Consider the following 57,671-nt stretch of genomic DNA (forward strand, 5'->3'; position numbering starts at 1 on the left):
TATAGAGAGAACACATTCCTATGCAACACTTTATTTCATTTAATTTACTGCTTGCTCAAAAACCACGCAAACTGGTTATAAAGCTGTCTATTTCACAGGAATGTTGTTAGATTAACCTTTCAATAAGAGCGAGTAATTGGAAATTCGTCTTTTCTTAAATATTGGTGTGTTATATGAAAATTGTAGTAATAAGTATAATTATTTTAATTAGCTGTATTATTTATCTAAACAAGGTCTCGGCGAGCCCAAGCGTAATAGAAAGTAAATCCACACAAATTACTGAAAACTTCATTCAGAACCAAGTTCAAAAGAACAACTCTATAGGCTTGACAGTAAAATCTATAGTTAATCATTATCCACAACAGTCAGCCTCAATAGTTTCAACTACGCTAGACTTATATCCTGATAAATATAAAGAGATAATTCACTCTGCAATTTCTGCACAGCCTGCTTTAGCACAAGAAGTTGTTACTATAGCTATAAGCAAGGGGATTACGAGTTGCAGTAGTATTGTAGAAACAGCAATTAATGCTGACCCAAGCTATGTAGACTTTGTTGTAACCGCAGCTGCAAGCACAACACCTGAAGAGTTAAATGAAATAGTGCGTATTGCAGTAATTACAGAACCAGACTCTGCTGACTACATAGTTCAATCATTAGCTAAAGAGCACCCTAGTAAAATTGTTGAGATATTAAGTACTGCGATAGGTGCAGTTCCGTTGGTCGGGGAATATGTAGTAGAAGCTTTATTAGCGGCATTTCCAAACAACGCAGAGCAAGTAGTAACAACAGCTGTTCGTGAGTCGGCTGCAAAAAGGGAAAATGTAATAAAGATTATAGAAGCAGCCTACAACTCTGGAATAACTAGCGAAGACTTAGGTAGTTATGCAATCAACGGCGGTGCAACACAAGAAGAAGTGGCTGAAGTACTAAGTATAAAGGATTAAAATAGCCGCAACTTGTAAACCAGCATTCGTCCACATCATCATTAGGCTATTTAGTTGCTTATATACCCTTGCAAATGAAACTTAGGTGTCCAAGGTAAAATTTGACTACACATCACAAACTATTGCTAGCTTTTCTCTACAAATATTTAAGCTGAGCTTAGGTGAGTTAAACACAGTCTTCACAGATTAAAAATACGTTAAATAACAAAATTTGAGAACTTTTATAGACATTATAAGTCATCACTTTTAGCAACATTTCTAGCTGCACACGGCCTAGCAGAAGAATAACTTCCGGTTATCTATAGACATAAAAAAAGCCCGGTATATACCGGGCTCCTATTTCTAGTATGTCGACCAATTTCGGGTTATAAACCTTACTCTTCAGTTGCTTCTTCAATCTCTTCGATTGCTTCTACTTCTGGGCGGTCAACCAATTCAACGTAGGCCATAGGTGCTTTATCACCAGTACGGAATCCACACTTTAAAATGCGAATATACCCACCTGGACGCTCTTCATAACGAGGACCAAGTTCATTGAACAATTTACCAACAACTTCTTTATCACCAGTACGAGCCATTGCCAAACGGCGATTAGCTACACTGTCTTGCTTAGCAAGAGTGATAAGAGGCTCAAGTACGCGACGTAGTTCTTTCGCCTTTGGTAAAGTTGTTTTAATCAACTCTTCTTTTACCAAAGAACCAGCCATATTTTTGAACATCGCTTGACGATGACTGCTGTTACGATTTAACTGACGACCACTTTTACGATGGCGCATAGTTTTATCCTTCTTTACAAATCAGTTTAATAAAAAACTAGATTAATCTTTTTCTGCGATTGACTCTGGTGGCCAGTTTTCTAGGCGCATACCCAGAGAAAGTCCACGAGAAGCAAGTACATCTTTAATCTCTGTAAGAGATTTTTTACCTAAGTTAGGAGTTTTTAACAACTCAACTTCGGTACGCTGTACCAGGTCACCAATATATTGTATGGCTTCTGCTTTAAGACAATTAGCTGAACGTACAGTTAGCTCAAGGTCATCAACAGGACGAAGAAGAATAGGATCAAACTCCGGCTTCTCTTCTTTCTCAACTGGCTCTGAAATATCACGCAGTTCAACAAATGCGTCTAATTGCTCAGCTAGAATTGTAGCTGAACGACGAATTGCTTCTTCTGGATCAATAGTACCGTTGGTTTCCATATCGATGATTAACTTATCAAGGTCAGTTCTTTGCTCTACTCGAGCAGACTCAACATTGTAAGCTATACGTTCAACAGGACTGTATGAAGCATCTACCAATAAACGACCAATAGGACGATCATCTTCTTCTGAAGAGCGGCGTGTTGATGCTGGAACATAACCACGACCCATTTCTACTTTAATACGCATGCTGAGCTCAGCTTCGCCAGTTAAAGTACAAACTACATGATCAGGGTTAACAATTTCCACATCGCCATCATGCTGGATATCACCAGCTAATACTGGGCCAGCTCCCGACTTCACTAGAGTTAGTGTTGCTTCAGTTTTGCCTTCAAGACGCACGGCTAAACCTTTAAGGTTAAGCAATATTTCAATAACGTCTTCTTGTACGCCTTCTTTGGTGCTGTATTCATGTAATACACCATCAATTTCAACTTCTGTTACAGCACATCCTGGCATTGAAGACAATAAGATGCGACGTAACGCGTTACCTAGCGTATGGCCAAATCCTCGTTCTAAAGGTTCAAGTGTGACCTTAGCTCGAGTTGGCGAGACGTTATCAATTTCAACTAATCTTGGTTTTAAGAATTCAGTTACAGAACCCGACATTGTTTCCTCTCTTCTTTAAGCTTTACTTAGAGTAAAGTTCGACGATCAACTGTTCGTTAATTTCGGCAGACAAATCAGTTCTTTCAGGAACACGTTTAAATGTACCTTCCATTTTCTTGTTGTCTACTTCAATCCAAGTTGGTTTTTCACGCTGATCTGCTAATTCAAGAGCAGCAACGATACGTGCTTGTTTCTTCGCTTTTTCGCGAACAGACACAACATCATCAGCAGAAACGTTAAAAGAAGGAACGTTAACAACTTTACCGTTTACCAAAATGGCTTTATGGCTAACAAGCTGACGTGCTTCAGCACGAGTACTTGCAAAACCAATACGATATACAACATTGTCTAAACGCTGCTCTAAAAGTTGTAACAAGTTTTCACCTGTATTACCTTTCAAGCGTGCTGCTTCTTTATAGTAGTTACGGAATTGCTTTTCTAATACACCGTACATACGACGTACTTTTTGCTTTTCACGTAATTGAACACCATAGTCTGATAAACGTCCACGACGGGCGCCATGCTGACCAGGTGCATTATCTATTTTACATTTCGAGTCAATTGCTCGAACGCCACTTTTAAGGAATAAATCTGTTCCTTCGCGGCGGCTAAGTTTGAGTTTGGGACCCAAATATCTTGCCATGATCTTTCTCCAACTGTCCGTCGATTAAACGCGACGTTTTTTCGGTGGACGACAACCGTTGTGAGGTATAGGTGTCACATCGGTAATATTAGTGATTTTGTAACCAGCAGCGTTTAAAGCGCGGATCGCAGATTCTCGACCTGGACCTGGACCTTTAACAAACACTTCTATGTTTTTCAAACCGTAATCCTGAGCGGCAGTACCTGCACGTTCAGCAGCTACCTGAGCAGCAAATGGTGTAGATTTACGTGAACCACGGAAACCTGAACCACCTGACGTAGCCCAAGACAAGGCATTACCTTGACGGTCTGTAATAGTCACTATGGTGTTGTTGAAAGAGGCGTGGATATGAGCCATACCATCTGCAACTTGACGTTTTGCGCGTTTACGCGCTTTGGTTGGTGCTTTAGCCATAATATCCTCGCTTATCGTTTAATTGCTTTGCGAGGACCCTTACGGGTGCGCGCATTAGTTTTAGTGCGCTGACCACGTAGAGGAAGACTACGACGGTGGCGTATACCACGGAAGCAACCTAAGTCCATCAAACGTTTAATACTCATTGATACTTCACGGCGAAGATCACCTTCAACTGTGAACTTAGCTACTTCGTCACGTAACTTATCAATCTGTTCTTCATCAAGATCTTTGATCTTTGTTGTCTCTGCAACACCAGCTGCTGCACAAATGCTTTTAGCACGTGTGGAGCCGACACCGTAGATTGCAGATAATGCAATCACAGCATGCTTGTGCTCAGGGATGTTAATGCCAGCGATACGGGCCATTAACAGTACTCCTCTAAATTTATAGTTATTAGCCTAAAAAGCCCGATAGGATACTTACCCAATAACTAAATTGCAATTAAGGATTGAGGCGCTAGTGTATCTAGACGACCCCCAATCCCAGTTGATTAACCTTGCCTTTGCTTATGCTTAGGGTCAGAACTGCAAATCACACGCACAACACCGTTGCGCTTAATGACTTTACAGTTACGGCAAATCCGCTTGACGGATGCACGAACTTTCATTTCATCACTCCGTAAATCGCTATCTTAACGGCCGTAGCCCTTAAGATTAGCTTTTTTAAGAACAGACTCATATTGATGTGACATCAAATGTGTCTGTACCTGCGCCATGAAATCCATGACAACCACTACCATAATTAGTAATGATGTACCGCCAAAGTAGAACGGAACGTTCCAGGCGATCAACATGAACTCAGGCACTAAACATATAAAGGTTATGTAAAGCGCACCAGCCAATGTAAGACGGGTCATCACTTTATCAACATATTTAGATGTTTGTTCACCAGGACGAATACCAGGGATAAATGCCCCTGACTTTTTCAAGTTATCCGCTGTTTCACGAGGGTTAAACACCAACGCAGTATAGAAGAAACAGAAAAAGATAATCGCCGCGGCGTAAAACATCACATACAAAGGTTGCCCAGGAGACAACATTAATGCCACATCTTGTAACCAAGATAATGACTCATTCTGACCAAACCAGTTAGCAACTGTGCCTGGAAACAAAATTATACTTGACGCAAAAATTGGCGGTATAACACCAGCCATATTCACTTTTAAAGGTAAATGCGTACTCTGTGCGGCAAAAACCTTACGTCCTTGCTGACGTTTTGCATAATTAACAACTATCCGTCGTTGACCACGCTCTACAAATACAACAAAGTAAGTGACAGCGATAATAATCACACCCACTAATAACAAGAATAATAAGTTTATTTCACCTTGCCTAGCTTGTTCAGCAACATTACCTAATGCTGATGGCAAACCAGAAACAATACCGGCGAAAATCAGAATAGAGATACCGTTACCAATACCTCTCTCTGTAATTTGTTCACCTAGCCACATAAGGAACATAGTCCCAGTGACCAGACTCACTACTGCTGTAAAGTAAAAACCGAAACCGGGATTAATTACCAAACCTTGCATAAGGTTAGGTAAATTAGTCGCAATACCAATCGCTTGGAAAGTCGCTAGCACTAAAGTGAAATATCTAGTGTATTGACTAATTTTGCGTTTTCCAGCTTCGCCTTCTTTCTTCAGCTCCATCATTGGTGGATGCATATGTGATAACAACTGCACAATAATAGATGCTGTAATGTATGGCATGATGCCTAGGGCTAGAACTGATGCACGTTCAAGAGCGCCACCGGAGAACATGTTAAACATTTCAACGATAGTACCTTTCTGTTGGTCGAATAATTCAGCCAACACCGCCGCATCAATACCAGGAATAGGTACAAAAGAACCCAACCTAAATACTATGATCGCACCAAGTACGAACAACAATCTTGATTTAAGCTCGCTCAAGCCGCCTTTAGCGCTTGAGTCCTGTCCTGGTTTAGCCATCTAGTTTATTCCTCTACTTTACCGCCAGCCGCTTGAATCGCTTCAAGTGCGCCTTTAGATACCTTTAAACCACTAACCGTTACGGCACGTGAGATGTCGCCACTTTTCATTACTTTAACAAACAACATTTCTTTTTTGATAAGACCTGCTGCTTTCAAAGTTTCAAGTGATACAACTTCGCCCTCAACTTTGGCTATTTCACTTAACGTAACTTGGTCAGAAACCATAGATTTACGAGAAGTAAAACCAAATTTAGGAAGACGACGTTGGATAGGCATTTGACCACCTTCAAAACCAGGTTTTACAGAACCGCCAGAGCGAGACTTTTGACCTTTGTGACCACGGCCACCAGTTTTTCCAAGACCAGAGCCCATACCACGACCCACACGTTTACCAGCTTTTTTCGCTCCAGGTGCAGGAGCAAGAGTATTCAAATGCATCTTTTACTCCTCCACTACTTCAACCATGTAAAATACACGGTTGATCATGCCACGGACAGAAGGGGTATCTTCTAATTCACGAACATGACCGATGCGACGAAGACCTAAACCTGTAAGCGTAGCTTTATGTTTAGGTAGACGACCGATAGAGCTTTTTGTTTGCTTTACTTTTATCATCTTAGCCATGTTCAATTACCCCAAAATTTCTGATACAGACAATCCACGCTTAGCGGCAACTGACTCAGGCGAATTCATTTCTGTCAACGCATTGATAGTTGCACGCACAACGTTAATTGGATTGGTAGATCCGTAACATTTTGAAAGTACGTTTTGTACACCAGACACTTCTAATACTGCACGCATCGCACCACCGGCAATAATACCAGTACCTTCAGATGCAGGCTGCATGTAAACTTTAGAGCCTGAGTGACGACCTTTAATCGGATGCTGTAGCGTATTGCCATTTAGATCAACAGTCACAATATTGCGACGTGCTTTTTCCATTGCTTTTTGGATTGCAGCAGGCACTTCACGTGCTTTACCGTAACCAAAACCAACACGACCATTACCGTCTCCAACTACTGTCAAAGCAGTAAAGCTAAAGATACGACCACCTTTAACTACTTTAGAAACACGGTTAACAGCGATTAATTTTTCCAACAAGTCACCTTGTTGTTGAGCTTCTACTTTAGCCATAATTAACTCCTAGAACTGAAGACCAGCTTCGCGAGCTGCATCAGCTAATGCCTTAACTCGACCGTGATATTTGAATCCACTACGGTCAAAAGCAACAGATTTGATGCCTTTTTCTATAGCGCGTTCAGCGATGGTCTTGCCAATAGCCGCAGCTGCAGCTGAATTACCAGTGCCTTTAAGGCTACTAGCGATCTCAGTTTCAACTGTTGATGCCGACGCCAATACTTCAGAACCACTTGGAGCGATTAACTGAGCGTATATGTGACGAGGGGTACGGTTAACAACCAAGCGATGCGCTGCCAATTCACTAATTTTTTTGCGTGCACGAGTAGCGCGACGCAAACGAGCTGATTTTTTATCCATCGTACTGACTCCTACTTCTTCTTAGCTTCTTTACGACGCACAACTTCATCAGCGTAACGAACACCTTTACCTTTATAAGGCTCTGGCGGACGGTATGCGCGGATGTTAGCTGCAACCTGACCTATCAACTGCTTATCAACGCCTTTAACGATGATTTCAGTTTGACTAGGAGTTTCAACAGAAATACCTTCAGGCATTTCATATGCTACAGGGTGAGAGAAACCCAAAGTTAAATTTAATTTTTTACCTTGTGCTTGAGCTCGGTAACCAACACCATTTAACAATAATTTTTTCTCAAAACCTTCGGCTACACCTACAATCATGTTGTTCAACAATGAGCGAGCGGTACCAGCTTGAGCCCAACCATTAACTGCACCTTCACGAGGAGCAACTTTAAGTTGTGCATCTTCTTGTACTACTTCAACCGCATCGTTAAATACACGAGTTAGCGAGCCGTTTTTACCTTTAACTGTAATCTCTTGACCAGCAATAGAAATTTCTACGCCAGATAAGACATCTACAGGAGCTTTTGCTATACGTGACATTTTATTCCCCTTACGCTACGTAGCCGATGATCTCACCACCCATGCCCGCTTTACGCGCTGCACGGTCAGTCATCACACCTTTAGAGGTAGACACGATAGCCACACCTAAACCACCCATTACTTTTGGCAACTCATCTTTTTTCTTATAGATGCGAAGACCAGGGCGACTTACGCGCTCAATGCTCTCGATTACTTTTTTGCCTTCGAAGTACTTTAACGTTACTTCTAATACCGGCTTAACGTCACCAGAAACAGCGAAGTCTGTTACGTAACCTTCTTCTTTTAGAACGCCTGCTATAGCAACACGAACTTTAGAAGAGGGCATAGATACAGAAACCTTGCTAGCCATCTGGCCGTTACGTACGCGGGTAAACATGTCCGCGATAGGATCTTGCATACTCATATCAGCTACTCCTTACCAACTGGCTTTTTTCAAGCCAGGCACTTCACCGCGCATCGCTGCTTCACGCAACTTGATACGACTCATGCCAAACTTGCGTAGGAAACCATGTGGACGACCTGTAATGTTGCAGCGGTTACGCTTACGACTTACAGATGAATCACGTGGCAGTTGTTGCAGCTTAAGAACAGCGTCCCAACGGTCTTCGTCAGAAGAGTTGACATCGCTGATAGTTGCTTTAAGAGCAGCGCGTTTTACCGCGTACTTAGCAGCTAGTTTGGCACGTTTTACTTCGCGCGCTTTCATTGATTCTTTTGCCATAACCCTACACCTTACTTTTTGAACGGGAAGTTAAACGCGCTTAATAAAGCGTGTGCTTCCGCATCGTTTTGAGCGCTAGTAGTGATAGTAATATCCATACCGCGGATTTTATCAACCTTATCGAAATCAATTTCAGGGAAGATAATTTGCTCACGAACGCCCATGCTATAGTTACCACGACCATCGAATGACTTAGGATTTAAGCCACGGAAATCGCGGATACGTGGAATTGCAATTGAAACTAAACGTTCAAAGAATTCCCACATACGTTCACCACGTAGGGTTACTTTACAGCCAATCGGATAACCTTCACGGATTTTAAAACCCGCAACAGATTTACGAGCAACAGTTACAACAGGCTTTTGACCAGCAATTGCTTGCATGTCAGCCGTGGCATTTTCCAATACCTTCTTGTCTGCTACCGCTTCACCTAAACCCATGTTTAGAGTGATTTTTTCAATCCGAGGGACTTGCATGACGCTTTGATAGTTGAACTGCTTAGCAAGTTCCGCTACCACTGAGTCTTTATAGAAATCATGCAGTTTCGCCATCGTACTCTCCAATTAATTAAATTAGTTCACCGTCTGATTTGAAGAAACGAACTTTCTTCTCATCTTCAAGACGGAAACCCACACGATCTGCTTTACCCGTTTTCGAGTTGTAGATCGCTACATTTGATACGTGAATTGATGCTTCTTTCTCAACAATACCACCTGCTTCACCCAATTGAGGGTTAGGCTTCTGATGCTTCTTGATTAGATTTACACCTTCAACGATTAGACGGTTAGCCGCAGGAATAACTTTAAGCACTTTGCCTTGTTTTCCTTTGTCTTTACCAGCTAAAACGATGATTTCATCATCACGACGAATTTTATTAGCCATATCGTGACTCCTTATAGTACCTCAGGGGCTAATGAGACAATTTTCATGTTATTAACACGAAGTTCTCTAGTAACCGGGCCAAAGATACGCGTACCAATAGGTTGCTTGTTTGCATTTAGCAAAACAGCCGCGTTGTTATCAAAACGGATAGATGAACCGTCTGGACGACGAACGCCTTTCCTAGTACGCACCACCACTGCATTTAGTACATCACCTTTTTTTACTTTACCGCGAGGAATTGCTTCTTTCACAGTAACTTTAATGATGTCACCAATATGTGCATAACGGCGATGCGAGCCACCAAGAACCTTAATACACTGAACCCTGCGAGCGCCGCTATTATCAGCAACATCCAGGTTAGTTTGCATTTGGATCATGTTAGTGCTCCGCTGTTAAAATTAAGACTCTTCAGAGTCGTTTATCTGTAAAAAAGCAGCTATTCGTTGCTTTTTTATACATACCCCAGTTAAAAGGGCGCGAAATACTAACAGAAAAGTATAGGTAGGGATAGTGTAATTTCAAAATAATCCAATAAAACCACTATTATCAATCTTAAGACTTTGTTTTAAGACGTTTATGCTCTGAAGGCTACTTTATATTAGGGCAGTGACAATTGTGCATTCATAAAAAAGGCCTCTTAAGAGGCCTTTTTATACTATTCAAATACTAATAAAGAACAGATATTTCAAACCCTGTCGCTGAATCATCTGTTTTCTCAACAGTTATGATGTAATTAACCTCTTCATTAATTCCCAACAGTTCAGTTCTATCGAGTAAAACTTGAGTGTCGTTACTATCATCAAATACTGCTATCAACTCATAAAAGTCACTCGGAAGAGTAATACTTCTGCTTTCTTCATAATCTAAACCAGCGACTAAATACTCCGCGCTTTCAATAGTTTCATCTTTACGAACAAAGTAAAAATCAATATCAAAATAATCTGGTGCTAAATTAACAATCTGAATTTGATGATCAAACACTTGAGGCAAGCTACTTTCTTGAAATGAAACAGCAGTTAAAGCCGCATCAGCATCTCTATACAAAACAACGGCCTTACTTTCTCCTTGGTTCAATGTAATCAAACGATTATTGAACACTGTAGACTCGTCACCTTCCAGGCTTGCAGATAAACGATAATCACCAAACTCAATTTCAGTAAAGTCACTTAACTCATTAGCACTTAGACTTAATTCTTGTTCAGTATTATCGTCGTTTCCAGCTAGAGTTAAGTTAATTGAGCTACTATCATCTAGACTATTATAGATTCTATATTGAGCTGTCGCATCATCATCAGCGTAATTCCCTACTGAAGAAGAATTAATAATAAGATCTACAACAACATTATCTTGAATCGCCCCAGTGGTTGTTCTTAAGGCCAGTACGTATTCAGTGTCGAAAGAAAAGCTAATAGTTGCACTCTCATAGAAAGGTTCTGTTGAACCAGATTCTGTCAGATAAATAATGTATTCACCTTCGTCGAAGTCATCACTATCGCTGTCGCCATCCCAATACTCAAATTCATCAAGCTGTTGATAGTTAACAGAACCTAAGAAATTAGCCGCACTAAAGGGTTCACCAGCTTCGCTCATGTAGAGGTCATAACTTGTTCCATCAGCAATAACAGATGTTGCCAATATTCTGAAGTGATCTTCTAAGTCTTCACGAGTATATGTGTACTCCATGAACGAAGGTGTTTCATAATCACCACTTAGAATAATTAATGACTTATCACCATTTTTAAGGTTGACCGTCATTTCTTCTAATGTGACTTCTTGATCATCTGCATCAATACGGTAAAACTCTAACTCCAGTTCACCTTTTTCAAATGTGATCAAACTACTTGCGTCACCATAAGTAGCAGAACCCAAAAGGTTGCCATCGACCTCGGCCATCAATGTTGTAGCGCTATTTGCTGAACCGTTATAAAACTGAATATAAGAGTCACTAAAAGTGTTATCTCCATTGCCACCTGATCCGCCACATGCTGAAAGTAGCAAAAGTGACAAAATAGCAGAAGATAAAAAAGCATTTTTCATAAAAAGTTATCCATAGTTAATACATGTGTACAGCAATAGGATGTAGAACAAGTAAATAAAGTTCCACATTATTTGCACATTCTTCATAAGGCACCGTCAATTGGCGCCTCTGGGGCATTAAAATAATACTGGGTCGGGAGTTTACATAGATTTTGTAAACTTTGCTATTGCTTCGCTATTTTACCTTTAAAATCACCACTTATTAGATCTTCGTATTTACTTTCTAAAGCATGACGTTTTATTTTGAGGGTAGGAGTTAACAGGTCATTTTCTACTGTCCATTCATCTTTCAGTATAATTAACCTATCAAGTATTGCATGGCTTTCCAGTGAAGAGTTAACCTCATCAAGGGTCACTAACAAGCTTTGCTCTACTTCTTCAAATGGCTTTTTCAAAGCATCTTCCGACAAAACGACAAGTCCAATTGGTTGTTTTAAGTGTGAGCCAGTAACACAAACCTGCTCAATAATAGAGTTAGCCATTAATTTAGACTCAATAGGGACAGGCGCAATGTATTTACCTTTAGATGTTTTAAATATTTCTTTTAAACGACCAGTTATCTTGATGAAGCCCTCATTATCAATTGAACCTTTATCACCGGTTTTTAAATATCCATCTTTAGTTAACACTTCTGCGGTTTTCTCAGGCTCTAGATAATACTCCTTCATATTGCAAGGTCCTTTAACCTGAATTTCTCCATCTTCGGCTATCCTGATATCAACTCCTTCATAAGCCTTCCCAATACAACCAATTTTGTCGGCCCTGAATGGCACACAACAGGTGCCATAAGCACTATTTTCTGTCATACCCCAGCCTTCTGAAATATTTACACCTATAGTCCGAAACCATTCTAATGTAGAAGCAGGTATAGGCGCTGAGCCACTCGCACATAAGCGAGTCTCACTTAGCCCTAGTTTTTGCTGTATTTTTTTCTTAACAACATTTCTTACGATGGGAATGCTCAACAGAAAATTAAGTTTCTTTTGAGGCATGTTTGCAAGCACGCCCATTTGAAAGCGCGTCCATAAACGAGGCACTGAAATAAACAAAGTGGGTTGTGTGGCACAGATGTCTCGGGAAAATGTATCAAGAGATTCTATAAAACTCACTCTTTTCCCAGAGTAGAAACTTGCAATTTCGATTAAAACTCTTTCAGTGATATGTGCTAAAGGTAGATAACTCATTACCCTATCTTTAGAGTTAACTCCTAACTCGTTTAATGATGCATGAGCAGCCCAACATATGGAGCGGTAATTATGGACCACGCCTTTTGGATTACCTGTGCTGCCTGACGTATAAATAATTGTCATAATAGAATCTAAATCAGGAATAGGGTTTTCAGTACATGGCGCAATCTCTAATAATTCATGCCACTGTTTATCTGCTGGAATATCAGGATATGGAAAAGCTAGCTTTACAATATCGTTTCCTATAGCAGCTACTTGATTCTCCGTATCATCAAGTTTACCGACAAATATAACAGGGCATTTTGCGTGTTCAAGCACATAGCGGATCGTCTTCTCACCCGCTGTAGAATAGATAGGCACTGAAACATGACCTGCCATCATTATAGCTAAATCGGTAATAAACCATTCGGCACAGTTTTTTGATAGAAGTCCAATATGGCTACTCTTTGGTAGCTCCATTGCAATTAAATTACTGGCGATTTTACGAACTTGCTTGCCCACTTCCTTCCAAGTGAACTCTTTAACTTCTCCTAGAACTGGTTGCTTCAAATACACCGTACTTGGCTCTGTTGATTCCCAGTGGTAAAGCATCTCTAATGGCGTTTTCAGTGTCATAATTTTTCCAATATATAAAGGTGGGATTTTACAAATCAGATACCCCATCACAAACAATTACAATATTTTAACATTAATATTGATTTAATGAATAGATATTTACATTTTTTTAAAGTTTCATTGATAATAATGATAGATCTTAATTACGCCAAGGCTTTAGTCATTATGTACAGAGGGAGAAAAAGAAGGCGAAACTATAATGCACTTTGCAGACTTGGAACTTTTCGAGTAACGAGAGAAATAAAACGCATTTTAAAATCTCGAAGTGGAATAACTCACTCCGAGAGGAAGTTATTGGTGGTAAACCAACACAGTTACTTGTCAATGCCCCCAAATAAACACAAACAGGATAATATTTAGTTAATTAAGGTATAGAGGCTAACCTCTTTGCCTAACTATTTCATATAAACATACGCCCGTTGCTACTGATACATTCAAGCTAGAGACAGACCCCGCCATCGGCAACTTAATCAGCTCATCACAATGTTCACGGGTTAAACGGCGCATACCCTTTCCCTCAGCCCCCATTACTAATGCCATTGGTCCAACAAGCTTACATTCATAGATATTATTTTCTGCTTCACCCGCAGTGCCAATAATCCACACACCGGCATCTTGAAGGTCTCTTAGGGTACGAGCTAAATTAGTCACTTGTATCAAAGGAATAACATCGGCTGCGCCACAAGCTACTTTACGGACAACTGGGGTTAGGGCTGCGGATTTATCTTTGGGCACAACAACAGCATCTACGCCTGCGGCATCAGCGGTACGCAAACAAGCTCCTAAATTATGAGGGTCGGTAACTCCATCCAAAATCAATAAAAAAGGCGTGGTAGAAGACTCAACAATAGCAGCTAAGTCATTCTCGTTATATTGCTTTGCGGGTTTAACTTTTGCTAAAACCCCCTGATGTTGCCCCCCTTCAGCTTTGTCATCTAAGGTTTTTCTTTGGCAAAACTGCACTGAAGCACCAAACTTTCTTGCTTGACTCACAATGGCATGGATACTCTTATCATCACGCCCTTTCAACACAAATAGTTCAATTAAGCGTTCAGGCTCTCGTTGAATAACGGATTCAAGGGCATGAATGCCGTATAACCACTCTTGTTGAGCCATTATTTATTCCTCTTTCTGGATGAGGTAGCGGGTTTGTTACGAGAACCCTTTGTTTTACTAGAACTCGTTCTTGGTTTGCGACCACTGGGTTTTTTCGCTGGCTTTTTCTGATTAGATGCCTTTGCTTGCTCTTTTTGCTTGGGTGATATTTTACCTACATCTGCCGCAGCTTTATCTCCAGCATTTTTCTTGCGACGAGAAGCTTTACGGGTTGCAGATCGTTTAATAGCTTTGCCGTGAGCGCCATCAAGCAAAAAGTCTATTTTTCGTTCATCTAGGTTTACCGAAGCCACTTTTACTTCAACTGGGTCACCTAATCGATAGGTCACGCCAGAGGCTTCCCCAACCAAATATTGCTTAACTTCATCAAACCGGAAGTAATCATTATCCAAAGAAGTGATATGCACTAAACCATCAATATGAAACTCTGTTAATCGCACAAAAAAACCAAAGTTGGTGACAGATGCAATAACCCCTTCAAACACATCCCCTACATGGTCAAGCATAAACTCACATTTTAACCAATCGGCTACATCTCGAGTTGCATCGTCAGCGCGGCGCTCTGTCATTGAGCATTGCTCCCCCAAAGCTTCTACTTCATCAGCAGAATAGGTTTTTCCACCAGTCTTACTTTTGCGCTGATTTTGCTTATCTACGATCCCCTTTAATGCCCTATGAACGACTAAATCAGGATAACGGCGAATTGGCGAGGTAAAATGCGCGTAGGCTTCTAAAGCCAACCCAAAATGACCAATATTTTCATGGTCATATACGGCTTGCTTCATTGAACGTAACAACATGGTTTGAATCAACTCTTGATCAGGACGATCTTGAATTTTTTCTATTACATCAGTGAAATCTTGGGGTGATATTTCAGAACCAATTTTATGGGGGATACCCACTTCCGCTAAATAAGATAAAAATGCACCAAGACGATCTGAGTCTGGTTCATCGTGGATCCTATATAAGGCCTCAGCGTTATTTGTGTCTAGAGTTTCTGCAGCAGAGACATTGGCCAAAATCATACATTCTTCAATTAACTTATGAGCATCATTGCGAGTAACAGGAACGATATTGTCTATTTTCCGTTGCGCATTAAAAACAAACTTACTTTCTTGAGTTTCAAACTCAATAGCTCCACGCTTATTACGGCTCCGCTTAAGAACACGATACATATCGTGCAAATTTTTAAGATGCGTCACTTGCTCAGCGTAACGTTTATGTAACTCAGGATCACCCTGTAAAATATCCCAAACCTTGGTATAAGTAAGCCTTGCGTGGGAATTCATCACCGCTTCATAAAACTTATGTTTTACTAGCTCACCAGCAGCGCTGATAGTCATCTCGCAAACCATACACAAACGGTCTACTTGAGGGTTTAGTGAACACAAACCATTCGATAAAACTTCTGGTAGCATGGGGATAACTTGTTCTGGAAAATAGACTGAGTTACCACGGTTTTGGGCTTCACTATCTAATGCTGTACCTGGACGCACATAGTAACTGACATCAGCAATGGCAACCCATAACTTCCAGCCCCCCTCATCAAGGGGCTCACAATAAACAGCATCATCAAAATCTCGTGCGTCTTCACCATCTATAGTAACAAGGGGAAGTTGTCTTAAATCAATTCGCCCTTCTTTCGCTTCTTCGGGAACTTGATCCGTTAACCCTTTAATTTGCCGTTCAACACCTTTTGGCCAATCATGCGGTATATCAAAGGTACGCAGCGCCATGTCTATTTCCATGCCAGGCGCCATATGTTCACCCAAGACTTCTACGATTTTACCAATAGCATTATCTCTACGACGTGGTCTTTGGACAATTTCAACCACTACAATATGGCCTTGACGGGCACCATTACTTTGTTCTTTGGGGATCATGATTTCATGATTAATACGACTATCATCAGGAATGACCACGCCAACATTATTTTCAAAAAAATAACGCCCTACTATTGGCTCCGCCCGTGGCTCAATAATTTTAGCAATACGAGCCTCTCGTCTCCCCCTATTGTCGGTACCACTTTCTTTAGCTAGTACAATATCGCCATGTAGTACCGCAGTCATCTGAGCATTATGAATAAAGAGATCTTTTTCGCCATCTTCACGTTTTAAAAAACCAAAACCATCTCTATGCCCAATGACACGACCTTTAATAAGTTCTTCAATCTTTAACTTGGCGTACTTTTTATCTCGGGTAAATTCAACCTGCCCTTCTCGTTCCATTGCCCGTAAACGACGCTGAATACCTATTCGAGAATCTTCGTCTTTTGCATTAAGCAATTGACAAAATTCAAGAAAAGACAGCGGGCCCTTGGCTTTATCTAAAAGTTCGAGTAAGTACTCTCGGCTGGCCACAGGGTTTTCATATTTTTCTTTTTCCCGTTGATAATGGGGATCGTCTGATTGAGACAAATGGAAGGTCCGTTGATTTATAGTATAAGTAGCTATTATAGCGAGTTAGGCAATTTAAAAACCAGTGCTTTCAAATTTAAAATATAGAAGTGTGATTTCCCATAGCTTCAAACATAGTTAATTGCAGTGAATTAACTATGTATATTTAAGAATTTAATGGTCTTTTAGCTTTACGTACCGCTTTCGGGTGCATTAATTTTTCTAACCCAGAAATACAGTGAGCTATTTTGGAGTGGGTAGGCTTATCTGAAGTAATGGCATTATATAACCAATGATAGGCATCTTCGTAATCATAAGGACTACCATACCCATCAATGAACAGTTCAGCTAACTGTATCTGCGCCTTTAAGTTGCCTAAAGCAGACGCTTCTCTCAAATAAACAACTGCTCGCTCTTTATCTTGCTGTACTAACTTACCCTGAGTATAATATCTGCCGAGTTGTTCTAAACCTGATGCAAGACCCTGTTCAGCTGCCTGATGCATAAACATTATGCCGCGCTCGGCATCTTCTTCCACACATACTCCCCACGCCAGCATGTCTCCCCATAAAAATTGATAGGCTGGTATTTTTAAGACTTCTGCACGGGCTTGAATATCTTGAACTAATTGGCAATCATCGAGCACAACACGACTGAGGTGCTCATTTTTATTAATCAGTTGCAAAAGCTCTTCTTGGGAATAAAGCTGCACTGCTTTAATATTTTCAGCAGCGGCTGCGTTACCGATAAATAAAAACATCGTTAAAGTGGAGCATAAGGACTTGATTAGGTTCATAAATAATATTCTATGTTTGAGCTAATGCTTGTTTATCGGCAACCCTGACTAATTTCTAAACTATATACTTAGGTAATTCTTTAAATAACGAAAACCTTAGATCACTCCGTGGTCATGGCAAGCCCTAAAACTTGCGCATGTTCAAATAAGTCATGTCCTAAGTCAGTAAGGTAACCTCCATCAGGTTGTGTCACTATGCCTTTTTCAAATAGTCTTTGAGCCGCAGAAACAACCTCTGGTTTAGCATCGTGATGAATCTTGATACCTTGCATTAGACTTTTATTAGGAAACTTGAGTAATAAAGTTAACTCGGAAGCCATATCAGGTGTAAATGTCATAGTTTTTCCTCTAATAATAAAAAGATGGATAGCTCAGTTGAATTACAAACTATCCAGGTACTAGATGATCAGGTGACATTCATGCGATGAGGTATCTGTTTTTAATTACCTTAGAGCACCATATCATCTGCTACCAAGTTAACATCAATTTAAAGGAACGGTCCACTTTTAAAGATAACTATACCGCTCCATTAAAATGTAACTGACGCCAACTTTCATATACAAATACTGATACAGCGTTAGATAAATTCATACTGCGACTTTCTGGTAACATGGGGATGCGCACTCTTTGCTCAGGTGGTAAAGACTGGATAACATCGTCAGGCAAGCCTCTAGTTTCAGGGCCGAATAGTAAAGCATCACCCGCTTGATATTTAACCTCAGCAAAAAAAGCGGTACCTTTTGTCGTACAAGCAAAAACTCTTTCCGGTGCACGTGTTTCAATATATGCCTCTAGGCTTGGATATTTCTTTACTTGAGCAAACTCATGGTAGTCCAACCCAGCCCGGCGCACTCTTTTATCATCCCATTCAAAACCTAGTGGCTCAATTAGATGTAATGCGAACCCAGTATTGGCACATAATCTAATAATATTTCCTGTATTGGGCGGGATTTCAGGTTGGTATAAAACAATATCAAGCATAAATAATCATTTTTTGGAGTAAGATAAATGATGTTATCAAAAACGACAGTATTTATCTGAATACAATTATTTATAAAAATCTAAAATAGCATTCATGGCCCGATCTCTGAAGATATCCTGCTCTTCCATTAGCTCATGTTTTGCTTTCTCAATAATCATAAATTTGCAATTTGCTAATTTATTTGCAACACGGGCCTGACGTTTATTATCAACCACTGTATCTCCACCAGCTTGAATAACTAGTGATGGTATCGGAAAGTCCGAAGCTTCATTTTCAATATCATCCATTGCTGCTATTGCAGCTTTTAGCCAACTACCAGTCACGCCACCAAGTTGAATTTCTGGTTGGTCGCGGTATTCATTTCTAAAAATCTGATAACGAATTTGACTATGGGTCAGCTCATTCCTATCAAAAGGCTTACTCTCATAATTTTTTTGGCCCCAAAAAAATGCCGGCTCTGAACAAAAAGCTTTATGTAGGTTTAATAACTTTCGCGACAACCATCTAGGTAGTACAGGCAAGATTCCAAACATAGGAGCAGAAAAAGCCACTTTTTCAAATAAATTGGGGTAACGCATTATTGTCATGGCACCTATAGCCCCCCCCATTGAGTGGCATAGTAAATTAGGTTGATATTCACTATGCTGAGTCACGACTTTATTAATGAATGTTTTAAAGTCAGCAACATAATCAGAGAAGTCAGTCACATACCCCAAATGCGTATTGCCTAACATACGTCCAGACAATCCTTGCCCTCTATGGTCATGAATAAAAACAGAATACCCAGCTTGATATAAGTCAAAAACAACTTCCTTGTATTTAAGCATTGATTCAATACGCCCAGTCGAAATGACAATTGAACCTATTGGTTTTGAATGTTTCACAAATGAATAGGCAATTTTTACACCTGCAACTCCTTGAAAACTCCCGAAACTCATTTGACTATCCCAAAAAGGGACGATTACTTTTTTATAAGAATTTTCTAATTCGTGTTCTTTACTGAATACATTCATATTTAAACTTTTTGTTTGAGCCCCTAACATCCCCCCACTTTTGGAAGTAGCGTTAGGCTATTGGGATAGACATAGTGACCGCTAACCCCCCTTCTGGGCGATTAGCCGCTTTTATAGACCCTTTATGCTTAGCTATGGCTTGACATGCGATAGCCAACCCCAAGCCTACACCACCACTATCTCTGTCACGAGCTGTAGATTCACGATAGAAAGCATCAAATATCTTAGTGAGCTGAGCGTCAGGGATACCATTACCATCATCTAAAATAGTCCATTCTACTACATTATCATTTACTGATACCTTTACTTCTACAAGGCGATTTGCATAGTGAATAGCATTTCGTAACACATTCTCTACAGCACTGCTTAACAATTGGGGCTCGCCTTCAAAGGTAAGTGAACAGTCGCACTGATAGTTAACTGTTTTACCTTTCTGCTCAGCTTCAAATTGAGCATCAGTAATGATTGGGGACATAAGTCCTTGCATATTGATTGTTTGTAAGTTTTGTATAGGTTGCTGATTGTCTAATTTGGACAAGCTCAAAACTTGACTGATCATGCTTTCAATCTGTGCAGCTTCTTTCTCTATTCTTTCCAATGCCAATTCCATATCTGCAGATAGCTCTGACTCACTCTGCTGTTGAGCAATCCCTATGGATAATTGTAAACGTGTGAGTGGAGATCTTAATTCATGGGAAATATCCGCCAACAATCGCTTTTGGCCAATAAGTAAACGCTCGACTTGCTCCGACATATAATTAAAATCTCGGCCAAGCTGTCCTATTTCATCAAGTCGCTCACCTACACTTTCAACCCGAGCAGTAAGATCTCCTCGAGCCATTTTTTTAGAGGCGTTTTGCAACTGAATAATGGGCTTTAAAATTGAATTTACGAATAAGTAACATAATCCGCCACTAAGAAGAATTAATAGGCAAACAAACAGACCTGGATACTGATGGCGAATAACCCTTAGATTGCCACCTGGTCTAGGAGTTACCAAAAACAATTGATATTCTTTTCCTGCAACCTCAATAGTACTTGCTCCCCTATAGGCTAAACCGTCAACCCAAATTGCCAAAGACCTATGTCGTGGCTCAAAAAGCTCAATGGCATCTATAGAGGACTGTTTATGCTTTGGGCTATCGTAAATTACAGTTTTATCGGCTCTATTGAATAACACCAAGCCAACTCTGGAGCGTTTACTAGCCTGATGTAACATAGACTCTAATGAATCTACCTCATTTAACCTATCAGCTTGTTTTTGTAGTCTGCGGGTGACAATTGCTAATTCTTTTTGCTGCTCTGGATTTAAGGGGTGGTATTTAACTTCAGAATCAAGTTGCTTAACTAACCATATAGAACTTACAAAGACCAAAAATATAGCCAACCAAAACCATAAGAACATCTTAAAAAACAAACTGTTTGCTGGGTTTACCCGCTTCAAAAAACTCATGCTTCTACCAAATATAAATAACCTGCACCACGATGGGTCTTAATTTTTTCTGAGGAGTTAAACTCTGCTAATTTTTTCCGTAAATTACTGACATGCATATCTATACTGCGGTCAAATGGCGCCAACTTACGCCCTAGGACCTTCTCGCTGATTTCTTCTTTGCTTACTAAATTTCCATGATTAAGCATCAATAAATGCAAAATAGAATATTCAGTACCGGTAAGCTCCAACAAGTTACCATTGCAAAACACTTGTTGTGATGCTGGGGATAGCTCTACATCATCCAATTTAAGATTTTGTTGCACACTGGTCGCTGGGAGCAAGGACATACGGCGAACTAAAGCCTTAATACGCGCAGACAGCTCTCTATGATTAAATGGCTTGGCTAGATAATCATCAGCCCCCATTTCTAACCCTAATATTTTGTCTAAATCATCACCTTTAGCAGTCAGCATAAGAATAGGGGTTAAATGAGTCACCCTAAGTTTTTTTAACACCTCAAAGCCATCAAGCTTAGGCAACATAACATCCAATAAAATCAGGTCATAATGTTTACCAGATGTTGCTTGCGCTATACCAGCCTCACCGTCATGGGCAATATCTAGCTCATACCCCTGAGGTGCAAGGTACTGAGATAAAAGCTCGGTAAGCTCAGTGTCATCATCAATTAGTAAAAGTTGTTTATTACTCATATACTGCCTTCAAATTTATAAACCTAGGTAATGCCTTCCATTACAGAGGTACCTATGATAGCGCAGCCTTATAGGAACCATACCCTCTATTTACAAAAGCTTTACACTCTCTTTGCGTTTCTTTGCATTGCAATAGCTACAATAACCTCACTGAAATTAATCAGCCGCAAAAAAGGATATACCTATGTTAAAGCTTAAAACTTTATTAACCCCAATAGCTCTTTCTCTTGCATTGGTAGTAGCCGTTCCAGCCATAGCAAAAAAAGATCGTGATCATAACCGTGATGGTATGCGCCAAATATTGTCGCAACTTTCTCTAACAGATGTTCAAAAGCAAGATATTAAAGAAATCATGAAGCAAAGCCGTCAAGATGGTCGCGTATTTAAAGAAGATAGCTCAACCTTCAGGTCTGATATCCAAACATTAGTACAATCCAATGAATGGGATCAGACTGCCATTGAAACAGCCTTAGCGCAAAGTCAATCAGTACTAACTGATAAAATGTTGCAACGAGCCACTCAAAAAAATCTAGTGTGGAATACTCTGACAGCAGAGCAACAAACTAAATTTACAAGTCTGGTTGCTGAGAAAAAAGCAAACCTTGAATCCAAAGACTCAAACAAAAAAGGTAAACATAGACGTAAAGGCGGAATGTTTAAAAAGCTTGGGTTAAGCGATGAGCAAAAAGCTGAAATTAAAACAATTCGTGAACAAGCAAAAGAAGCAGATACTGATGTCAAAGCCAAACTCAGAGAGTTTAAAGAAGCTGAGCGCGCTTTAATTGCTAGCAGCGATTTTAGCTCTGAAGCTTGGCTAGCCCTAAGCGCTAAATATCAATCTGAATTTGTTGCCATGTCGGTTTCAAAAGCTCAAGTTCGTCATGATATGTGGAATATACTAACTGCAGAGCAGCAACAAAAAGTCACAGAGAAAATGGAAAAAATGCAAGACCGTGAAAAGCGTGGCAAAAGACATAAAAAGCAACAAACTGTTTAAATATTTCTCGTAACTTAAACGTTATAAATACAGAGTGTAAATAGACTGTAAATAAAGCGCCAATTGGCGCTTTTTCCATGCAATTCTTAATGTCAGTACATTTCATTCAACCGGCTTTTGTTTTATGCTCCAAGGATATTAATTTCAGATATATCTCTTACTGGGCACCCAACCAAATGATTAAAAAAACACTGAGCATTATCATTTTGCTTCTGATAACTTCATGTGAACAACCAGCACCAGAAAATGCTGAAGTAGCACAAGTAAAAATGACAGAAAGTGAAAGACTTAATCAATGGTTTGACGAAAAATACCAAGAAAGCATTCTTAGGTCACCTATCACTTTGACTAGGCTAGGAAGAAAGGAAAGATATGATGAGTTTGATGATTTTAGCGAAGCAGCAGAAGACATACAGCTAGAGTGGCAAGCTCAAACCGTTACTGATCTTAAAAACAACTTTAATTATAATGCCCTAACCGAAGACGCTAAAATTTCATATGACATTTGGATTTATCAATATGAAGCAGCTAAAGCGTTAATACCATTTCGCCGCAACAAATATGTGTTTACACAAATGATGGGCAACCATACCAGCCTTCCTAACTTTCTAATTAATTTCCACAGAGTAGAAGACCCAACCGATATGTATGCCTATATAAAACGTATCGGTGGCCTATCGACTGCTATTGAGCAATTATTAGAGCGCGCCAAATTGCACGCTAGTGAAGGGGTTCGCCCACCATACTTTGCCTATGAAGGTGTAATTGAGCAATCTAGTAACTTGTTAATAGGTCAACCTTTTGAAACTTCAAAAGTTGATTCCCCGATACTCAAAGATGCCCTTAATAAAATAAAAGGCTTAGTTGAAAACAATAAAATATCAGTGGAACAAGCCGAATCATTAGAAACAGATGTAGTAACTGCCCTAAAAACACAATTCCAACCAGTGTATGAAAATCTGATTACTTGGTTTGAAGAAGATATGAGCTATGTATCTAAAGAAGCCACAGGTGCAGGGACACTCCCTAACGGAAAAGCGTTTTACAATGCCATGTTATTAAGCTCAACCACTACAGATCTTAAAGCAGATGAAATCCATAAGATTGGTTTAAATGAAGTCGATAGAATATTAGGTTTGATGGAAGAAATAAAACACACGGTTGAATTTGAAGGTAGCCTTCAAGAATTTTTTAGCTACATCAAAAGTGACGTCAACAATCAACAGTTTTACTACCCAAATACTGATGAAGGTCGTCAAGGTTACTTAGACGACTCCACAGCTTACCTTGACTACATCCATAGTAAACTTCCCGAGTACTTTGGTTTGTTACCGAAAGCAGATTTAGTAGTGAAAAGAGTTGAAGCTTTTAGAGAGCAAGATGGGGCACCACAACATTACAACCCAGGTACACCCGATGGTTCACGTGATGGTGTATATTATGCTCACCTCTCAGACATGACAGCTATGCCCAAGAACGAAATGGAGGCCATTGCTTATCACGAAGGGAATCCTGGCCATCATATGCAAATTTCTATAGCACAAGAACTAGAGGGGGTACCAGAATTTCGTACCCAAGCTTTTTTTATTGCCTATATTGAAGGGTGGGCCTTGTACTCTGAATTATTAGCCAAAGAAATGGGCGCTTACAACTCACCTTATACTGACTTTGGACGCTTAGTAACTGAAATGTGGCGAGCTATTCGCTTAGTGGTTGATACTGGTATTCACTCTAAGGGCTGGACAGAACAACAAGCTATTGATTACTTTAAACAAAACTCCCCAATATCAGAGGCCGCGATTTCAGCGGAAGTAAGACGCTATTTTGCTTGGCCAAGCCAAGCTACAGGTTATAAAGTAGGCATGTTAAAAATTATCGAGCTGAGAGAAAAAGCAGAGCTAGCTTTAGGTGAGCAATTTGATATAAAAGAATTTCACGATACAGTTTTAGGTGAAGGCTCAGTACCTTTGAGCGTTCTAGAACGCATGGTAGACAACTGGATAGCAACAGTGAAAGTAAAATAAGCACCGCGAAGAATGTATAGGTAGTAAACCTAAAAATTATATCGGCTTAATAATAAGGGCCATCAGGAGACTTTATGGAAGACATTCAACTGCGAATCAAACTTGATAAATATTACGATCAAGTAAAGTCCGTGATACTCGATAAACAACATCCTATTTCTGGATTACTCCCCGCCAGTACGGCCGTTACTGTCCATGGCAATTACCAAGATGCGTGGGTTCGTGACAACGTTTACAGTATTTTAGCCGTTTGGGGATTAGCTCTTGCTTATCGTAACCTAGATAACGATAACGGTAGGGGCTTTGAGTTACAGCAACGTACAGTAAAACTTATGCGAGCTTTATTGCGCTCTATGATGGCCCAATCATCTAAAATAGAAAAATTTAAGAAAACACGAGCACCTATTGATTCTCTGCACGCTAAGTATGACACTGCGACCGGAGAGCCAGTAGTAGGAGATGGCGAATGGGGCCATTTGCAAATTGATGCAACTTCTGTGTTTTTACTGACCATGACACAAATGATCGCATCTGGCCTAGATGTAATTTGGACAGAAGAAGAAGTTAACTTCATACAAAACTTAGTTTATTACATTGAGCGTGCTTATCGCACACCAGATTTTGGTATTTGGGAACGAGGAGCTAAAACCAATAGCGGCAACGTAGAACTCAATGCAAGTTCTCTTGGTATGGCAAAAGCTGCCTTAGAATCACTATCAGGTTTCAATTTATTTGGCACTAAGGGCTCACAATCAAGTGTTATTCACGTAGTGCCAGATAACATTGCACAATCTAATATTACCTTAACAGCAATGTTACCTAGAGAGTCCAATACCAAAGAAACCGATGCAGCTTTACTAAGCATTATCGGTTATCCAGCATTTGCAGTTAAAGACAAAATACTATCTAAAAAAGTTCGCAACGATATTATTAATAAGCTTGAAGGTAATTATGGGCTGAAGCGGTTTTTGCGGGATGGTCACCAAACTGCAATTGAAGACGAAGGGCGACTACATTACGAAGAACAAGAATTAAAACAGTTTGAGCATATAGAGTCTGAATGGCCATTGTTTTATACCTATCTTTACTTAGACGCTATTTTCCGTGATGACAAAGAGCAAATAGCTCATTACCGAGAAAGGCTCAACACAGTTTTAGTTGAACAAGATGGTCAGCAGTTATTACCGGAACTTTATTTTGTTCCAGAAGACCATATTGAACAAGAGCGAGAAAATCCAGGCTCTCAGCTTAGAGAGCCAAACGACAACGTGCCTTTAGTCTGGGCGCAAAGTCTATACCTGTTAGGTTCAATGCTAGAAGATGATTTATTGCGCCCAGGCGATTTAGACCCACTAGGTAGACGACACTTGAAAACACCAAAGAAGCCAGTAGTGCAGATAGTGTTTTTAGCTGAAGATCGTGTTTTGCAGGAAGAATTAGAAACCTTTGGTGTCAGTACGCAAACGCTAGAAGAAATTTCACCAGTAAAAGTTTACCTCCCAGAAGATATCACCAAAGTACACGGGCAAATTGGATTATGCCCTTCTCTTGGCTTAACAGGGCGTAGTGCTAGGGGATTAAAAAGCCTAACCACCAGCCGAGTTTACATGATGGGTAAACAACAAGCAGTGTGTCTAACCCCTTCATTTTTGCAACAAGAATACTTTTTAAGTTACGACATAGACTTTTTAGTGGGTCACTTTAAATCAGAGTTAAGCTATTTGCATAGAAACTGGACAGAATTGGGCCGTCCCACTGTCACTGTATTATTGACCCATAACTTGTTAGAGACAGACCGTACGGCGTTTTACGCATTAGTAAAACAAATTGATAGTGGTATGGTTGATGGTATACCTGTGCGTCACGAGCATATGGCACAATTACTCAACACTGCAAAGGTAGAGCATGTGGAACATTTACATGATCTAAATTTACCTAAAGAGCCTTTAGCTGAGCTTCTTCATAAGCCTTGCATGCTGCCTTTAGATGGTAAGCATCATACACTTGCACCTAATGAGGAATTGCAAATAGCGTTGGACAACGATGTCTCATCGCTTGTGGACCAGTTATCCCATGCCAATAATCTGTTTCTCCAAATTGCACTATTAACCCAATTAATCTCAATACAATCCCTAGAGTCTTGTATTGAGTTAGATGGTCAAAACCGTAAATTGTATGATCTAATTGAAGAAGTTCACGCCCATGCTGGTCGTTTAAGACTGTGGTCAGTACTACGTCAAGCAGCTGGATTACAAGGAAAAATTATAGGTGACATTGACTTAGCAGTAGGTGATTTATTAGTCGCTCAAAAGTTCATACAGGTTGGGCGCTCATATCATGACGATTCACTTATCACTCGCCCATTGAGCGATGATGAATTATTACAACGTATTAGGCGATATTGCCGAGAAGATGTTCGCGATCAAATTTTAACCCAAGAAGTTTTACTCTACCTTGGATTGTTGATTAAAGCTCGCCCAGAGTTATTCAGTGAGTTATTAACTATTCGTGCTAGCCAGTTAATTATTTTACTTACCAGTCAAATTGTACGAACGGAAAAAAGCACTGCAGACCAAGCTTATGAAGTATTAATGGGGCTGTCACCTTGTGATATTCAATCACGATTAGAAGCCGTTTTAGAAGACTTCCAAACCTTGGCAGATTTACCACAACAAATGGAAGCATTACACGCACAGGGTAATACTCAAACCCTAAACTGGCAGCAAAATCTTGGTTTAGACAAGTTAGCAATCCCTGAAGAAGGCTGGCTAGCGTGGCGACAACATCAAGGTATTATTGATAGACGCTCTAATCAATTTTTAGCAAAAATATGGAAGATATTGCACCATACCAGCGGTTTAGTCATAGGTAATAAGCTAGATAAGCGTAATCGGCTCAGTAGTAGTTTAGTGTTAAGTGATATGACTGAAGGCGAACAAGCATTTGCTTTACTAATAGAGCATATGTTTAACAATATTCAGGCTGCTGAATATCGACAACTCACCATAGAAACCTTAGAAGCTTTGGCTAGCTTTTTTGAACAAAATCCAAGTTTGAAGATAGACGAAGCAATAGTAATTGATGTCACTATTGGTCATGCTGTAAATTTAGCACATATTGATGAATACCCAGACCATCAAGCGAATTACGATGAACATAAAATACAGGCTTGGGAGCAGTTTTATGCGCAATCACCAGCCCATAGTACAAGTTTCATTATTTCAGCTCTGAATCACTTACTTACCGTTCGTTCGAATGAAGAGCCCACTGTAAGTGCTTAGAAGTCAACTAAAACAAATCTGACTTTTAAGTCAGATTTGTTTTTGCAATACTCCCATTTGAGAAATATATATTTGTCTCATGCACTAGTCTATAAATCAGGAATATCTCTGTGATAGCTAGCGCCTTCAATAAAGAAAGGAGACGTAATTAACATATCAGCTGTCGCCATATTACAGGCAACGGGTAAATTCCAAACAGAACATAGTCGCAACAAAGCTTTTACGTCAGGATCATGTGGAGCAGGATTAAGAGGATCCCAGAAAAAGATTAAACAATCTAATTTTTTCTCCGCGATTAATGCACCAATTTGCTGATCACCGCCCAACGGACCACTTTTAAAGCAATGTACATCTAGAGCTAACTCTTTTTGCAATATGCCCCCTGTCGTGCCGGTGGCAACCAATTTATGTTTACTTAATTCATTTTTATGAGCCAATGACCATTTAACCAAATCTGGTTTTTTGTGATCGTGGGCAACCAAAGCAATGGTTTTCTGCATGGATAACTTAACCTTATGTTTACAATTTAAAACAGAGTAACAAGATAAAAGTGTTAAACCTACTATTTTAGAAACACACTTTGCTGATCATTTGCTGCAATATGTTTACAGTAGGATTTACATAATCTAATGACATAAATTCATCGGGCTGATGGGCTTGTTCAATACTGCCAGGCCCTAGCACTATAGTGTCGCACCCTAATTGGTCAATAAACGGTGCTTCTGTGGCATAGTTAGCACTTTGAAATTTTTTACCCGTTAATTGTTCCGCTATCGCCAAAATATTTTGCTCATCCCGACAGGAAAAAGCGGGCGCAGTAGGATACATCAATTCTAAGTTCAAACGATTTGGATATTTAGCGAATACTGGAGCCAGAGCTTCATCTATTAGCGCCAGAGCGTGCTCATCAGACAATTCAGGTACAGCCCTCATATCAAAATTGAGCTTACAATGGCCACAAATACGATTTTCGCCATCGCCGCCATGGATATGCCCTAAGTTCATAGTCACATGGGGAACTGAAAACGCATCATCATGAAATTTAGTGCGAAGCTTGGTTTGTAAATCCATTAATTGCCCAATTGCTTGGTACATTATTTCAATCGCATTTACACCTTTATCAGGGTCACTAGAGTGGCCAGCTTTACCTGTAATATTCAGGCTTTGGGCGATATGGCCTTTGTGCTTATATATTGGAACCAACTCAGTGGGCTCACCAATAATAGCCATATCAGGCTTTATTAGTTGCTGTTGTGCAAAGAATCTAGCCCCAGCCATAGAGGTTTCTTCATCCGCTGTCGCCAAAATATATAATGGTTTTTTGAGTTTATGCAGAGGGACTGTTTTTATCGCTTCTAAAATAAAGGCAAAAAAACCTTTCATATCACAGGTCCCTAAGCCGAAAATTTTGTTATCTTTTTGCTTTAATACAAAAGGATCAGATCGCCACTGGTGCTCATCAAAAGGCACAGTATCTGAATGCCCAGATAACAACAAGCCACCTTCACCCGAGCCAATTTTAGCTAACATATTATACTTATTGCGGCTATCAGGCACTTTTTGAATAGTTATATGAAACCCTGCAGCCTCAAACCAGCCTGATAACAACTCAATTAATTGCTTATTCGACTGATCAGCACCGTGCTCGAAAGCACTGATAGAAGGGGTCGCTATGATAGATTTATAATGTTCTATAAAAGATAAATTTGGCATAACCGACCCATTATATATTTATTCACTTTATTTGCATAACTATACAAAACATGACATCCTACAGTGATTGTAAAAAGGTATTAGCTGGTGATTAAACGTCACTCTAATCTGTACTTTAACTTATTTTGGTTACTTAACGAATATGCACATGATTATTTCTAGCTCCACTTCCCTGCCTAGCTTCGCCAATATTTTGTTTCGACGATAGTTGAAATTGTGGCGTGTAGCCCACTCTTTGCCTTAAAATAGCTTTTTTGGCAAAGAGTGCTTTTTCTTCCCCCTTTATTTTAAGTAAGCACACAACTCACTATTGAGTTTATAGAGAATTTTTTCATGATCAAAACATGTATTATTGGAGCCAGTGGATACACTGGCGCTGAGCTAGCAGCTATTGTCAATCAGCATCCTAATTTTGAACTATCCGAATTGTTTGTTTCAAGTAACAGCGCAGATGCCGGCAAATCACTTGGGGATATTCACCCAAAGTTTTTTGATAAAATCAACCTAAGCCTACAACCTATTGATGAAAGCAAATTATCGGATCTAGCAGCTGAATTCGATTTGATATTTTTAGCCACTCCCCATGAAGCCAGTCATAAATGGATGGCAGAATTAACGGGTAAAAAAGCTGTAATCATGGATCTATCTGGCGCATTCAGAATTAAAGATAAACAAGTTTTCGCAGATTACTATGGATTCGAGCATACAGCAGCAGACTTACTAACCCAGGCAGTTTACGGCCTAGCCGACTGGCACCAAGATCAAATAAGTATCGCAAATTTAGTCGCTGTGCCAGGTTGTTACCCCACAGCTTCTTTAACCGCACTTAAACCATTACAGCAACAGCAGCTGATTGACCCAGCACATTTACCCATAATTAATGCTACATCGGGTGTATCTGGTGCCGGCCGTAAAGCATCATTAACGAGCAGTTTCACCGAAGTCAGCCTGCAAGCTTATGGTGTACTTGGCCATAGACATCAACCTGAAATTGCTGATTATCTGGGTGCTCCTGTTATTTTCACACCTCACTTGGGCAATTTTAAGCGAGGAATATTGGCAACTATATGTGTGAAAACACCAGCGGGAACTACCCAGACTCAAATAGATGCAGCTTACCAAACGGCTTATAGAAATAGCTCAATTGTGCGGCTTAGAAATAGCTGGCCAAAAATCGATGATGTCACCCACACCCCATATTGTGACTTATTCTGGAAATTAGACGAAAAGACCGGCTACCTAATAGTGAGCAGTGCAATAGACAACCTATTAAAAGGTGCTGCATCTCAAGCTATGCAATGTGCCAATTTACGTTTTGGCTTTGAATCTCACATTGGATTGGTAAATTAACTATGACAACAAAACAAAGCTTAGTGATTAAAGTGGGAGGGGCATTTATGCAAGCCCCTGAAGTAGCCATTCAGTTACTTAATACGATAGCCAAACTGCAAGATCAATATCAAGTGGTGCTTGTACATGGCGGCGGCACTATGGTTGAGGAGCTATTACTTGCTCTCAATCTACCCAGTCAGAAAATAGATGGCTTACGAGTCACTCCCAAAGAGCATATGCCCTTCATTACAGGCGCTCTGGCTGGTACTGCTAATAAACAACTTTGCGGATTAGCCATCAGAGCAGGCATAATCCCTGTAGGTTTAAGCTTAGCTGATGGCAACATGTGTACTACAACAGTATTACGAGAAGACTTGGGCTCTGTGGGCTCTGTAGTGGCAGCTGAAAATACATTACTTGATGCGTTAGCCACAACTGATATGTTGCCCATCATTAGTTCGATTGGAGCAGACTCATCTGGTAATTTACTTAATGTAAATGCAGACCAAGCAGCCACTGTTGTAGCACAACTACTAAACGCTCAGTTAATACTGCTATCTGATGTACCTGGAGTGCTAGACGCAGACAAAACGCTAATTGAACAATTAGATACAGAGATCATTGAGCAGCTAATTGCACAAAATGTTATTCGTGATGGCATGATTGTTAAAGTACAAGCGGCGCTGACCGCTGCAACCAGTTTAGGCCGTAGCGTTACCATTGCGAGCTGGAAAAACTCAGAAAAACTGCTTGGACTGTTGCAACAACAAGCAATTGGAAGCAAAATCACGCCCTCAATAATTACAGCACATTAAATACGTAGAAATAGACAAGGTATGATCATGAAAAAAGATCTTCTCTCATTTAAAGATTGGAGCGCAGAGCAACTAACCGAGTTGCTTACATTAGCGAAAACCATAAAAAGTAACCCTAAGGCATATCGTACTGCATTAGACGGATTGTCTGTAGTGGCTTTATTTGAGAAACCTTCACTGCGAACACGAGTAAGCTTTGATATTGGCATCAATAAACTAGGTGGACATTTAGTTTACTTAGACAGCCAATCAAATAAATTAGCAGGCCGTGAAGATGTGAAAGACATGGGAGCTAATTTAGCTTGCTGGGCAGACGCCATAGTTGCTCGAGTATTTGCTCATAGCACATTAGAAGAACTAGCCGAATCAGCAAAAGTACCAGTTATTAATGCTTTATGCGACATGTACCATCCTTGTCAGGCTGTCGCTGACTACCTAACGATTAGTGAGCATTACGAAGACATTAGCAAAGTAAAACTTGCTTATATAGGTGATGGTAACAACGTTACTCATTCACTTATGCTTGTTGGCGTAGCCCTAGGTTGTGAAGTAATCGTGATCACACCTAAAGGGTATGAGGTCGACTCTGACATTATCGCCCTAACAGAAAAGCGCGCAGCTGAGTTTGGTGGTAAATTAACTCTTAGCACAAACATTGATGCAGCCATTGGCGCTCAAGTATTGTATACCGACACTTGGTTATCTATGGGTGATGACACCCCTCTTGCAGATATAAAGGATACCTTTGCTGGCTATGAACTAAATGAAGCCTTGATGGAAAAAACAGGTGCTGATTATGTTTTACATTGTCAACCGGCGCACCGGGACTTAGAAATTAGCGGCAGCTTAATTGACGGTAAGCAGTCTCTCTTATTTCAACAGGCAGAAAACCGTATGCATGGTCAAAATGCAATTTTAGTTGAACTATTAGCTAAAGGTTTCGAACCAAAAATTTAAACTAGCCTCTATCGGTAGTAAGTAATAAATAAAGATAACCTTGGATCAACTAGATTGACCCAATTCATTAAAACAAATTAAACGCAGCTTAGCTGCTAGCTCAAAAGCTATAGCTGATAATTACAGGATACATCATGGCAATTGCAAAAAATAAACCAATCAAAAAAGTAGTACTAGCCTATTCAGGCGGATTAGATACATCAGCAATCATTCCTTGGTTAAAGGAAAATTATGACTGTGAAGTTATTGCCTTTGCAGCTGATGTTGGTCAAGGCGAAGAAGAGCTTATCGGCTTGCACGAAAAAGCTATCGCAACAGGTGCTAGTGAATGCTATATAGTTGATCTAAAAGAAGAGTTTGTATCTGATTATATCTATCCAACCATTACAACTGGTGCAGTTTACGAAGGTGAGTACCTATTAGGTACGTCTATGGCCCGCCCAATTATTGCTAAAGCTCAGGTAGAAATTGCCCGTAAAGTTGGCGCTGATGCATTATGTCATGGTTGTACAGGTAAAGGTAATGACCAAGTACGTTTTGAAGGTACCTTTGCAGCACTTGCTCCAGAGTTAACAGTTATCGCTCCTTGGCGTGAATGGAACATGGTATCTCGTGAAGATTTACTAGATTACCTAGCAGAGCGTAACATTCCTTGCTCAGCATCACTCACCAAAATCTATAGCCGCGACGCAAACGCTTGGCATATATCTCACGAAGGGGGCGAACTAGAAGATCCTTGGTGTGAGCCAACTAAAGGGATCTGGACTATGACAGTTGATCCAGAAGATGCGCCAGATGAAGCAGTACGTGTTCACCTTACTTTCGACCATGGTAAATTGACAAAAGTTAATGACGAAGAATTAACTCCTTACGGTGTGTTAATGAAACTGAACGAAATCGCCGCTGCACATGGTGTAGGTCGTATTGATATCGTTGAAAACCGATTAGTGGGTATGAAGTCTCGCGGTTGTTATGAAACCCCAGGCGGCACAGTCATGATGGCGGCGTACAAAGCGCTAGAGTGTTTAGTACTAGACAAATCATCACTTAAATACCGTGAGCAGATTGGCTTAGAATATTCACACGTAATGTATGACGGCCGTTGGTTTACAGCCCTAAACGATGCATTGTTAGCAGGCGCAGCAAGCTTTGCTCAAAAAGTAACCGGCGAAATAGTTGTTAAACTGTATAAAGGCCAAGCAACAGTTGTTCAAAGAAAATCACCTAACAGCTTGTATTCAGAAGACTTCGCCACATTTGGTGCTGACGATGTTTACGACCAAAGCCATGCCGAAGGGTTTATCCGCTTATTCAGCTTGTCTAGTCGTATAGATGCGATGAATAAAAAAGGTATCGCTTTCAAAAACACAGGTATCGAATAATGAGTTTGTGGGGCGGACGTTTTCAAGATGGCAGTAGTGCTATGTTTAGAAGGGTTAATGACTCATTACCCTTTGATCGCGCGTTAGCAAGCCAAGATATTAGGGGGTCAATCGCTTGGTCAAAAGCCATCTGCAAAGCAGGTGTATTAACCCAAGACGAGCAACAACAACTCGAAAGTGCCTTACAAGCTTTGTTAGTTAAAGCAGAAGATGGCACTCTAGATTTTGATGCTAGCAGTGAAGAAGATATTCACAGCTTTGTTGAAGCTACCTTAATTGAACAGCTTGGCGATATTGCCCGTAAATTACATACTGGCCGTAGCCGAAATGACCAAGTAGCCACAGACTTTAAATTGTGGACACGTGAACACGTTGACCTACTCATAGCTGATTTAGAGCACGTTAAAGCGTCTTTGGTTGGCACTGCTAGTAATAATAAAACGGTTATTTTGCCAGGCTATACTCACTTGCAACGTGCGCAGCCAGTACGCTACCCCCACTGGTGCTTAGCTTACGTAGAAATGTTTAAGCGAGATATTAGCCGTTTAGTTGATTTGAAAGCCCGTATGAATCAATCTCCATTGGGTTGCGGTGCTTTGGCTGGAACTACCTACCCAATTGATCGCCAAGAGATTGCAAACGAGCTGGGGTTTGATAGCCCATGTTTGAATAGTTTAGACGCAGTATCAGACCGTGACTTTGTGCTAGAGTTACTTTTTGCAGCAAGTACCAGCATGATGCATATGTCTCGCATGGCTGAAGATTTAATATTCTTCAACTCAGGTGAAGCTGGCTTTATTACCTTAGGTGATGAAGTAACATCTGGCTCTTCTTTAATGCCTCAAAAGAAAAACCCTGATGCCTTAGAGCTGATGCGTGGTAAATGCGGCCGAGTTTTTGGCAGCTTACAAGGCATGCTAGTCACTATGAAAGGTCTACCTTTGGCATACAATAAAGATATGCAAGAAGACAAAGAAGGCCTATTAGATGCTGTCACTCAATGGCATATTTGCTTATGCATTGCCTGTGAGGTTATCGATAGCATTAAATTAGATTCTGAGCGTTGTGCTAAGGCAGCCCGTGAAGGGTATGCAAACGCAACTGAGCTTGCAGACTACCTTGTAGCAAAAGGAATTCCATTTAGAACTGCCCACGATATTTCTGGTCAAGTTGTACTGGCAGCCCTAGAGCAGAAAAAAGCCATTGAAGAGCTTAGTCTTGAAGAGCTTAAGAAGTACTCTGATTTAATTGAAGATGATGTCTACGAAATTCTACAATTAGAATATTTAGTAGACAAACGTAGTATCTTAGGTGGAACAGGCATAAAGCCTGTCTCTGCAGCCTTAGATGCTGAATTAGCCAAAAGTAGCTAAGGACTCAATAGTGGTTGTATCTCATATCGATAGCGTAAAAATCATTCGCAACTCAGCGCCATACATCAATGCTCATAGGGGTAAAACCTTTGTGCTGATGTTTGGTGGTGAGGCCATCGAAGAGGAAAACTTTGCCAATATTATTCACGATATCGCGCTATTAAATAGCCTAGGTGTAAGACTAGTATTAGTGCATGGTGCACGACCACAAATTGATGAACGCGCGTTACTCAGAGGTTTAACCCCTCGTTTTCATCAAGACGTGCGTATTACTAACAAACAAACCCTAGAATGCGTAAAAGACGCGGCAGGATCGGTAAGATCTCAGGTCGAAGCTTTACTTACTATGGGGTTAGCCAACTCCCCAATGCATGGCTCACAAATAAGAGTGTGCTCTGGAAACTTAGTAGTCGCTATGCCAATAGGCGTGCAAGATGGTGTGGACTACGAGAATACCGGCCTAGTGCGCCGTATTGATGTAGACGGTATAAACGATCACCTTAATGACGGCTCTATTGTTTTGTTACCTCCCATGGGCTATTCGGCGACAGGTGAAGTATTTAACCTTTCACACAAAGATGTTGCCACCAATGCTGCAATTGCGTTGAATGCTGACAAGCTAATCTTATTTAGAGAACAAGATGGCTTGATATCTGAAGATGGAAGACTACTTAGAAGCATAGAATTAGATCAAATCAATGAAATGCTCACCCAGCCTTTTTACGCACCTGAAAAGCAGTTATTTCGAGCCATAATCTCAAGCCTAGAAGCGGGTATTAGCCGCTGTCACTGTGTGAGTTACCGCCAAGATGGTGCTCTATTACAAGAACTGTTTACTCGAGACGGCGCGGGCTCATTAATATCGCAACGTTCTTACGAACAGTTAAGGCACGCAAATGTTGAGGATGTGGCTGGTATTTTAACGCTAATTAAACCTTTAGAAGAAAAAGGTATTTTAGTCACGCGCTCAAGAGAAAGATTAGAGCAAGAAATAGAGCAATTTATGTTGCTTGAAAGAGATGGTATGACCATAGCTTGCGCTGCACTTTACCCCTATACAGAAGATGAAATGGGAGAGTTAGCGTGTGTCGCTACGCACCCAGATTACAGAGGAGGAAATCGTGGCGAGCGATTACTCGAAGCCATCAAGAAGCATGCACAGCAGCAAGGGCTCAGTACCATATTTGTATTAACCACTGTCACTGCACATTGGTTTCAAGAGCAAGGCTTTAAGCAAGCTAGCCTTGATGACCTTCCCGCTAAAAAGAAACAACTTTACAACTTTCAACGTAATTCAAAGGTGTTTAAACTAGATATCTAGTTAATTAAACCATAGACCTGTTACATGAAGCCTTACTTGTCGTTAAGTACACCTATTTGTATTGTAATTTTCATCACCTTATTGTTTTCAAGTTGTGACTTGTTTACTGATAAAGCCATCAAACAAGTGGATCAATTTATTGCAGAACAAGACATTGATAAAACCTCTAAAACGTGGAAAACAAACTTATCTCAACCACCAGAGTTAACCTTTACAGCAGATAAGACTTACCTTTGGAAATTAACCACTAGCCATGGTGATATCACAGTAACATTCAAACCAGACGTCGCTCCTTTGCACGTTTCTAGTACCATTTATCTTACAAAATTAGGGTTTTATGACGGTTTGTTATTTCATCGAATTATTCCTGGCTTTATGGCACAAGGAGGAGACCCTTTAGGTACTGGGAGAGGAAATCCTGGTTATAAGTATGCAGGTGAATTTAGTGATGAAGTAACCCATGCAGCAGCTGGTCAATTAAGTATGGCAAACGCAGGGCCCAACACCGATGGTAGTCAGTTTTTCCTAACCTTTGCGGCTACTCCTTGGCTAGATGGAAAACACACTATTTTTGGTGAAGTCACTGAAGGTATGGATGTATTAAAAGAGATAGAAAAGCTAGGTTCTAGAAGTGGCCGTCCTAGTGAAGAAGTATCTATTATTAAGGTAACCATAGAAGTTCAGTAACCAAGTTGAATACCATAGGCGTACTAAGCCCGCCCATAAACACTGGGGCATTTAGTACGTCTTTGGCTTGAAACTAAGTTTCTTTAAAACTTATCACCCCATCCAGCCGCCGTCACCCACCGAAATTATGACGTTTCCATAACTTGCAGCATAAGTAATGTGTAGTTACTCTAGATGGCTAAATGCTTAGGCTATAGAAATACAGTACAAACACTGCCAGAAGGATTCTGCCTAAATGCTTTTTGATCTTTGTTGCAGACTGTAGGCTTATACCAATTGCTCTTCTCTACACAATACAGTCTTAACAGTCATAGGCTTTAAATTGAACGCATCTACTACAACTTTAAGACATAGCTTTGCGATTGCGTGGCCGCTGGCGTTTAACGCATTGTTAGTTCAATCCATGTTGATGATTGACACGTTTTTAGTGGCCCCGTTAGGTGAACTACCTGTTGCAGCCATGGGAATCGCTACCACAATTATAGCGTTTGTTTTAGGTATTGAAATTGCCATTGGTAATGGCATTCAGTTATTAGTGGGCAGAGCTTTTGGCTCTAAAAGCCAAGCAGAACTCGCCGTCGCCTATTGGTCTGGCCTAGCACTTAATACACTCACCTCTTTGATATTCTTGTTATTATTAAGCGTATTTAGTAACGACTTAATTAAACTTATTACAAACAACATTGCTCTAATAGAACAAGTCGAAGCCTATATTTCTATTACAAAATACATTGTTTTACTGACCGCTTATACTCAGGTCTGTACCGCCTATTGTAATGGTACAGGAAAAACTAAAGTGCCATTAAAAGGCTTTGTGATTGAGTTACCCATCAATGCCCTACTTAGCTACCTACTAATATATGGTGGTCTAGGATATGAAGGGTTAGGTTTAGAAGGGGCCGCATGGGGAAGCCTTATTGCAATACTGTTTCGATCTCTATTTCTTTACCTCACTTTAAAGTTTGACAATGAAATAGTGTTGACTTTCCCCAAACAACGAAGCTTTTGGAAAGAGATTCAGCCACAATTTGCAGAGATATGTCCAATCGCAGCTAATTTTTTCGTGCTATCTATTGGGGCCACAGTATATCAATTACTTTTCGCGCAACTTAATTTGTATTCATTTGTAGCCATTACATTAATTTTCCCATGGCTTCGGGCTGCAACCCAATTTCCCAACTCTTGGGCCCAAGCTTCAGCCATAAGTATCAGTCAGGCATTAGGGAAAAACGATACTGCAATGTTAAAAGAGTTTATTCCGAAAAGTACCAGAATTGGGGTGCAAGTATCTGTGATAGTGGCTGCATTGTTATTAATGCTAAGTTACTTTATGCATTGGGTGTATCCAGACTTAGATGCTGAAACTCACCTAGCCTTAATACTCATTACTCCTTTATATATAGCAATTCCTATTTTACGGGCCTACAACACAGTCTCAGGTAACATCCTCAGAGCTTTAGGTGACAGCGAGCTGGTATTAAAAATTCACATCATTACCCAATGGTGCCTAGCACTACCTCTTTGCGCACTGTTAATCCTTTATTTTGAGCTCTCTGTTTTCTGGGCATTTGCGATACTTCCCATAGAAGAACTGCTAAAAATGCTACCTTTTTATCACTATATACAAAATCACTTAAAAAGACTTCAGACATAAAAAAATCCGCTGGTTTTCACTAGCGGATTTTCAACTTTGCTTTATTGGCCGTTGAATAAACTAAGCTTATCTAACGCCAGCAATTGCTTCTTTTGCTAACTGAGTGATTTTATCCCACTCGCCATTTTCCATCGCGTCTTCTGGTGCTAACCAAGAGCCACCACAGCATGCTACATTCGATAAAGCTAAGTAGTCATTGTAATTACTTGGACTAATACCACCTGTTGGACAGAATGTGATTTCTGGGCAAGGTCCGCCAATCGCTTTAAGGGCTTTTACACCACCAGAAGCTTCGGCAGGGAAGAATTTAAGATGGGTATAACCAAGGTCTTTAGCCGTCATCAATTCTGAGATTGAAGAGATACCAGGAATAAGTGCGATGCTGCCTTCATTACCCGCTTTCAACAAATCTGTAGTAAGACCTGGGCTTATAGCAAACTTAGCACCGGCATCAATAACCTGCTGTAGTTGCTCACGATTAGTTACCGTACCTGCACCGATTACAGCTTCTGGAACTTCTTTAGCTATTCTAGCAATAACTTCCAATGCGGCTTCTGTTCTTAAGGTTACTTCTAAAACCTTTATACCACCTGCAATTAAAGCTTTCGCTAAAGGAACCGCATGCTCAACATTTTTAATAACTAAAACCGGCACCACTGGCCCCTGGCTGAATATTTCTTCTGATGTCATTTTCCAATTTTTTGTCATTGAATTTTAACCTTTAAAATTTTGATTTAGATAGGCCATAGCTCCAATCAAACCATGATCGGGCTCGGTAATAATGAAAGTGGGAATACCAACAACATAGTCTTTAAATCGACCTTTTGCTTCGAAACGCGCACGAAACTCACTTTCTTGAATAAATTTGGTGAAACGGGGGGCAATGCCACCACCAATATACACGCCACCACGTGTTCCCATATTAAGGGCAAGGTTTCCTGCAAAACTACCCAAAATTTTGCAGAATTGTTTCAAAGTAGCCACACATAGAGCACAACTACCATTGAGAGCTTTTTCAGTAATATCTGCGGCATCCGTTAACTCAGCTTCAGAATGTTCGTATTCGGAAAGAGCCTGATATATCTGTACTAATCCACGGCCAGATAACACCTCTTCAGCAGAAGCATGACCTAGCTTTTTAGTTAAAAAACGTAAAATGGCTATATCAAGCTCATCTACTGCGGCAAAGTCTACGTGTCCACCTTCGCCATCTAGCGCTAACCAGCCATCTGCTGAAGGAGCTAAATGTTTGACACCTAAACCTGTACCAGGGCCAAACACTGCAATATTTTCGTTCTCTTTAATTGAGCCAGCTCCAACTTGGAATTTTTGTTGGTCGCTTAACACTGGTACTGCATGGGCTACAGCTGTAAAGTCGTTAATCACACCTAACCAGTTAAGGTTCAACTCTTGCTGCAAATCAGCTATAGAAAAATCCCAATGGTTATTCGTCATTGATATCTTGTCGCCTGTAACAGGGCAAGCAACACCAAGACAGCCAGCACTAAATGTAACGTTAGAATATTCAGTAAAATAGGCCTTTATAGCACCAGTGATGGTAGCAAAATCAGCACACAAATATTTTTTTATGTTACTAATACTAGCTCCATCTACTTGGGCGATACGTATATTGGTACCGCCAACATCAGCAACAAACTTCATACTTAATCCTGACCTAAAAACAGTGAACAAGCGCCCTGCTCCGCACCTGTTAAGGTAGTACGTACAGCCGCAAACATTTCTCTACCCATGCCAATTTGGTGATTTGCAACATCTGTTACTTTAGCTTCGCGACTTGCTAATTCCTCATCACTAACTAACACAGACATAACGCCCGTTGCCGTATCTAATTCGATCATATCGCCAGTATTTACTTTAGCTAATAAGCCTCCCTTCAACGCTTCAGGAGTCACATGGATAGCAGCAGGAACTTTACCTGATGCACCAGACATACGACCATCGGTCACCAAGGCAACTTTGTAACCTCTATCCTGCAATACGGCAAGAGGTGGCGTCAAACTATGAAGCTCAGGCATACCAATAGCAGATGGGCCTTGGAATCTCACAACAACGACACAGTCTTTATTTAATTCATCAGCTTTAAACGCAGCGTGGAGTTCAAACTGGTCTTCAAACACCACAGCTGGGGCTTTGATATTACAATGAGGGTCACGCAAAGCTGATGTTTTCATTACAGCACGACCTAAGTTACCGGATAAAACCGATAAACCACCGTCAACTTTAAAAGGCTTGTCTGCTGACGCCACTACCTCTTTGTCAAATGACTCTCTAGGTCCGTCTTGCCAAATCAACTCACCATCTTTTATCACTGGCTCTTGAGTATATTGCTCAAGGCCATCACCACATATGGTTTTAACATCGTTGTGTAACAGCCCTGCATTTAGAAGCTCTCTGAACAATAAAGCCATGCCACCAGCAGCAGTAAAGTGATTAATATCTGCAGAGCCATTTGGATATATTCTAGTTAATAAAGGAACCACTCTTGATATGTCAGCGAAATCATCCCAATTGATAATGTAGCCTGCTGATCTAGCCACAGCCACTAAATGCATGGTGTGGTTAGTTGAACCACCTGTAGCTAATAATGCGACAAGACCATTCACTATAGCTTTAGCATCAACAATATGACCCATTGGACGGTAATTATCGCCAAGATCTGTGATACGAGTGATCTGTTTAGCTGCAGCATCCGTTAAGGCATCTCTCAAAGGAGTACCAGGATTAACAAAAGAAGACCCAGGAAGGTGTAGCCCCATGGTTTCTACGACCAGTTGATTACTATTAGCCGTACCATAGAAAGTACAGGTTCCTGCAGAGTGGTAAGACTTAGACTCTGCATCTAACAACTCTTCTCTAGTCGCTTTACCTTCAGCATAAGCTTGACGAACACGGGCTTTTTCTTTATTTGGAATACCAGACGGCATGGGGCCAGCAGGTACAAAAATACTTGGTAAATGTCCGAAGCTCAGGGCTCCCATCAGTAACCCAGGTACAATTTTGTCACAGATACCCAACAGCAAGTTGCCATCAAACATGTTATGAGATAACGAGATAGCCGTTGCTTGAGCAATAATATCTCGGCTCATTAAACTAAGATCCATACCTGGCGTACCCTGAGTCACGCCATCACACATAGCAGGCACACCGCCAGCGAATTGAGCGACACTGCCCACTTCACTTACTGCTTTTTTAAGCAGTGCCGGATAATCTTCATAGGGTTGATGAGCCGATAACATGTCATTGTATGAAGATACAATAGCGATATTAGCTTTGGTCATACTACGTAAGTCAGCTTTATCTTCTGTACCGCAAGCGGCAAAGCCATGGGCTAAGTTACCACATGATAACACACCACGATGAGGCCCTTCTAAACGAGCGGCTTCTATTTTATCTAAATACGCTTTGCGAGTATTTTTACTTCGTTCGATAATTCGTGCAGTGACTTCCTGAATGGCAGTGTTCACAGTTTTCTCCAAAAAATTTTAAATTAATTGTTTTCCTATCTGGCTATGGAGCCCACAACAACTCTACATCAGCATTATTCAATACTGCACGAATCGGCATTTCCATTTCGTTGTCACCAGATAAAGCAAGGTCTAATACTTCTTTTTTACTATCACCTGTTAAATGTAGAAAAATTTGCTGACTATTTAATAAGGCAGGCAAGGTCAATGACATTCTCTGATTTGGAGCAGTAGTAGGTTGTACAGCTATATAAGACTGACCAGATTCAAGGTCTAACCCTTCAGATATTTGCTCTGAACAAGGAAATAAAGACGCAGTATGTCCATCTTCACCCATGCCTAGAATCACTACATCAAAAGGAGTATGTATATCTTGCAAATTACTCGCACACTGTTGAACCGCTTCGTTAGCATTAGCATGGTGAGTTTTTAATGGGAAAAAATTAGCGTTAACTGCATTATTTATCAGAAGTTTCTCACGTAACATTTTTTCATTTGACGCATCATTACCATTATCAACCCAGCGTTCATCAGCTAAGCTAATATCTACTAAATCCCAAGCTAAGCTGACTTTAGATAGCGCTTCGAATAAAGCAGCAGGAGTTCTGCCACCTGAAACAATTAAGCTAGCTCGTCCGTTTTCTTCAATTCCATCTCTTAATAATTTAGATATCTTGCGTGTGAATGCTAAGTTTAGCTGTTCTGGAGTTCTAAATTTTGATCGCGTTAACGCCATTATTTTTTCCCTATTTTACTTTCATACCAAGCTCTGTCTTCTCTCGCCAATAATGCAATAGAAGAAACGGGCCCCCAAGTTCCCGCTTGATACGGTTCTGGGGATTCGTTACTAGAATTCCATGCAGCGAGTATTCCATCAACCCAAGTCCAAGCGGCTTCAACTTCATCTCTACGTACAAACAATGACTGATTACCTAGCATTACTTCCAACAGTAATTTTTCATAGGCGTCTGCTATACGTTCGTCTTTGAAAGTGTCAGAAAAACTCAAGTTCAATTTAGATTTTTGTAAGTTCATTGCACCTGAACTAGTCAATCCTGGCACCTTATTCATAACCGTAACTTCAACGCCTTCATCTGGTTGTAGACGAATAGTTAATTTATTTGGGGGTAGCTGAGTGAAGCTATCCTTAAACAAGTTATGGGGCTGGCGCTTGAAGAAGATATTAACTTCACTAGTTTTGTTTGGTAATCGTTTACCTGTTCTCAAATAGAAAGGAACACCTGCCCAACGCCAGTTGTCTATTTCTACTTTCAACGCGATAAACGTTTCAGTGGTACTTTGCTGGTTAGCATCAGGCTCATCTAAATACCCGGGGACTTCTTTACCCTTTATAAATCCTTCAACATATTGGCCACGAACAGTGTTCTGACGTACGTTTGATGCATCAATAGGCCGCAGCGCTTTAAGCACTTTTAGTTTTTCGTTACGTATATTTGTTGCGTCTAGTGTAGCCGGAGGCTCCATCGCAATCAGCGTTAAAATTTGTAACAAGTGGTTTTGCACCATATCACGCATTTGACCTGCATCGTCAAAATAGCCCCAACGACCTTCTATGCCAACAGACTCAGCAACGCTAATTTGCACGTGATCAATACAGTTATGATCCCAGTTGGTTGCAAATATTGAATTCGCAAAACGCAACGCAACTAAGTTCAATACCGTTTCTTTACCTAAATAATGATCTATGCGATAGATTTGTCTTTCTTCAAAAAACTCTGCAACTTGATCATTAATTACTTTTGAAGATTCTAAATCGTGTCCAAGTGGCTTTTCTAGCACCACACGCATACTTTTATCGATAATTTTAGCCGCTTTTAAGCCACGGCAAATGTCACCAAAAATTGAAGGCGGAGTAGCAAAGTAACAAACCATAGTTCGTTTTGCATCAACATGCTCTTTAAACACTTTGTAGCTGTCCGCATTCTTCATGTCGACACAAACATAATCTAATTTTTCTTTGAATCTATCCCAAGTTTCTGGACAAAGGTCTTCTTTAGTAAAATTTTCGATATTTTCTTTTACTAAAGTTACGTATTCTTCAATACTGATATCTTGACGTGCTACCCCAATTACTTTGGTTTCAGCATGCATCAAATCAGCTTTTTCGAGTTGATATAGGGAGGGTAAAAGTTTGCGTCTGGCCAAGTCACCTTTGGTACCAAACAAAACAAAGTCACAAGGTTCGAATGAATTTTCCAAAACCATTTTTTTTGCCTACTTAAATATTTAGAGAAAATGTTGCTGAAAATGATCCTCGTACTACAAAATGGATCAACGATCATATGATATAAAATTTAACATCATATGTAGTAAATTTACAACTTATCATGGTCAATTCATCATAAATATGACCCATTTGGTCTATTAATTTTATAAAAACTGTAAATAATCATGTTAAAAAATTACAACTACAGTATCCATAAGGATAATTACAATGGTAATCTTACCAATAAGGTGAAGCCATTATAATGAAGTTTTCTGCTAAATATGAACATTCTAGAAAAAATAACTCAACATAATTCTTTGTTTAGTAAATCAGAGCGCAAAGTTGCGGAGATTATCCTCGCAAATCCTCAGACTGCAATACATAGCAGCATAGCTACGTTAGCTAAAATGTCAGGCGTCAGCGAACCTACAGTTAACCGGTTTTGCCGTAGGCTAGACACCAAAGGTTATCCTGACTTTAAACTCCATCTAGCCCAAAGCCTTGCCAATGGGACACCATATGTAAATAGACATGTGGAAGAGAATGATGGGCCTGACGAGTACACCAAGAAAATTTTCGAGTCGACAATGGCTTCACTAGAAGTCGCTCGTCAATCAGTAGATATTAATACAATAAATCGAGCAGTAGACCTGCTAACTCAAGCACAAAAAATCTCTTTTTTCGGTTTAGGTGCCTCTGCATCAGTAGCTCACGACGCATTAAATAAATTTTTTAGATTCAACGTTCCTGTTGTTTATTTTGAAGATATTTTAATGCAGCGCATGAGTTGTATGAATTGTGGTGAGGAAGATGTAGTGGTTTTAATTTCACACACCGGACGTACAAAGAGCTTAGTTGAGATTGCGCAAATTGCCCGAGGAAACGATGCAACGGTTATGGGTATAACTTCAAAAGGCAGCCCTTTAGCGAAAGAATGCAATATAGTGCTATCTCTTGAGGTACCTGAAGACACTGACATGTATATGCCTATGGCATCTCGGATAGCACAATTGATATTAATCGATATTTTGGCCACTGGCTTTACCCTTAGAAGGGGTAATAAATTTAGAGAAAACCTAAAACGAGTCAAAGATACATTGAGAGGGTCTAGGTTTGATAAAAGAGGCGCTCCTTAATCTTAAGCAATGACATATAAAAAGAATTTTAGTGCTCTTTTTTTTCGGAATCATTTCACTTTAAGGCTGTTTTGCACTACCATTTTCGTAATAAAATTACAGATTTGTTAATTTATGACAAATTAAAGCCCAAGTGCTTATAGCCGTCATAAATAATTAAAAGAGTATTGCTAAAATCTAGCTATGCTAATAAACGTAAAATTTATTTTTCTAACATCTATCATTTAAAGGTAGATTATTAATGCGCGACAACTATAGAGCAATATAATCATGTTAAGACGAACAAAAATACTGGCGACTTTAGGTCCATCTACGGATACCGTTGAACAAATTGAGGGAATTCTTAAAGCTGGCGCCAATGTGGTAAGGATGAATTTTTCTCACGGTACTGCACAAGACCATATAGATCGCGCTGAAAAAGTTCGTATTGCAGCGAAAAAGCTCGGTAAATATGTTGCTATATTGGGTGATTTACAAGGCCCTAAAATTCGCGTAGCAAAATTTGCTGAAGGCTCCATCATTTTAAAAATTGGTGATCATTTTATTCTTGATGCTGATTTAGACCGTGATGCTGGAAACCAAGAGTCTGTAGGTATTGATTACAAAGCCTTGCCTCAAGATGTTTCGGCTGGCGATGTATTATTATTGGATGACGGTCGTATTCAATTAAAAGTAGACAGTGTAGAAGGAAACAAGGTTCACACCAAAGTAACAGTTGCAGGTAAGCTTTCAAACAATAAAGGAATTAACCGTCAAGGTGGTGGGCTATCTGCTGAAGCACTTACCGAAAAAGATAAAGAAGATATAGTTACAGCAGCGAAAATTGGCGTTGATTATTTAGCCGTTTCTTTTCCCCGTTCAGGTGATGACTTACGTTATGCACGTCAGCTAGCAGAAAAAGCAGGCTGCAGTGCTATGATTTGTTCTAAAGTTGAGCGAGCTGAAACCGTTGCTTCTGATGAAGCTATCGATGACATTATCTCTGCATCGGACGCTGTAATGGTTGCGCGAGGTGATTTAGGAGTAGAAATAGGTGATGCTGAGCTAGTAGGCGTACAGAAGAAGCTTATTTCTCGTTCAAGACAGCTTAATAAAGTAGTTATCACAGCGACCCAAATGATGGAGTCTATGATAACTAGCCCGATGCCAACACGTGCTGAAGTAATGGATGTGGCAAATGCTGTTTTAGACGGAACAGATGCTGTTATGTTATCGGCCGAAACTGCAGCTGGAGAATTCCCAGTTGAAACGGTAGAGGCGATGGCTCGTGTTTGTATGGGAGCTGAAACCCATCCAAGCGTAACGGCTTCAAAACATAGAATGAATGAAGAGTTTACAAGCGTAAGTGAAACCGTTGCTTTTAGTGCTATGTACTCTGCAAACCACTTAAAAGATATAAAAGCGATTGTTGCGTTGACAGAGAGTGGCAGCACTCCTCTACTTATGTCACGTATTACAACCTCATTGCCAATTTATGCATTGTCTATGAATATTAATTCATTAAACAAAATGGCATTATATAGAGGTGTTAAACCTGTTTTCTTTGACGATAGTAATAGTGAATCAGGTCACCTAAAACGTGATGTTGTTGCTGTTTTAATAGAAAAAGGTTTATTAAATACAGGTGATCGTTTTGTATTCACCTATTGTGACGGACAGGCAGAAACTATAAGTACAAATACTAGTAAAATTTGGACTGCTTAAATTTCAATTAGTTAATTTACAGTTAATTTAAAAACGGGCTCGGTTGAGCCCTTTTTGTTGCCTAATTTTAAATCGAAAATACACCTCTTACATACAGCTCAATTGAGAAGACGACTCAGAATTATCATCGCCAGAAATAGATCTTCATTACATAAATAAAGTAAACTTATACAACTTGGATATTACACTCAAACTACTAATGTAATAGATAGGGTGTGTAATGAGTACTAATAAAGAATTTGATATCATAATTTATGGCGCAACAGGGTTTACTGGTCGCTTAGTCGCTGAATATTTAGTGAAACAATACTCTGGAGATAGCTCATTAAAGTGGGCGATGGCTGGACGAAGTGCAGCTAAACTAACCCAAGTTAGAGACGAGATAAACGCCCCCAAAAACACGCCTCTTGTTATTGCTGATGCACAAGATTCAAGCTCAATTCAAGCAATGCTGAATCGCACTAAATTAATCCTCACAACCGTTGGCCCATATCAGGTTTACGGTTCAGATCTTGTAGCAATGTGTGCTAAATCTGGTGTCGACTACGTTGACTTATGCGGAGAGCCTGTATGGATGAGCGAAATGATCCCCGCCCATGAAAAAACAGCCCAATTAAGTGGCGCTCGCATTGTATTTTCTTGCGGATTTGATTCCATCCCCTCTGATATGGGTGTTTATCATCTACAAAACCTAGCCAAGCAACAGTTTGGTAAGGTTATGCCTAAAATAAGATGTAGAGTCAGAAAGATGAAAGGTACTTTCTCAGGAGGAACCGCAGCTAGCTTTAAAGAAACTCTAATAGCTGCCAAAAAAGACCCAGTTAAAATGAAAGCTTTGCTCAATCCATTTTCACTCACACCTGATTATACAGGGGCTGAACAACCCTTTGGTAATAAACCATTCTACGAAGAAGACTTGGGGAGCTGGGTCACTCCTTTTGTTATGGCGGTAATTAACACCCGTAACGTACAACGCTCTAACTTTCTTTTAAATAACGCCTACGGTGAAGATTTTGTTTACGACGAAATGTTTATGACCGGTCCAGGTGAAAAAGGAGAAGCGATAGCTAATGCCATGGCAGATGATAAAAGTATGAGCGGTGACGACGGCCCTAAACCAGGAGAAGGCCCCAGCAAAGAAGAACGTGAATCTGGATTTTATGATTTACTATATATAGGTTCTGATGCACAAGGAAATGAAATTAAGCTATCAGTTAAGGGCGATAGAGACCCAGGGTACGGCTCAACATCGAAAATGATAGCCGAAACTGCAATATGCCTGGTAAAAGATGCCTCAAATACCAAAGGAGGTATTTGGACCACGGCACCTGCTATGGGTGACAAACTAATTCAACGCTTACAACAAAAAGCAGGTCTAACCTTTACTCAAGAATAAGCAGGTTCAAAACATTTAGTTCGTAGGGTTTGATCTGGAATACGATCAAGCCCTATTAACCCAAGTTACTGCAATTTGCCTTAATATAGTTATCTATACCAACCCGCAATACTAAACCTGTCAATCTGGCTTTCTAAGACTTCATGGGGAAATACGTCACTTAAAAATAAAACACATTGATTAAACAAAGGCGCTAATTTCAATAAGGAATTAACTTGTTTTTGATCAGCATATAAGCATAACTCACCCCCATCTCCCGTTTGCCAATCTGGCGTTAAGTAAAAAACAGAGCTTAATCTACGATTTTTTTGAGTTGATGATTGCTGTGATTTAAATGCATCTAAATGACGTAAGTAAAAATCCCCTTTTTGATAACGTGAGTAATGACATTCAAATTCAGACAACCCCATAAATAATCTTTCATTCACCCCCTGTTTGAGTTGCTCCATCACAGAGATATATGTCATTTGAGGGGCCGTTTGTTGTGTTAACCACAAAGTGCTATCTGTTCTGATCTTACTATTTAACTTGTTGTCTTTATTTCTTCCAATACCGGCCGCCTTAAACTCTGTCCTAGATAATACTTCAACATCAGTTAAAAGCGATGACGCCAAATCAATTGGCAAAAAATTATCTAGTAATACATAGCCTTGCGATGCAATAGTGTCAGCAATTAGATCTAAGACTTGGTCAGTCAAGAATATATTATTTAGATTACTCATTCTGATTCTTCAAAAAAATTTGGATAAGTATATCTAAATTATCTAGCGAGAGTACTGGATAGTCTAAGGAAGTGAGGAATATAAGCGCTATCTAAAATTAGATAAATCTATTAAGAGCTCAGCTGCAGGTTACTGTTAGTTGTACATATTTGTTGGGTTGTGACAAATGTATTTTGGATAAGAGCCGCATCGCTACTTGCTCGGTGCCGTTGTTCTTGCATCTCTCTAAACAAGTTATCTTTAGTTACATGCCACAAAGACATTTGTTGTTCATTTAAAATCATCTCTAAAGAGCTTACTTGAAATTGCATTAACACCCCCGCAGCATGGAATAACTTAATAAGCCAAGTATCATCAACAACCCAACCATCTGAGTAAACCACTTGCCCTTGAAGAAATTGATTCAGTTGATGACATACAGACTCAACAGACTCACCTTTCTCTTCTAAAAGTTGCCGACTAATACCATGCAGAGACTCTGCTTTGTCATCCCAATGGGTCCAATCACCTTGAGGTTTGATAAGACAACAAAAACGTTCGCCGGCATCGTTAATCACCCCCACTTCAATAGGATAACTTGCAGCCCCAAAGCCACTTGCTTCAATATCAATAATTGTTGGAACCAAAATTTTTTCTCTCACAACTTTACTAACAGGCTTATTAATACGGATAATTTAACACTCCAAAATTAAAGTTGCATATCGCAAATATACAACTTAACTGAATGATTAATATGCACTTACTCAATAAGAGCGTTGGAGTAATGTAATTTACGAGCATTATCTAAAATAATGCCGTCATACCCTGGTGTCCTATTTAATAAATCCATTCCTTTTTGGACACCTAACACAAAAACAGCGGTAGATAGTCCATCATTTAAGGTACTACTAGGGCCAATAATCGAAACACTTTGCACCTCAAATGCAGACTTGCCCGTTTTCGGTGACAAAATATGATGGTAACGCTTACCATCTTCTTCAAAGTATCGTTCATAATCCCCAGAAGTCGATAAAGCAATATCAGCCAAAGGCAGCACAACAGCTTGTTTGTTTTTATTTCTAGGGTCTCTAATTCCTACCATCCAAGGTTTATCTAAACGATTTCCAAGTAATCGAGTATCACCACCAGCTGTGACCAATGCATATTTAATACCCATTTGTTGTAAAATATGGATTGAATTATCAACTGCATGGCCTTTAGCTATACCCCCTAGATCAATTTTTACATTCTTATGGGCAAAGAAAATGCTGTGAGTGGCTTCGCTTAATTTGATATGTCTGAAATCAATCGCGGGTAAAAGTTCATCAATATTCTCTTGCTCGGGTTTTTGATTTTCACGATAATCATAAAGAAAACCAACACTCGCAAAGGTAATATCAAATGCACCTTGGGTTTCTTGAGATAGCTCTATCGCTAAACTAATCAAGTCATATAACTCTTCAGATACAACGACTGGACCAAGGGACGCTTCAGCATTTAACTTACTCAACTCACTTGAAGGCTTGTAAGGACTCATTAGACTATCTATGCGCCGCATTTCATCCATGACGGCTTCTGTGGCAGCTTCCCCCATGGCAGCGGAGTCACTCCATAATTCAACATGAATATTGGTGCCCATGATCCCCTGTGTACTTTCAAACCACTGACCAAAACTACTAGCTGAATAAAAAGCAAATATAAAAAGTAGACAAGACAAACCAAACAGTTTTTTCATAATTATAAATCTAATCCTAGTTGATAAAGCTGATTCTTCTTTAACCCAAATTGTTCAGCTGTGATAGCTGAGGCTTTTTTTAAAGGAAGTTCATTCATTAAAAGCTTTAATAGATTAATGGCTTCAGCAGGCACTTCTGTTTGATTAGGCTTTTCACCTGCAACCATTAAAACAAATTCACCTCTTTGGTGGTTAACATCAGCTTCCAGCCAATTCAAGCAAGCTTGTGCGGTTCCAGAATAAAATGTTTCAAAGGTTTTGGTTAACTCTTTTGCCAATACCATCTCACGCTCAGAACCAAGCTCAGTTATTATCTGTTTAACCGTGTCCACCACTCTCCTGGGAGACTCATAAAAAACAGTTGTCATTGTTTCAACTAATAACTTTTGCAAGGCTTGTTGTTTGGCCATAGCTTTAACTGGTAAGAAACCTTCAAACTTAAATTTATCTGTCGCTAAGCCGGCTGCACATAATGCTGTTATTGCGGCACAAGGACCAGGTAAAGGGACCACTTTAATACCCGCAATTCTACATTGGTTAACAAATCCATAACCAGGGTCACTAATTAAGGGGGTACCTGCATCAGAAATCAAAGCGATATCTTCCCCCTGACTTAACTTTTCTATGAGCTGCTTAGATCGCTGCGCTTCGTTATGATCATGTAGTGAAATTAATCGTGTAGCAATTGTGTAATGCTGCAATAGCTTCTGACTATGCCTTGTATCTTCAGCGGCAACTAAATCGACTTCCCCTAGTATGCGCAATGCCCTATGGGTAATGTCTTCAAGATTGCCAATTGGCGTGGCCACAATAAATAAGGTGCCTGATTCAATCAAAGATAATTCTCCACGGTAAAGTTCTCGTTGTTGCTAGATATTTATTCCCGATACTATAAACTATTCGACACTTTCTTTTACGAGTATCAGCGATGAGTTTTCGAAGTTTTGGAGTATATAGCGTCGCGGTTTTCATATTATTTTCCTGTTCTAATACAGTAGAAAGAAAACCGCAAGTAGCAGAAAAAGCGCCTTCAGAAACACCAGTTGTAATAGTTAAAGACGGTGAATATTATCTGCAAGAAGCGAAAAAAAGCTACGTTAATACTCAGGACTCATACCAAGGTAATCTGCTGCTTCTATCGGCAGCAGAAGCTTTTCAAACAGAGGGCCGCTGCGATAAAAGCATTAAAATGCTGCAAGTTGTACGAAAAGAACTAAATGACGAACAATTGAGACGCCATAGTAATCTAATTATAGCAGAATGTTATTTTACACTTGATGACACCACTCATAAAAATGCTGATACATTACTATCAAATTTACCAAGCAACACCATATTTAGTGCTAGGATTAATGCTCTAGAATCTGAGTTCTATGTGAGAAAAAAGCAATGGCTCAAAGGAGCAAGCTCACTACTAAGAACTGCTGTCCCAGAAAATGAAAAAAGCCAAAAAATTTGGTCGTTTTTAAAAAACCTCAGTTTACGTGAATTAGAACAAGCTAGTTTACAGCATTCAAATTTACAGCCTTGGTTGCAACTGGCTATTATAAATAAGCGATTTGCTTTAAACCCAGCGGAATACAAACAACAACTTCTAAACTGGCAAAGCAGAAACCTAACCGAAACAATTGCAATTAATCTTCCCGAAGAAGTAATAAAAATGTTGCAACTAGAGCACATTAGCCCGTCAAAAATAGCGGTTTTAATCCCTTTAAGTGGTCGCTTAGCTAGTCAAGGAATAGCCATCAAAAAAGGGATACTTGCCTCTTATTATGAAGATTTAAAAAATGCTCAAATCAACGAAAATGAAATATTTAAAGAATTACATTTTTTCGATTCAGCGCTAAAAACACCAGAAGAATTAAATACTTCAGTGGCAAATTTTGATGTAATCATTGGTCCATTAATAAAAGAAAAATTAGCTGCACTTAAAGACATTTTGCCCGCAGACAAAATCATGCTCGGACTAAATAGACCTGAATCGACAAGTACTAACCCAACGAGTAATTCAATAACGGATTCATTAGAAACTGAACTACCAAAACCTGTAGAACAGTACTTCTTTTCTTTAGCCCCAGAAGATGAAGCACAGCAACTTGCTAGGCATATATTTAAACACCAGTTAGTTCATCCTGTGATATTTGCTGCTGAAGGATCCTCTACACAGCGAATGGCTCAAGCTTTCATCGACGAGTGGAAGAAACAAACAAACACTAGCCCAGAACTGACTAGCTTTACAACAAATAAAGACATGCGTATGAAAGTTTCAAGTGTGTTAGATGTGGCACAAAGTAAGGCTCGAATAAAACAAATAGAGTACTTATCAAATAAAGAAGTATTTGGCGTAGAAAGGAACAGAAGAGACATAGACGCAATAATACTATTCGCCAGTCCAGAACAAACAGAACTCTTAAACCCAATAATAGAGGCAAGTTTAAGTCCATTTGCTAGAAAGTCACTATCAGTATTCGCCTCATCTCGCAGTTACAGTATTGATATAAACCAAAACAGCCTTAGAGACTTACGCAACTTAACCTTTACTGATATGCCTTGGATGTTACCAGATCATGATTGGAAAGCGCTATCAGCTGAAGTAAATGCATTATGGCCTCAAGAAAAAGACAGCTTGTTAAGACTATTTGCTATGGGTGTAGATGCCTACAATTTGATCCCTCAATTACGTACATTAAGGCTACTTTCTAATGTAAATAGTCATGGTTTAACAGGAGATATTAATATTGACTCCCAGGGTATCATTCATAGAAATTTACCCTTGGCACAGGTTAAGCAAGATAAGGTAAGTCTAATTGGGATGGATTAAGCAAGCCATATCACCGTTAATTGGCAAAGAGGCCGAAGGGCTAGCAAGAACCTTCTTAGAGAAACAAGGTCTTAAATTCATTGAGCATAATTATCGCTGCCGCACAGGGGAGATAGATCTCATAATGCAAGATGGAGAACAACTAGTATTTGTTGAAGTTAAATATCGAACCCGTAGTCAATTTGGTTCTGCAATGGAGTACTTTCACCCTGCTAAACGTCGAAAATTTGTTTCGGCACTAATGTACTATATGCAAGAAAACCATTTAAACCCAAGTATTGCGCCCCATAGAATTGACCTAGTAGCAATAGACAACAATAAAGCTAACCAAGATGATATTAATTGGTTAAAGAACATTTAACTTAAGTATAAATATCTAGTTTAAAAATTATCAACAGGAGAGTTATGCTAGAAGAAATAAAGGCAAGTTTTACTGAAAGTATTCAAACGAAAATTGCCTCCATAGAAGTGCTACCAGAACATATAGCCAACGGGGCTTATATGGTAGTCAATGCCCTTATTAACGATAACAAAGTATTGTGTTGTGGTAATGGTGGCTCATCTGTAAGTGCACAGCATTTCTGTTCGTTACTACTGAATAAATTTGAAAGAGATAGACCAAGCTTACCTGCGATCCCCTTAACATCTGATGGAGCAATTTTATCTTCTATTGCTAACGATTATGAATTTGATGAGGTGTACTCAAAACAAGTCAGAGCATTGGGGCAAAAGGGAGATATCCTAGTTGTTATTTCTACGAGTGGTAACTCTCAGAATGTCATAAAAGCAATGGAAGCAGCGCTAAGTAGAGATATGACCATAATTGCTTTAACTGGCAAAGATGGTGGACAGATGGCGGGCTTGTTGGGGCAAAATGATGTAGAAATACGAGTACCATCAAATCGAGTGGCTAGGATACAAGAAGTTCATTACCTAGTTGTACATAGTTTATGTGAGAGCATAGATAATGCTCTATTTCCAGAATAGTCGTCAGGATGAAGAGCAATGATTAAGAATAAAACAAGCCGACTTACTATTGTAATTTTACTTAGCTTAGTAATGCAAAGCTGTGCTGGACTTATAATTGGTGCTGGCGTAGGTATGGTGTCAGTAGCCCATGATAGACGAACCTTAGGCACACAGGTTGACGATAGAACACTAACTGGAAGAGTGTCTACAGCGCTAGCAGATGACCCAGAAATAAAAGAACAAACAGGGATTGTGGTCCAAGTATTCAATGGCAGTGTTTTGTTAGTTGGGCAAGCCCCAACGAATACCTTAATACAAAAAGCAGAGCAACTTGTAAGCCCCATAAAAAATATTAATAAAATACATAATCAAATCAGGCTTGGTACGCCTATATCTGCGAGTACAATTGCAAACGATACTTGGCTGGCATCTAAAGTAAAAACCAAACTTTTGGCTGATAAACGTATAGATGGGTTACATGTTGAAATCGAAGTCGAAAACGGCGAAGTATTTCTAATGGGACTGGCAACACAAGAAGAAGCAGAAATTGCCACTGATATCACAAGAAATGTTTCAGGTGTAAAACAAGTCGTTAAGGTGTTTGAATATCTATAAATACCTGAATAAACAGACATAAAAAAAGCGCCACTGGCGCTTTTTTTATGTCTGTTTATTTTACTACGGTTAAGGTTGGCTTGCCTTTTTTAGGTTGAGATGGAGTCTCCTGTACATCAAGCTCCTCGACATCCTTCGTATCAGCGCTATCTTCAACTGTAAAAACAGTACCCGCTCCATTTTCTTTAGCATAAATAGCTAGTACAGCTGGACATGGTATAACTAGATTACGTGGTACCCCGCCAAAACGGGCCTCAAAGCTAACCTCTTGCAATCCTAAATGTAACTTTCCTGTTGAAGCAGGCGACACGTTTAACACAATTTGCCCATCTTGCACAAACTCTTGCGGAACTTGTGCGCCTGGGTAATGAGCATCGACTACTATGTAAGGAGTGAGATTATTATCAACAATCCATTCATAGAAGGCTCGTAACAAATAAGGTTGATTAGCAGTCATAAACAAGTCGCCCCTTTAAAGAGGTTTATGGATTTCACGTTCTTGATCGGTTAATGATGCTTTAAAAGAAGCTCTGTCAAAAATTCGATTCATATAAGCTCGAACATCTTTACTACCAGCACCATTAAGCTCAATACCTAAAGCAGGTAAACGCCACAATAACGGAGCTAAATAACAATCAACCAAGCTAAACTCTTCACTCATAAAGAATGGTGTTTCTGCGAACAAAGGTGCAAGAGCTAACAGCGCTTCACGAAGCTCATTACGGGCAGTGTCTACATCACCCTTGTTAGCGAGTATCTGTTCAACCAATACATACCAGTCATTTTGGATACGGTGCATAGTCAAGCGGCTTTGGCCTCTTGATACTGGGTATACAGGCATTAATGGAGGATGAGGGAAACGCTCATCTAAATACTCCATAATGATATGAGAGTTATATAAAACCAACTCACGATCAACCAAGGTAGGCACTGTGCCATAAGGGTTAAGATCAAGTAGATCTTCTGGCAAATTAGTTGGGTCAGTATATGAAATCTCTACGCCAACGCCTTTCTCTGCTAAAACAATTCGAGCTTGGTGACTATATATATCTAGCGTATCTGAAAATAACGTCATAATTGAACGTTTATTAGTGGCAACTGCCATTTAACTCTCTCCTAAATGCGAATGCATCGCTGCATATCTATTACTATTCGGTTATTTAATCAAAACTAACAGAAAAGAAAGGGGCCACTATCGGATAATAGCGCCCCTTTTTCAAAATTTTGCGGATTATACACTAATTGTACTCATAAGATGTGAGGAATTAATGTACATCTCTCCAATATTCTTTCTTCAGTAAGTAAATTAATACAAAGAGAACTAATAAGAATATTATTACCCAACGACCAATACTTTCTGATTCAAGACGTGAAGGTTCACCTATGTACACAAGGTAGTTAACTAAGTCTAACACTGCCGCATCATACTCAGGCGCGCTAAGCTCACCACTACCATCTGTTTTTATTCCCGCATGACGCTCAATCATTTCACCATCCACTAAAGCTTCTTCTGTAGCCATACGAGGTACGCCTTGAAGTTCTTGTAATACATGGGGCATTCCCACTTCTGGGAAAACTAAGTTATTAACCCCAAATGGTCGGCTTTCATCAACATAAAATGTGCGTAAATAGGTATAGATCCAATC

The 57,671-nt window shown here is 39.9% G+C and carries 60 protein-coding genes (1 of these 60 running past the window's edge); 19 read left to right on the top strand and 41 right to left on the bottom strand.

Going from position 1 to position 57,671, the window contains the following annotated elements:
• The first annotated feature begins 173 nt into the window (after positions 1-173).
• Positions 174-947, top strand: a complete 774-nt coding sequence (locus EOK74_RS15990; protein WP_205964675.1) for a hypothetical protein — start codon at positions 174-176, stop codon at positions 945-947.
• 374 nt (positions 948-1,321) lie between these two features.
• On the opposite strand, the gene rplQ is transcribed toward EOK74_RS15990, so the two are convergent.
• The 27 genes from rplQ to EOK74_RS16125 form a co-directional block, all read right to left on the bottom strand.
• Positions 1,322-1,723, bottom strand: a complete 402-nt coding sequence (rplQ, locus tag EOK74_RS15995; RefSeq protein ID WP_133471039.1) for a 50S ribosomal protein L17 — start codon at positions 1,721-1,723, stop codon at positions 1,322-1,324.
• A gap of 42 nt (positions 1,724-1,765) precedes the next feature.
• Positions 1,766-2,755 carry a DNA-directed RNA polymerase subunit alpha gene (locus tag EOK74_RS16000; RefSeq protein ID WP_133471040.1) on the bottom strand — a complete coding sequence of 330 codons (990 nt, stop codon included), beginning with the start codon at positions 2,753-2,755 and terminating at the stop codon, positions 1,766-1,768.
• A gap of 22 nt (positions 2,756-2,777) precedes the next feature.
• On the bottom strand, positions 2,778-3,398 hold the full coding sequence (gene rpsD, locus EOK74_RS16005) for a 30S ribosomal protein S4 (protein WP_133471041.1): 621 nt from the start codon (positions 3,396-3,398) through the stop codon (positions 2,778-2,780).
• Between the two features lie 24 nt (positions 3,399-3,422).
• A complete protein-coding gene (gene rpsK / locus EOK74_RS16010; RefSeq protein ID WP_133471042.1) occupies positions 3,423-3,812 on the bottom strand; it encodes a 30S ribosomal protein S11 in 390 nt (129 codons plus the stop codon).
• An 11-nt stretch (positions 3,813-3,823) separates the two neighbouring features.
• Complete coding sequence (rpsM, locus tag EOK74_RS16015) at positions 3,824-4,180, bottom strand: 30S ribosomal protein S13 (protein WP_133471043.1); 357 nt, start codon at positions 4,178-4,180, stop codon at positions 3,824-3,826.
• Positions 4,181-4,305: 125 nt separating this feature from the next.
• The gene (gene rpmJ, locus EOK74_RS16020) at positions 4,306-4,422 is read right to left on the bottom strand and encodes a 50S ribosomal protein L36 (protein ID WP_007104309.1); all 117 of its coding nucleotides are present in this window, start codon (positions 4,420-4,422) and stop codon (positions 4,306-4,308) included.
• A gap of 24 nt (positions 4,423-4,446) precedes the next feature.
• Positions 4,447-5,766, bottom strand: a complete 1,320-nt coding sequence (gene secY, locus EOK74_RS16025; protein WP_133471044.1) for a preprotein translocase subunit SecY — start codon at positions 5,764-5,766, stop codon at positions 4,447-4,449.
• Between the two features lie 5 nt (positions 5,767-5,771).
• Positions 5,772-6,206, bottom strand: a complete 435-nt coding sequence (rplO, locus tag EOK74_RS16030) for a 50S ribosomal protein L15 (protein ID WP_133471045.1) — start codon at positions 6,204-6,206, stop codon at positions 5,772-5,774.
• A gap of 3 nt (positions 6,207-6,209) precedes the next feature.
• Positions 6,210-6,392 (bottom strand): 50S ribosomal protein L30, encoded by a 183-nt coding sequence (gene rpmD / locus EOK74_RS16035; RefSeq protein ID WP_133471046.1) that lies wholly within the window; start codon positions 6,390-6,392, stop codon positions 6,210-6,212.
• Between the two features lie 6 nt (positions 6,393-6,398).
• A complete protein-coding gene (gene rpsE / locus EOK74_RS16040) occupies positions 6,399-6,902 on the bottom strand; it encodes a 30S ribosomal protein S5 (RefSeq protein ID WP_133471047.1) in 504 nt (167 codons plus the stop codon).
• A gap of 9 nt (positions 6,903-6,911) precedes the next feature.
• On the bottom strand, positions 6,912-7,265 hold the full coding sequence (gene rplR / locus EOK74_RS16045) for a 50S ribosomal protein L18 (RefSeq protein ID WP_133471048.1): 354 nt from the start codon (positions 7,263-7,265) through the stop codon (positions 6,912-6,914).
• Between the two features lie 11 nt (positions 7,266-7,276).
• Complete coding sequence (gene rplF / locus EOK74_RS16050; RefSeq protein ID WP_133471049.1) at positions 7,277-7,810, bottom strand: 50S ribosomal protein L6; 534 nt, start codon at positions 7,808-7,810, stop codon at positions 7,277-7,279.
• Between the two features lie 10 nt (positions 7,811-7,820).
• The gene (rpsH, locus tag EOK74_RS16055) at positions 7,821-8,213 is read right to left on the bottom strand and encodes a 30S ribosomal protein S8 (RefSeq protein ID WP_133471050.1); all 393 of its coding nucleotides are present in this window, start codon (positions 8,211-8,213) and stop codon (positions 7,821-7,823) included.
• A 12-nt stretch (positions 8,214-8,225) separates the two neighbouring features.
• The gene (rpsN, locus tag EOK74_RS16060; RefSeq protein ID WP_133471051.1) at positions 8,226-8,531 is read right to left on the bottom strand and encodes a 30S ribosomal protein S14; all 306 of its coding nucleotides are present in this window, start codon (positions 8,529-8,531) and stop codon (positions 8,226-8,228) included.
• An 11-nt stretch (positions 8,532-8,542) separates the two neighbouring features.
• A complete protein-coding gene (rplE, locus tag EOK74_RS16065) occupies positions 8,543-9,082 on the bottom strand; it encodes a 50S ribosomal protein L5 (protein WP_133471052.1) in 540 nt (179 codons plus the stop codon).
• A gap of 16 nt (positions 9,083-9,098) precedes the next feature.
• Positions 9,099-9,413, bottom strand: coding sequence for a 50S ribosomal protein L24 (rplX, locus tag EOK74_RS16070; protein WP_133471053.1), 315 nt, complete (start codon positions 9,411-9,413; stop codon positions 9,099-9,101).
• 11 nt (positions 9,414-9,424) lie between these two features.
• Positions 9,425-9,790 (bottom strand): 50S ribosomal protein L14, encoded by a 366-nt coding sequence (gene rplN, locus EOK74_RS16075; protein ID WP_133471054.1) that lies wholly within the window; start codon positions 9,788-9,790, stop codon positions 9,425-9,427.
• Positions 9,791-10,079: 289 nt separating this feature from the next.
• Positions 10,080-11,450: a DUF4397 domain-containing protein gene (locus tag EOK74_RS16080; protein ID WP_133471055.1), complete on the bottom strand. Its 1,371-nt coding sequence runs from the start codon at positions 11,448-11,450 to the stop codon at positions 10,080-10,082.
• A 164-nt stretch (positions 11,451-11,614) separates the two neighbouring features.
• Entirely contained in the window at positions 11,615-13,252 is a 1,638-nt protein-coding gene (locus EOK74_RS16085; protein ID WP_133471056.1) for an AMP-binding protein, read from the bottom strand.
• A gap of 378 nt (positions 13,253-13,630) precedes the next feature.
• Positions 13,631-14,368: a 23S rRNA (guanosine(2251)-2'-O)-methyltransferase RlmB gene (rlmB, locus tag EOK74_RS16090; protein ID WP_133471057.1), complete on the bottom strand. Its 738-nt coding sequence runs from the start codon at positions 14,366-14,368 to the stop codon at positions 13,631-13,633.
• Entirely contained in the window at positions 14,368-16,785 is a 2,418-nt protein-coding gene (rnr, locus tag EOK74_RS16095; protein WP_133471058.1) for a ribonuclease R, read from the bottom strand. Before rnr ends, rlmB begins: the two co-directional genes overlap by 1 nt.
• Before the next feature lie 145 nt (positions 16,786-16,930).
• Positions 16,931-17,560, bottom strand: a complete 630-nt coding sequence (locus EOK74_RS16100; protein ID WP_133471059.1) for a tetratricopeptide repeat protein — start codon at positions 17,558-17,560, stop codon at positions 16,931-16,933.
• 101 nt (positions 17,561-17,661) lie between these two features.
• On the bottom strand, positions 17,662-17,898 hold the full coding sequence (locus EOK74_RS16105; RefSeq protein ID WP_133471061.1) for a TIGR02647 family protein: 237 nt from the start codon (positions 17,896-17,898) through the stop codon (positions 17,662-17,664).
• Between the two features lie 178 nt (positions 17,899-18,076).
• Positions 18,077-18,541: a tRNA (uridine(34)/cytosine(34)/5-carboxymethylaminomethyluridine(34)-2'-O)-methyltransferase TrmL gene (gene trmL, locus EOK74_RS16110; RefSeq protein WP_133471063.1), complete on the bottom strand. Its 465-nt coding sequence runs from the start codon at positions 18,539-18,541 to the stop codon at positions 18,077-18,079.
• A 66-nt stretch (positions 18,542-18,607) separates the two neighbouring features.
• The gene (locus tag EOK74_RS16115; RefSeq protein WP_133471065.1) at positions 18,608-19,555 is read right to left on the bottom strand and encodes an alpha/beta fold hydrolase; all 948 of its coding nucleotides are present in this window, start codon (positions 19,553-19,555) and stop codon (positions 18,608-18,610) included.
• 52 nt (positions 19,556-19,607) lie between these two features.
• Positions 19,608-21,008 (bottom strand): ATP-binding protein, encoded by a 1,401-nt coding sequence (locus EOK74_RS16120; RefSeq protein ID WP_133471067.1) that lies wholly within the window; start codon positions 21,006-21,008, stop codon positions 19,608-19,610.
• Entirely contained in the window at positions 21,005-21,700 is a 696-nt protein-coding gene (locus tag EOK74_RS16125) for a response regulator transcription factor (protein ID WP_133471068.1), read from the bottom strand. Before EOK74_RS16125 ends, EOK74_RS16120 begins: the two co-directional genes overlap by 4 nt.
• A 184-nt stretch (positions 21,701-21,884) precedes the next feature.
• Between EOK74_RS16125 and EOK74_RS16130 the strand changes: the two genes are divergently transcribed.
• The 3 genes from EOK74_RS16130 to EOK74_RS16140 all read left to right on the top strand — a co-directional run bounded on the left by EOK74_RS16130 (position 21,885) and on the right by EOK74_RS16140 (position 28,002).
• On the top strand, positions 21,885-22,697 hold the full coding sequence (locus EOK74_RS16130; RefSeq protein ID WP_133471069.1) for a Spy/CpxP family protein refolding chaperone: 813 nt from the start codon (positions 21,885-21,887) through the stop codon (positions 22,695-22,697).
• A gap of 176 nt (positions 22,698-22,873) precedes the next feature.
• A complete protein-coding gene (locus tag EOK74_RS16135; RefSeq protein ID WP_133471071.1) occupies positions 22,874-24,721 on the top strand; it encodes a DUF885 domain-containing protein in 1,848 nt (615 codons plus the stop codon).
• A gap of 74 nt (positions 24,722-24,795) precedes the next feature.
• Positions 24,796-28,002 carry a glycoside hydrolase family 15 protein gene (locus EOK74_RS16140; protein ID WP_133471073.1) on the top strand — a complete coding sequence of 1,069 codons (3,207 nt, stop codon included), beginning with the start codon at positions 24,796-24,798 and terminating at the stop codon, positions 28,000-28,002.
• A gap of 89 nt (positions 28,003-28,091) precedes the next feature.
• Here EOK74_RS16140 and EOK74_RS16145 read toward each other — a convergent pair whose 3' ends face one another.
• Positions 28,092-28,502 carry a methylglyoxal synthase gene (locus EOK74_RS16145; RefSeq protein ID WP_133471074.1) on the bottom strand — a complete coding sequence of 137 codons (411 nt, stop codon included), beginning with the start codon at positions 28,500-28,502 and terminating at the stop codon, positions 28,092-28,094.
• A 67-nt stretch (positions 28,503-28,569) separates the two neighbouring features.
• Positions 28,570-29,715: an acetylornithine deacetylase gene (gene argE, locus EOK74_RS16150; protein WP_133471076.1), complete on the bottom strand. Its 1,146-nt coding sequence runs from the start codon at positions 29,713-29,715 to the stop codon at positions 28,570-28,572.
• Between the two features lie 333 nt (positions 29,716-30,048).
• On the opposite strand from argE, the gene argC reads away from it, so the two are divergent.
• From argC to EOK74_RS16190, 8 genes are all read left to right on the top strand, one after another.
• The gene (argC, locus tag EOK74_RS16155) at positions 30,049-31,065 is read left to right on the top strand and encodes an N-acetyl-gamma-glutamyl-phosphate reductase (RefSeq protein WP_133471078.1); all 1,017 of its coding nucleotides are present in this window, start codon (positions 30,049-30,051) and stop codon (positions 31,063-31,065) included.
• Between the two features lie 2 nt (positions 31,066-31,067).
• Complete coding sequence (argB, locus tag EOK74_RS16160; RefSeq protein ID WP_133471080.1) at positions 31,068-31,862, top strand: acetylglutamate kinase; 795 nt, start codon at positions 31,068-31,070, stop codon at positions 31,860-31,862.
• A 27-nt stretch (positions 31,863-31,889) separates the two neighbouring features.
• Positions 31,890-32,819 (top strand): ornithine carbamoyltransferase, encoded by a 930-nt coding sequence (locus EOK74_RS16165; protein ID WP_133471081.1) that lies wholly within the window; start codon positions 31,890-31,892, stop codon positions 32,817-32,819.
• Positions 32,820-32,953: 134 nt separating this feature from the next.
• Positions 32,954-34,201 carry an argininosuccinate synthase gene (locus tag EOK74_RS16170; RefSeq protein ID WP_133471083.1) on the top strand — a complete coding sequence of 416 codons (1,248 nt, stop codon included), beginning with the start codon at positions 32,954-32,956 and terminating at the stop codon, positions 34,199-34,201.
• Positions 34,201-35,574, top strand: coding sequence for an argininosuccinate lyase (argH, locus tag EOK74_RS16175; RefSeq protein ID WP_133471085.1), 1,374 nt, complete (start codon positions 34,201-34,203; stop codon positions 35,572-35,574). Before EOK74_RS16170 ends, argH begins: the two co-directional genes overlap by 1 nt.
• Positions 35,575-35,584: 10 nt before the next feature.
• Positions 35,585-36,895 carry an amino-acid N-acetyltransferase gene (gene argA, locus EOK74_RS16180; RefSeq protein WP_133471086.1) on the top strand — a complete coding sequence of 437 codons (1,311 nt, stop codon included), beginning with the start codon at positions 35,585-35,587 and terminating at the stop codon, positions 36,893-36,895.
• Positions 36,896-36,919: 24 nt separating this feature from the next.
• The gene (locus EOK74_RS16185; protein ID WP_133471088.1) at positions 36,920-37,582 is read left to right on the top strand and encodes a peptidylprolyl isomerase; all 663 of its coding nucleotides are present in this window, start codon (positions 36,920-36,922) and stop codon (positions 37,580-37,582) included.
• 322 nt (positions 37,583-37,904) lie between these two features.
• Positions 37,905-39,236 (top strand): MATE family efflux transporter, encoded by a 1,332-nt coding sequence (locus EOK74_RS16190; protein WP_239024139.1) that lies wholly within the window; start codon positions 37,905-37,907, stop codon positions 39,234-39,236.
• Between the two features lie 66 nt (positions 39,237-39,302).
• On the opposite strand, the gene EOK74_RS16195 is transcribed toward EOK74_RS16190, so the two are convergent.
• The 5 genes from EOK74_RS16195 to zwf are packed head-to-tail and all read right to left on the bottom strand — an operon-like array spanning position 39,303 to position 44,947.
• The gene (locus EOK74_RS16195) at positions 39,303-39,944 is read right to left on the bottom strand and encodes a bifunctional 4-hydroxy-2-oxoglutarate aldolase/2-dehydro-3-deoxy-phosphogluconate aldolase (RefSeq protein ID WP_133471090.1); all 642 of its coding nucleotides are present in this window, start codon (positions 39,942-39,944) and stop codon (positions 39,303-39,305) included.
• 6 nt (positions 39,945-39,950) lie between these two features.
• On the bottom strand, positions 39,951-40,898 hold the full coding sequence (locus EOK74_RS16200; RefSeq protein WP_133471091.1) for a glucokinase: 948 nt from the start codon (positions 40,896-40,898) through the stop codon (positions 39,951-39,953).
• Between the two features lie 2 nt (positions 40,899-40,900).
• On the bottom strand, positions 40,901-42,721 hold the full coding sequence (gene edd / locus EOK74_RS16205) for a phosphogluconate dehydratase (protein ID WP_133471093.1): 1,821 nt from the start codon (positions 42,719-42,721) through the stop codon (positions 40,901-40,903).
• 43 nt (positions 42,722-42,764) lie between these two features.
• Positions 42,765-43,457, bottom strand: coding sequence for a 6-phosphogluconolactonase (gene pgl, locus EOK74_RS16210; protein WP_133471095.1), 693 nt, complete (start codon positions 43,455-43,457; stop codon positions 42,765-42,767).
• A complete protein-coding gene (gene zwf, locus EOK74_RS16215) occupies positions 43,457-44,947 on the bottom strand; it encodes a glucose-6-phosphate dehydrogenase (protein WP_133471096.1) in 1,491 nt (496 codons plus the stop codon). The genes pgl and zwf overlap by 1 nt, the downstream gene beginning before the upstream one ends.
• 282 nt (positions 44,948-45,229) lie before the next feature.
• Between zwf and EOK74_RS16220 the strand changes: the two genes are divergently transcribed.
• The 3 genes from EOK74_RS16220 (at position 45,230) to EOK74_RS16230 (ending at position 49,184) form a co-directional block, all read left to right on the top strand.
• Positions 45,230-46,084, top strand: a complete 855-nt coding sequence (locus EOK74_RS16220; RefSeq protein ID WP_133471098.1) for a MurR/RpiR family transcriptional regulator — start codon at positions 45,230-45,232, stop codon at positions 46,082-46,084.
• A gap of 270 nt (positions 46,085-46,354) precedes the next feature.
• The gene (pyk, locus tag EOK74_RS16225) at positions 46,355-47,788 is read left to right on the top strand and encodes a pyruvate kinase (RefSeq protein ID WP_133471100.1); all 1,434 of its coding nucleotides are present in this window, start codon (positions 46,355-46,357) and stop codon (positions 47,786-47,788) included.
• A gap of 220 nt (positions 47,789-48,008) precedes the next feature.
• Positions 48,009-49,184 (top strand): saccharopine dehydrogenase family protein, encoded by a 1,176-nt coding sequence (locus EOK74_RS16230; protein WP_133471102.1) that lies wholly within the window; start codon positions 48,009-48,011, stop codon positions 49,182-49,184.
• A gap of 89 nt (positions 49,185-49,273) precedes the next feature.
• Here the strand turns inward: EOK74_RS16230 and EOK74_RS16235 are convergent, their stop codons facing one another.
• The 4 genes from EOK74_RS16235 to rsmI all read right to left on the bottom strand — a co-directional run bounded on the left by EOK74_RS16235 (position 49,274) and on the right by rsmI (position 52,456).
• The gene (locus EOK74_RS16235) at positions 49,274-49,906 is read right to left on the bottom strand and encodes a 2OG-Fe(II) oxygenase (RefSeq protein WP_133471104.1); all 633 of its coding nucleotides are present in this window, start codon (positions 49,904-49,906) and stop codon (positions 49,274-49,276) included.
• A gap of 110 nt (positions 49,907-50,016) precedes the next feature.
• Positions 50,017-50,532, bottom strand: coding sequence for a 3'-5' exonuclease (locus EOK74_RS16240; RefSeq protein ID WP_239024140.1), 516 nt, complete (start codon positions 50,530-50,532; stop codon positions 50,017-50,019).
• A 113-nt stretch (positions 50,533-50,645) separates the two neighbouring features.
• Positions 50,646-51,620 carry an FAD:protein FMN transferase gene (locus EOK74_RS16245; protein WP_133471109.1) on the bottom strand — a complete coding sequence of 325 codons (975 nt, stop codon included), beginning with the start codon at positions 51,618-51,620 and terminating at the stop codon, positions 50,646-50,648.
• 2 nt (positions 51,621-51,622) lie between these two features.
• A complete protein-coding gene (gene rsmI, locus EOK74_RS16250) occupies positions 51,623-52,456 on the bottom strand; it encodes a 16S rRNA (cytidine(1402)-2'-O)-methyltransferase (RefSeq protein WP_133471111.1) in 834 nt (277 codons plus the stop codon).
• Between the two features lie 92 nt (positions 52,457-52,548).
• On the opposite strand from rsmI, the gene EOK74_RS16255 reads away from it, so the two are divergent.
• The 4 genes from EOK74_RS16255 to dolP are packed head-to-tail and all read left to right on the top strand — an operon-like array spanning position 52,549 to position 56,025.
• A complete protein-coding gene (locus EOK74_RS16255) occupies positions 52,549-54,441 on the top strand; it encodes a penicillin-binding protein activator (RefSeq protein ID WP_133471112.1) in 1,893 nt (630 codons plus the stop codon).
• Complete coding sequence (locus EOK74_RS16260; RefSeq protein ID WP_133471114.1) at positions 54,428-54,802, top strand: YraN family protein; 375 nt, start codon at positions 54,428-54,430, stop codon at positions 54,800-54,802. The genes EOK74_RS16255 and EOK74_RS16260 overlap by 14 nt, the downstream gene beginning before the upstream one ends.
• A 44-nt stretch (positions 54,803-54,846) precedes the next feature.
• Positions 54,847-55,428 carry a phosphoheptose isomerase gene (locus tag EOK74_RS16265; RefSeq protein WP_133471116.1) on the top strand — a complete coding sequence of 194 codons (582 nt, stop codon included), beginning with the start codon at positions 54,847-54,849 and terminating at the stop codon, positions 55,426-55,428.
• Between the two features lie 18 nt (positions 55,429-55,446).
• Positions 55,447-56,025, top strand: coding sequence for a division/outer membrane stress-associated lipid-binding lipoprotein (gene dolP, locus EOK74_RS16270; protein ID WP_133471118.1), 579 nt, complete (start codon positions 55,447-55,449; stop codon positions 56,023-56,025).
• Between the two features lie 55 nt (positions 56,026-56,080).
• On the opposite strand, the gene EOK74_RS16275 is transcribed toward dolP, so the two are convergent.
• From EOK74_RS16275 to EOK74_RS16285, 3 genes are all read right to left on the bottom strand, one after another.
• Positions 56,081-56,482, bottom strand: a complete 402-nt coding sequence (locus EOK74_RS16275; RefSeq protein ID WP_133471119.1) for a ClpXP protease specificity-enhancing factor — start codon at positions 56,480-56,482, stop codon at positions 56,081-56,083.
• Positions 56,483-56,497: 15 nt separating this feature from the next.
• Positions 56,498-57,130: a stringent starvation protein SspA gene (sspA, locus tag EOK74_RS16280; protein ID WP_133471120.1), complete on the bottom strand. Its 633-nt coding sequence runs from the start codon at positions 57,128-57,130 to the stop codon at positions 56,498-56,500.
• A gap of 160 nt (positions 57,131-57,290) precedes the next feature.
• Positions 57,291-57,671, bottom strand: the 3' portion of a protein-coding gene (locus EOK74_RS16285; protein ID WP_133471122.1) for a cytochrome c1. It continues 354 nt past the right edge of the window; the window shows 381 of its 735 coding nt (coding positions 355-735); its start codon lies beyond the right edge, outside the window; the stop codon is at positions 57,291-57,293.

Source organism: Paraglaciecola marina (assembly GCF_004360155.1).
GTDB classification, from domain to species: Bacteria; Pseudomonadota; Gammaproteobacteria; order Enterobacterales; family Alteromonadaceae; genus Paraglaciecola; species Paraglaciecola marina.

Coding starts and splice junctions, on each gene's coding strand:
- EOK74_RS15990 (WP_205964675.1), top strand. CDS start 174: ATGAAAATTGTAGTAATAAGTATAATTATTTTAATTAGCTGTATTATT.
- rplQ (WP_133471039.1), bottom strand. CDS start 1,723: ATGCGCCATCGTAAAAGTGGTCGTCAGTTAAATCGTAACAGCAGTCAT.
- EOK74_RS16000 (WP_133471040.1), bottom strand. CDS start 2,755: ATGTCGGGTTCTGTAACTGAATTCTTAAAACCAAGATTAGTTGAAATT.
- rpsD (WP_133471041.1), bottom strand. CDS start 3,398: ATGGCAAGATATTTGGGTCCCAAACTCAAACTTAGCCGCCGCGAAGGA.
- rpsK (WP_133471042.1), bottom strand. CDS start 3,812: ATGGCTAAAGCACCAACCAAAGCGCGTAAACGCGCAAAACGTCAAGTT.
- rpsM (WP_133471043.1), bottom strand. CDS start 4,180: ATGGCCCGTATCGCTGGCATTAACATCCCTGAGCACAAGCATGCTGTG.
- rpmJ (WP_007104309.1), bottom strand. CDS start 4,422: ATGAAAGTTCGTGCATCCGTCAAGCGGATTTGCCGTAACTGTAAAGTC.
- secY (WP_133471044.1), bottom strand. CDS start 5,766: ATGGCTAAACCAGGACAGGACTCAAGCGCTAAAGGCGGCTTGAGCGAG.
- rplO (WP_133471045.1), bottom strand. CDS start 6,206: ATGCATTTGAATACTCTTGCTCCTGCACCTGGAGCGAAAAAAGCTGGT.
- rpmD (WP_133471046.1), bottom strand. CDS start 6,392: ATGGCTAAGATGATAAAAGTAAAGCAAACAAAAAGCTCTATCGGTCGT.
- rpsE (WP_133471047.1), bottom strand. CDS start 6,902: ATGGCTAAAGTAGAAGCTCAACAACAAGGTGACTTGTTGGAAAAATTA.
- rplR (WP_133471048.1), bottom strand. CDS start 7,265: ATGGATAAAAAATCAGCTCGTTTGCGTCGCGCTACTCGTGCACGCAAA.
- rplF (WP_133471049.1), bottom strand. CDS start 7,810: ATGTCACGTATAGCAAAAGCTCCTGTAGATGTCTTATCTGGCGTAGAA.
- rpsH (WP_133471050.1), bottom strand. CDS start 8,213: ATGAGTATGCAAGATCCTATCGCGGACATGTTTACCCGCGTACGTAAC.
- rpsN (WP_133471051.1), bottom strand. CDS start 8,531: ATGGCAAAAGAATCAATGAAAGCGCGCGAAGTAAAACGTGCCAAACTA.
- rplE (WP_133471052.1), bottom strand. CDS start 9,082: ATGGCGAAACTGCATGATTTCTATAAAGACTCAGTGGTAGCGGAACTT.
- rplX (WP_133471053.1), bottom strand. CDS start 9,413: ATGGCTAATAAAATTCGTCGTGATGATGAAATCATCGTTTTAGCTGGT.
- rplN (WP_133471054.1), bottom strand. CDS start 9,790: ATGATCCAAATGCAAACTAACCTGGATGTTGCTGATAATAGCGGCGCT.
- EOK74_RS16080 (WP_133471055.1), bottom strand. CDS start 11,450: ATGAAAAATGCTTTTTTATCTTCTGCTATTTTGTCACTTTTGCTACTT.
- EOK74_RS16085 (WP_133471056.1), bottom strand. CDS start 13,252: ATGACACTGAAAACGCCATTAGAGATGCTTTACCACTGGGAATCAACA.
- rlmB (WP_133471057.1), bottom strand. CDS start 14,368: ATGGCTCAACAAGAGTGGTTATACGGCATTCATGCCCTTGAATCCGTT.
- EOK74_RS16100 (WP_133471059.1), bottom strand. CDS start 17,560: ATGAACCTAATCAAGTCCTTATGCTCCACTTTAACGATGTTTTTATTT.
- EOK74_RS16105 (WP_133471061.1), bottom strand. CDS start 17,898: ATGACATTTACACCTGATATGGCTTCCGAGTTAACTTTATTACTCAAG.
- trmL (WP_133471063.1), bottom strand. CDS start 18,541: ATGCTTGATATTGTTTTATACCAACCTGAAATCCCGCCCAATACAGGA.
- EOK74_RS16115 (WP_133471065.1), bottom strand. CDS start 19,555: ATGAATGTATTCAGTAAAGAACACGAATTAGAAAATTCTTATAAAAAA.
- EOK74_RS16120 (WP_133471067.1), bottom strand. CDS start 21,008: ATGAGTTTTTTGAAGCGGGTAAACCCAGCAAACAGTTTGTTTTTTAAG.
- EOK74_RS16125 (WP_133471068.1), bottom strand. CDS start 21,700: ATGAGTAATAAACAACTTTTACTAATTGATGATGACACTGAGCTTACC.
- EOK74_RS16130 (WP_133471069.1), top strand. CDS start 21,885: ATGTTAAAGCTTAAAACTTTATTAACCCCAATAGCTCTTTCTCTTGCA.
- EOK74_RS16135 (WP_133471071.1), top strand. CDS start 22,874: ATGATTAAAAAAACACTGAGCATTATCATTTTGCTTCTGATAACTTCA.
- EOK74_RS16140 (WP_133471073.1), top strand. CDS start 24,796: ATGGAAGACATTCAACTGCGAATCAAACTTGATAAATATTACGATCAA.
- EOK74_RS16145 (WP_133471074.1), bottom strand. CDS start 28,502: ATGCAGAAAACCATTGCTTTGGTTGCCCACGATCACAAAAAACCAGAT.
- argE (WP_133471076.1), bottom strand. CDS start 29,715: ATGCCAAATTTATCTTTTATAGAACATTATAAATCTATCATAGCGACC.
- argC (WP_133471078.1), top strand. CDS start 30,049: ATGATCAAAACATGTATTATTGGAGCCAGTGGATACACTGGCGCTGAG.
- argB (WP_133471080.1), top strand. CDS start 31,068: ATGACAACAAAACAAAGCTTAGTGATTAAAGTGGGAGGGGCATTTATG.
- EOK74_RS16165 (WP_133471081.1), top strand. CDS start 31,890: ATGAAAAAAGATCTTCTCTCATTTAAAGATTGGAGCGCAGAGCAACTA.
- EOK74_RS16170 (WP_133471083.1), top strand. CDS start 32,954: ATGGCAATTGCAAAAAATAAACCAATCAAAAAAGTAGTACTAGCCTAT.
- argH (WP_133471085.1), top strand. CDS start 34,201: ATGAGTTTGTGGGGCGGACGTTTTCAAGATGGCAGTAGTGCTATGTTT.
- EOK74_RS16185 (WP_133471088.1), top strand. CDS start 36,920: ATGAAGCCTTACTTGTCGTTAAGTACACCTATTTGTATTGTAATTTTC.
- EOK74_RS16195 (WP_133471090.1), bottom strand. CDS start 39,944: ATGACAAAAAATTGGAAAATGACATCAGAAGAAATATTCAGCCAGGGG.
- EOK74_RS16200 (WP_133471091.1), bottom strand. CDS start 40,898: ATGAAGTTTGTTGCTGATGTTGGCGGTACCAATATACGTATCGCCCAA.
- pgl (WP_133471095.1), bottom strand. CDS start 43,457: ATGGCGTTAACGCGATCAAAATTTAGAACTCCAGAACAGCTAAACTTA.
- zwf (WP_133471096.1), bottom strand. CDS start 44,947: ATGGTTTTGGAAAATTCATTCGAACCTTGTGACTTTGTTTTGTTTGGT.
- EOK74_RS16220 (WP_133471098.1), top strand. CDS start 45,230: ATGAACATTCTAGAAAAAATAACTCAACATAATTCTTTGTTTAGTAAA.
- pyk (WP_133471100.1), top strand. CDS start 46,355: ATGTTAAGACGAACAAAAATACTGGCGACTTTAGGTCCATCTACGGAT.
- EOK74_RS16230 (WP_133471102.1), top strand. CDS start 48,009: ATGAGTACTAATAAAGAATTTGATATCATAATTTATGGCGCAACAGGG.
- EOK74_RS16235 (WP_133471104.1), bottom strand. CDS start 49,906: ATGAGTAATCTAAATAATATATTCTTGACTGACCAAGTCTTAGATCTA.
- EOK74_RS16245 (WP_133471109.1), bottom strand. CDS start 51,620: ATGAAAAAACTGTTTGGTTTGTCTTGTCTACTTTTTATATTTGCTTTT.
- EOK74_RS16255 (WP_133471112.1), top strand. CDS start 52,549: ATGAGTTTTCGAAGTTTTGGAGTATATAGCGTCGCGGTTTTCATATTA.
- EOK74_RS16265 (WP_133471116.1), top strand. CDS start 54,847: ATGCTAGAAGAAATAAAGGCAAGTTTTACTGAAAGTATTCAAACGAAA.
- dolP (WP_133471118.1), top strand. CDS start 55,447: ATGATTAAGAATAAAACAAGCCGACTTACTATTGTAATTTTACTTAGC.
- EOK74_RS16275 (WP_133471119.1), bottom strand. CDS start 56,482: ATGACTGCTAATCAACCTTATTTGTTACGAGCCTTCTATGAATGGATT.
- sspA (WP_133471120.1), bottom strand. CDS start 57,130: ATGGCAGTTGCCACTAATAAACGTTCAATTATGACGTTATTTTCAGAT.